This is a genomic window from Arthrobacter sp. (assembly GCF_031179985.1).
GTDB lineage: Bacteria > Actinomycetota > Actinomycetes > Actinomycetales > Micrococcaceae > Arthrobacter.
This window is the reverse complement of record NZ_JAPSHJ010000013.1, coordinates 1-57,671: the sequence shown is the minus strand read 5'-3', so window position 1 is coordinate 57,671 and position 57,671 is coordinate 1. Positions and strand designations below refer to the sequence as shown.

General features: G+C 62.3%; 50 protein-coding genes and 1 tRNA gene (1 of these 51 running past the window's edge). 21 read left to right on the top strand and 30 right to left on the bottom strand.

What is annotated here, in order from left to right:
• The 7 genes from RIN13_RS08605 to RIN13_RS08575 all read right to left on the bottom strand — a co-directional run.
• Positions 1-174 carry the 5' end (the start) of a LuxR C-terminal-related transcriptional regulator gene (locus RIN13_RS08605; RefSeq protein ID WP_309106914.1) on the bottom strand. 2,499 nt of this gene lie to the left of the window's left edge, so only the first 174 of its 2,673 coding nucleotides appear in the window; it begins with the start codon at positions 172-174; its stop codon lies off the left edge, out of view.
• 25 nt (positions 175-199) lie between these two features.
• Complete coding sequence (locus RIN13_RS08600) at positions 200-2,938, bottom strand: helix-turn-helix transcriptional regulator (RefSeq protein WP_309106913.1); 2,739 nt, start codon at positions 2,936-2,938, stop codon at positions 200-202.
• 211 nt (positions 2,939-3,149) lie between these two features.
• The gene (gene pth / locus RIN13_RS08595) at positions 3,150-3,734 is read right to left on the bottom strand and encodes an aminoacyl-tRNA hydrolase (protein WP_309106912.1); all 585 of its coding nucleotides are present in this window, start codon (positions 3,732-3,734) and stop codon (positions 3,150-3,152) included.
• Between the two features lie 146 nt (positions 3,735-3,880).
• On the bottom strand, positions 3,881-4,474 hold the full coding sequence (locus tag RIN13_RS08590; RefSeq protein WP_309106911.1) for a 50S ribosomal protein L25/general stress protein Ctc: 594 nt from the start codon (positions 4,472-4,474) through the stop codon (positions 3,881-3,883).
• A gap of 274 nt (positions 4,475-4,748) precedes the next feature.
• Entirely contained in the window at positions 4,749-5,729 is a 981-nt protein-coding gene (locus RIN13_RS08585; protein WP_247044377.1) for a ribose-phosphate diphosphokinase, read from the bottom strand.
• On the bottom strand, positions 5,726-7,216 hold the full coding sequence (gene glmU / locus RIN13_RS08580; protein WP_309106910.1) for a bifunctional UDP-N-acetylglucosamine diphosphorylase/glucosamine-1-phosphate N-acetyltransferase GlmU: 1,491 nt from the start codon (positions 7,214-7,216) through the stop codon (positions 5,726-5,728). Before glmU ends, RIN13_RS08585 begins: the two co-directional genes overlap by 4 nt.
• Positions 7,217-7,389: 173 nt before the next feature.
• A tRNA-Gln gene (locus RIN13_RS08575) sits at positions 7,390-7,461 on the bottom strand.
• 209 nt (positions 7,462-7,670) lie between these two features.
• Here RIN13_RS08575 and RIN13_RS08570 point away from each other — a divergent pair.
• A complete protein-coding gene (locus RIN13_RS08570) occupies positions 7,671-8,270 on the top strand; it encodes a TetR/AcrR family transcriptional regulator (protein WP_309106946.1) in 600 nt (199 codons plus the stop codon).
• A 24-nt stretch (positions 8,271-8,294) separates the two neighbouring features.
• Here RIN13_RS08570 and RIN13_RS08565 read toward each other — a convergent pair whose 3' ends face one another.
• The 5 genes from RIN13_RS08565 to RIN13_RS08545 all read right to left on the bottom strand — a co-directional run bounded on the left by RIN13_RS08565 (position 8,295) and on the right by RIN13_RS08545 (position 14,564).
• Positions 8,295-10,121, bottom strand: a complete 1,827-nt coding sequence (locus RIN13_RS08565) for an ABC-F family ATP-binding cassette domain-containing protein (RefSeq protein WP_309106909.1) — start codon at positions 10,119-10,121, stop codon at positions 8,295-8,297.
• A gap of 44 nt (positions 10,122-10,165) precedes the next feature.
• Positions 10,166-11,128, bottom strand: a complete 963-nt coding sequence (locus tag RIN13_RS08560) for a 4-(cytidine 5'-diphospho)-2-C-methyl-D-erythritol kinase (protein WP_309106908.1) — start codon at positions 11,126-11,128, stop codon at positions 10,166-10,168.
• Between the two features lie 57 nt (positions 11,129-11,185).
• The gene (gene rsmA / locus RIN13_RS08555) at positions 11,186-12,076 is read right to left on the bottom strand and encodes a 16S rRNA (adenine(1518)-N(6)/adenine(1519)-N(6))-dimethyltransferase RsmA (RefSeq protein ID WP_309106907.1); all 891 of its coding nucleotides are present in this window, start codon (positions 12,074-12,076) and stop codon (positions 11,186-11,188) included.
• A 148-nt stretch (positions 12,077-12,224) separates the two neighbouring features.
• Entirely contained in the window at positions 12,225-13,406 is a 1,182-nt protein-coding gene (locus tag RIN13_RS08550; RefSeq protein ID WP_309106906.1) for a ubiquitin-like domain-containing protein, read from the bottom strand.
• 270 nt (positions 13,407-13,676) lie between these two features.
• Entirely contained in the window at positions 13,677-14,564 is an 888-nt protein-coding gene (locus RIN13_RS08545) for a TatD family hydrolase (RefSeq protein WP_309106905.1), read from the bottom strand.
• Positions 14,565-14,726: 162 nt separating this feature from the next.
• Between RIN13_RS08545 and RIN13_RS08540 the strand changes: the two genes are divergently transcribed.
• From RIN13_RS08540 to RIN13_RS08530, 3 genes are read left to right on the top strand one after another with little or no spacing between them, the layout of a single operon-like run.
• On the top strand, positions 14,727-15,851 hold the full coding sequence (locus tag RIN13_RS08540) for an AAA family ATPase (RefSeq protein ID WP_309106904.1): 1,125 nt from the start codon (positions 14,727-14,729) through the stop codon (positions 15,849-15,851).
• A gap of 12 nt (positions 15,852-15,863) precedes the next feature.
• Positions 15,864-17,360, top strand: a complete 1,497-nt coding sequence (locus RIN13_RS08535; protein WP_309106903.1) for a DUF58 domain-containing protein — start codon at positions 15,864-15,866, stop codon at positions 17,358-17,360.
• A complete protein-coding gene (locus RIN13_RS08530; protein WP_375164751.1) occupies positions 17,357-19,864 on the top strand; it encodes a DUF3488 and DUF4129 domain-containing transglutaminase family protein in 2,508 nt (835 codons plus the stop codon). Before RIN13_RS08535 ends, RIN13_RS08530 begins: the two co-directional genes overlap by 4 nt.
• A 52-nt stretch (positions 19,865-19,916) precedes the next feature.
• On the opposite strand, the gene RIN13_RS08525 is transcribed toward RIN13_RS08530, so the two are convergent.
• The gene (locus RIN13_RS08525; RefSeq protein ID WP_309106902.1) at positions 19,917-21,416 is read right to left on the bottom strand and encodes an NAD-dependent succinate-semialdehyde dehydrogenase; all 1,500 of its coding nucleotides are present in this window, start codon (positions 21,414-21,416) and stop codon (positions 19,917-19,919) included.
• A 139-nt stretch (positions 21,417-21,555) separates the two neighbouring features.
• On the bottom strand, positions 21,556-22,524 hold the full coding sequence (gene rsmI, locus RIN13_RS08520) for a 16S rRNA (cytidine(1402)-2'-O)-methyltransferase (RefSeq protein WP_309106944.1): 969 nt from the start codon (positions 22,522-22,524) through the stop codon (positions 21,556-21,558).
• 6 nt (positions 22,525-22,530) lie between these two features.
• Between rsmI and RIN13_RS08515 the strand changes: the two genes are divergently transcribed.
• A complete protein-coding gene (locus tag RIN13_RS08515) occupies positions 22,531-24,240 on the top strand; it encodes a phospholipid carrier-dependent glycosyltransferase (protein WP_309106901.1) in 1,710 nt (569 codons plus the stop codon).
• Here RIN13_RS08515 and RIN13_RS08510 read toward each other — a convergent pair.
• The gene (locus RIN13_RS08510) at positions 24,237-25,508 is read right to left on the bottom strand and encodes a TIGR01906 family membrane protein (RefSeq protein WP_309106900.1); all 1,272 of its coding nucleotides are present in this window, start codon (positions 25,506-25,508) and stop codon (positions 24,237-24,239) included. The genes RIN13_RS08515 and RIN13_RS08510 overlap by 4 nt on opposite strands.
• Positions 25,509-25,697: 189 nt before the next feature.
• Positions 25,698-26,693, bottom strand: coding sequence for a stage II sporulation protein M (locus RIN13_RS08505; RefSeq protein WP_309106899.1), 996 nt, complete (start codon positions 26,691-26,693; stop codon positions 25,698-25,700).
• A gap of 84 nt (positions 26,694-26,777) precedes the next feature.
• On the opposite strand from RIN13_RS08505, the gene RIN13_RS08500 reads away from it, so the two are divergent.
• Complete coding sequence (locus RIN13_RS08500) at positions 26,778-27,587, top strand: RDD family protein (RefSeq protein ID WP_309106898.1); 810 nt, start codon at positions 26,778-26,780, stop codon at positions 27,585-27,587.
• A gap of 8 nt (positions 27,588-27,595) precedes the next feature.
• Here the strand turns inward: RIN13_RS08500 and RIN13_RS08495 are convergent, their stop codons facing one another.
• The 4 genes from RIN13_RS08495 to RIN13_RS08480 form a co-directional block, all read right to left on the bottom strand.
• Positions 27,596-28,828: an Ig-like domain-containing protein gene (locus RIN13_RS08495; RefSeq protein ID WP_309106897.1), complete on the bottom strand. Its 1,233-nt coding sequence runs from the start codon at positions 28,826-28,828 to the stop codon at positions 27,596-27,598.
• 189 nt (positions 28,829-29,017) lie between these two features.
• A complete protein-coding gene (gene ahcY, locus RIN13_RS08490) occupies positions 29,018-30,505 on the bottom strand; it encodes an adenosylhomocysteinase (protein WP_309106896.1) in 1,488 nt (495 codons plus the stop codon).
• A 77-nt stretch (positions 30,506-30,582) separates the two neighbouring features.
• Positions 30,583-30,831: a hypothetical protein gene (locus RIN13_RS08485; RefSeq protein ID WP_309106895.1), complete on the bottom strand. Its 249-nt coding sequence runs from the start codon at positions 30,829-30,831 to the stop codon at positions 30,583-30,585.
• 80 nt (positions 30,832-30,911) lie between these two features.
• Positions 30,912-31,301: a DUF3499 domain-containing protein gene (locus RIN13_RS08480; protein WP_309106894.1), complete on the bottom strand. Its 390-nt coding sequence runs from the start codon at positions 31,299-31,301 to the stop codon at positions 30,912-30,914.
• Between the two features lie 153 nt (positions 31,302-31,454).
• On the opposite strand from RIN13_RS08480, the gene RIN13_RS08475 reads away from it, so the two are divergent.
• Positions 31,455-32,015 (top strand): metallopeptidase family protein, encoded by a 561-nt coding sequence (locus RIN13_RS08475; protein WP_309106893.1) that lies wholly within the window; start codon positions 31,455-31,457, stop codon positions 32,013-32,015.
• A gap of 74 nt (positions 32,016-32,089) precedes the next feature.
• Here RIN13_RS08475 and RIN13_RS08470 read toward each other — a convergent pair whose 3' ends face one another.
• The 3 genes from RIN13_RS08470 to RIN13_RS08460 are packed head-to-tail and all read right to left on the bottom strand — an operon-like array spanning position 32,090 to position 37,756.
• Complete coding sequence (locus RIN13_RS08470; protein WP_309106892.1) at positions 32,090-33,871, bottom strand: DUF5719 family protein; 1,782 nt, start codon at positions 33,869-33,871, stop codon at positions 32,090-32,092.
• Positions 33,864-37,181, bottom strand: a complete 3,318-nt coding sequence (locus RIN13_RS08465; protein WP_309106891.1) for a glycosyltransferase — start codon at positions 37,179-37,181, stop codon at positions 33,864-33,866. The genes RIN13_RS08470 and RIN13_RS08465 overlap by 8 nt, the downstream gene beginning before the upstream one ends.
• 29 nt (positions 37,182-37,210) lie before the next feature.
• Complete coding sequence (locus tag RIN13_RS08460; protein ID WP_309106890.1) at positions 37,211-37,756, bottom strand: WhiB family transcriptional regulator; 546 nt, start codon at positions 37,754-37,756, stop codon at positions 37,211-37,213.
• 446 nt (positions 37,757-38,202) lie between these two features.
• Between RIN13_RS08460 and RIN13_RS08455 the strand changes: the two genes are divergently transcribed.
• Complete coding sequence (locus RIN13_RS08455; RefSeq protein ID WP_309106889.1) at positions 38,203-38,907, top strand: TIGR03089 family protein; 705 nt, start codon at positions 38,203-38,205, stop codon at positions 38,905-38,907.
• Between the two features lie 58 nt (positions 38,908-38,965).
• Here the strand turns inward: RIN13_RS08455 and RIN13_RS08450 are convergent, their stop codons facing one another.
• Complete coding sequence (locus RIN13_RS08450; RefSeq protein ID WP_309106888.1) at positions 38,966-39,562, bottom strand: GtrA family protein; 597 nt, start codon at positions 39,560-39,562, stop codon at positions 38,966-38,968.
• 230 nt (positions 39,563-39,792) lie between these two features.
• Between RIN13_RS08450 and RIN13_RS08445 the strand changes: the two genes are divergently transcribed.
• The 5 genes from RIN13_RS08445 (at position 39,793) to RIN13_RS08425 (ending at position 45,487) form a co-directional block, all read left to right on the top strand.
• Positions 39,793-40,941 carry a 5-(carboxyamino)imidazole ribonucleotide synthase gene (locus RIN13_RS08445; RefSeq protein ID WP_309106943.1) on the top strand — a complete coding sequence of 383 codons (1,149 nt, stop codon included), beginning with the start codon at positions 39,793-39,795 and terminating at the stop codon, positions 40,939-40,941.
• On the top strand, positions 40,938-41,525 hold the full coding sequence (gene purE / locus RIN13_RS08440; protein ID WP_309106887.1) for a 5-(carboxyamino)imidazole ribonucleotide mutase: 588 nt from the start codon (positions 40,938-40,940) through the stop codon (positions 41,523-41,525). The genes RIN13_RS08445 and purE overlap by 4 nt, the downstream gene beginning before the upstream one ends.
• Positions 41,526-41,535: 10 nt before the next feature.
• A complete protein-coding gene (locus RIN13_RS08435; RefSeq protein ID WP_309106886.1) occupies positions 41,536-43,182 on the top strand; it encodes an LCP family protein in 1,647 nt (548 codons plus the stop codon).
• 80 nt (positions 43,183-43,262) lie between these two features.
• Complete coding sequence (gene manA, locus RIN13_RS08430; protein WP_309106885.1) at positions 43,263-44,513, top strand: mannose-6-phosphate isomerase, class I; 1,251 nt, start codon at positions 43,263-43,265, stop codon at positions 44,511-44,513.
• A gap of 2 nt (positions 44,514-44,515) precedes the next feature.
• The gene (locus RIN13_RS08425; protein WP_309106942.1) at positions 44,516-45,487 is read left to right on the top strand and encodes a peptidoglycan bridge formation glycyltransferase FemA/FemB family protein; all 972 of its coding nucleotides are present in this window, start codon (positions 44,516-44,518) and stop codon (positions 45,485-45,487) included.
• A gap of 102 nt (positions 45,488-45,589) precedes the next feature.
• On the opposite strand, the gene glpX is transcribed toward RIN13_RS08425, so the two are convergent.
• Positions 45,590-46,624, bottom strand: coding sequence for a class II fructose-bisphosphatase (glpX, locus tag RIN13_RS08420; protein ID WP_309106884.1), 1,035 nt, complete (start codon positions 46,622-46,624; stop codon positions 45,590-45,592).
• 200 nt (positions 46,625-46,824) lie between these two features.
• On the opposite strand from glpX, the gene RIN13_RS08415 reads away from it, so the two are divergent.
• From RIN13_RS08415 to RIN13_RS08390, 6 genes are all read left to right on the top strand, one after another.
• A complete protein-coding gene (locus RIN13_RS08415) occupies positions 46,825-47,496 on the top strand; it encodes a DUF4245 domain-containing protein (RefSeq protein ID WP_309106941.1) in 672 nt (223 codons plus the stop codon).
• A 10-nt stretch (positions 47,497-47,506) separates the two neighbouring features.
• A complete protein-coding gene (locus tag RIN13_RS08410; RefSeq protein ID WP_309106883.1) occupies positions 47,507-48,121 on the top strand; it encodes a carbonic anhydrase in 615 nt (204 codons plus the stop codon).
• A 95-nt stretch (positions 48,122-48,216) separates the two neighbouring features.
• Positions 48,217-49,641, top strand: coding sequence for a class II fumarate hydratase (locus tag RIN13_RS08405; RefSeq protein ID WP_309106882.1), 1,425 nt, complete (start codon positions 48,217-48,219; stop codon positions 49,639-49,641).
• 243 nt (positions 49,642-49,884) lie between these two features.
• Complete coding sequence (locus tag RIN13_RS08400) at positions 49,885-50,568, top strand: GntR family transcriptional regulator (RefSeq protein ID WP_375164750.1); 684 nt, start codon at positions 49,885-49,887, stop codon at positions 50,566-50,568.
• Positions 50,569-50,952: 384 nt separating this feature from the next.
• Entirely contained in the window at positions 50,953-51,783 is an 831-nt protein-coding gene (locus tag RIN13_RS08395) for an IclR family transcriptional regulator (RefSeq protein WP_309106940.1), read from the top strand.
• A 337-nt stretch (positions 51,784-52,120) separates the two neighbouring features.
• Positions 52,121-52,339, top strand: coding sequence for a hypothetical protein (locus RIN13_RS08390; RefSeq protein ID WP_309106880.1), 219 nt, complete (start codon positions 52,121-52,123; stop codon positions 52,337-52,339).
• Positions 52,340-52,441: 102 nt separating this feature from the next.
• Here RIN13_RS08390 and RIN13_RS08385 read toward each other — a convergent pair whose 3' ends face one another.
• The 5 genes from RIN13_RS08385 to RIN13_RS08365 form a co-directional block, all read right to left on the bottom strand.
• Positions 52,442-53,062 carry an MBL fold metallo-hydrolase gene (locus RIN13_RS08385; protein WP_309106879.1) on the bottom strand — a complete coding sequence of 207 codons (621 nt, stop codon included), beginning with the start codon at positions 53,060-53,062 and terminating at the stop codon, positions 52,442-52,444.
• Positions 53,062-54,165, bottom strand: coding sequence for an S-(hydroxymethyl)mycothiol dehydrogenase (locus tag RIN13_RS08380; protein WP_309106878.1), 1,104 nt, complete (start codon positions 54,163-54,165; stop codon positions 53,062-53,064). The genes RIN13_RS08385 and RIN13_RS08380 overlap by 1 nt, the downstream gene beginning before the upstream one ends.
• 362 nt (positions 54,166-54,527) lie before the next feature.
• Positions 54,528-54,998: an NUDIX domain-containing protein gene (locus RIN13_RS08375; RefSeq protein WP_309106877.1), complete on the bottom strand. Its 471-nt coding sequence runs from the start codon at positions 54,996-54,998 to the stop codon at positions 54,528-54,530.
• 77 nt (positions 54,999-55,075) lie between these two features.
• The gene (locus RIN13_RS08370) at positions 55,076-55,579 is read right to left on the bottom strand and encodes an META domain-containing protein (protein WP_309106876.1); all 504 of its coding nucleotides are present in this window, start codon (positions 55,577-55,579) and stop codon (positions 55,076-55,078) included.
• Positions 55,580-55,843: 264 nt separating this feature from the next.
• Entirely contained in the window at positions 55,844-56,404 is a 561-nt protein-coding gene (locus tag RIN13_RS08365; protein WP_309106875.1) for an A24 family peptidase, read from the bottom strand.
• 59 nt (positions 56,405-56,463) lie between these two features.
• On the opposite strand from RIN13_RS08365, the gene RIN13_RS08360 reads away from it, so the two are divergent.
• Together RIN13_RS08360 and RIN13_RS08355 are read left to right on the top strand one after the other, a co-directional pair.
• Complete coding sequence (locus tag RIN13_RS08360; RefSeq protein WP_375164749.1) at positions 56,464-57,267, top strand: hypothetical protein; 804 nt, start codon at positions 56,464-56,466, stop codon at positions 57,265-57,267.
• 37 nt (positions 57,268-57,304) lie between these two features.
• A partial coding sequence (locus RIN13_RS08355; protein WP_375164748.1) for a GNAT family N-acetyltransferase occupies positions 57,305-57,671 on the top strand: 367 nt, incomplete at its 3' end.

Sequence of the window (57,671 nt, the reverse complement as noted above, 5' to 3'; positions counted from 1 at the left end):
ATGGATCCGCAGGACATTCATGTCCCGGGTAAGCCGTTCACTGATTGCTTCGACCAAGGCGCTCTTACCGATCCCGGGGCCGGAGATCAGAAAAACTGCCTGGCTGGTTTTGTTGAGGATCGTCTGGCAGACGCGTTCCATCGTCTCCCGGCGTCCGGTCAGCTGCCGGTTCACCGAGCCTGACTTCGGAACGCGGCCGCTAGACGAGTCCAGGCAAATCACCCCGTGAGGTTACGCCAAGCTTAGTGAAAACCTGGTAGAGGTGACCCTCGACAGTGCGGACCGAGACGCCCATCTCCTGGGCGATGTCACGGTTGGAGGTGCCCCGCCCCGCCAGGCGCGCTATCTGCCGTTCCCTTGCGGTAAGGAGTGGACTTCCGCTGCTGGGGACAATGGGCAGGCTGCTGACCGTGGAGGAGAGATGGTCCAGCCGTGCCTGCGCAGTCCGGGCAGAGGTTGAGTCGCCGGCCATCCGGGCAAAATCAACAGCAAGGGCCACACAACGTGCCTCGACGACGTCGAGCTCCATTGATGCGGCGAGCTCACCTCCGGCGAGCAGGACTTTTGCGTTCTTTGTCCGGGTGCCCACTGCTATGAGCCTCGACATTTCGGCCATCGGGCCCTGCCGATGCCCCGCTACGGTTTCGAGAAGGCGCAAGTCGTCCTCTGAACCGTTCACAGTTGCACCGAGGAGACTGATTCCGGCCAGCGTAAACCTGCCCTCGACAATGTCCTCGCGTGCGGAGGCCAGTAGCCTGTTGGTTGCATCGCCGTCCCCCAGCCACCGGCCTGCCATGTCTGCACAGAAGTTGGTGACTGTCCTGATGGCGAAGGTACATTCGCCCCGGGACGTGCGGAGCTTTTCAAGGTACTTGCGCGCCTGGCCGGCGTCGCCAATCTGGGCATAGGCAAAGGCCGTTGCCGCATAGGCAGCCTGGAGCGTGTTCATGACGGGCCGAAGCTCAAGCTGTGCAACGGAGGAAAGAAGGGACTCCAGGGCAATGGCTCCGCGTCCCGAATAGACGTAGGCAAGTCCCGTGGACAACTCTGAAGCGGACGTCCGGAATGCGAGGCCACGGGCGTCCTGGGACCTGGGAGGGTTGACGAGGTCGAGGCACTGCCGCCATCTGCCTGCCTGAAGCAGCACGGTAAATGCCCGGATCGAGAACTTTTCGCGAAGACCCACGATGTGTCCGGCGTCAGAGAGCTGGCCGCCGAGCATCCGCATGAGCTGCAGGGCATCCATCTCACGGCCCATGGTTGAAAGGGCTTCCATGAGGATGATGGCCGACTGCATCCTGAACCAGAGATCATTGTTCAGCTGGGGGTCGGCCGCCTCTTCGAGGTCCTGGACGATATTGGCAAAATTTCCTGTGAAGGCATGGTATTCGAATTCACTCAGGCTGATCCTGTTAGCGGCCGCTGCCAGCGGATCGGGCCAGGACAGCCTGGTGCCGCGCTTCACTCCGAGGCGCTCCCGTGCCTGCCCCAGGAGTTCGGGCACCTTGCTCTTATGTTCGGGCAACCACACCATCACGTCGCATTTGGCAGCAACAACTTCAGCGAAGTCCAGGTCAGCGAGTTCCTGCAGTTGAGCCGGAGTGATGTCGTCGAGGGCCGCCATGGCTTGCAGCGGAAGATCCAGGAGCAGACAGGACGCCGCCTTTTGGCGCTGCCCCGCCACCCATTCGTCGTCCGATTTTTTCAGGCTGCCGGCACAGGTGAGAGCAAACCTCGGATCGAACAGCTGATTGGCCGCCTCAGCTGCCGCCAGCGCGACGGGCGGCCGCAGTTCGGCCTCGCATTCATGGGTCCACGCCGCGAACCCTATGAGCTCTTCGAGTGTCATATGCGAGACGTCCGGCTCACGGTCGCCCAGGAGCTTGGTCCGCAACTCCCTTCGCCGCGCGACGCTCAGCCACGACCGCACCACATCACCGAGGTACTGTTCCCTGAGGGTCACCCAGCGGTTGTCGGAACGGGCCACGCTCAACAACCCTGCGTCTTCCATGTCAGCAATGATGTCCGTGCCGAACACGCCCGTCAGCCTCGCCAGGGAAACAGTCCGCGCGCAGGACAACATTTCAATGACTGCCCGTGTCTCGGGGGTTTCGCGCATCCAGCGGGAGCGGACGATGTCATCGAGCCCGGTGCCGCCGTCGAGAACCACTTTGTCCCGCAGCGTCCATACCGAGTCGGAAAGGATAAGGTTCCCCGCCAGTTGCTGCTCGGCCACAAGTGCCTTCAGGAGCATGGGGTTGCCGCCAACGATGGAGTGGAAGGTACTCACGAGCGAGGAGGAAACACGATGGCCAAGCAAGGAGAGCAGCACCTGCTTGGTCTGCAGTTCGTTGAGGTTCTCGAGGCGGACCTCGGTGAGCCGCCGCTCCGTCAAAAGCCAGTGGAAATCAGCCGGCAGATCGCTGATGTTCGGGGCAATCGCGATGATCCTCGCAGTGCGTGTCAGCAGGATGTTCAGCAGCACCCCGGCACTCATGTCATCCAGGCTGGCTGTACTGTCCAGCGTTATGACGCACTCCCGTCCACCGGCATCGTTCCGGATGAGGGAAGTGATGCCTTGGAGGATAGCGGTGGGCGATCCCATGGCGGCCTGCGGCAGGCGGGCGAGGAGAAATGCAAGGCAGCCATACGGAGTCTTTGAGCCGGCCAAAGTGTTGCGCAGCTGGAGGGTAAAGACTTCGGAGCCCAATTCCATGACAGCGGTTCTGGCCAGTGAAGACTTCCCCACCCCGCGTGCCCCGGTGATGACAACGCCCAGGGAATCGGCGTCTGTCAGGGCGGCGCGGATGTGGCCGAGATCAGCGCTTCGTGCCGGCAGTGACCATTTTTGATGCTCGTCCGGACCGGCAAACGTCACTGGATCAGCAAGCGCGCTACCAGTAGACCCACGTCCCCAGCTGAGTGGCTCGATTGACATGAACTTTTCCTTACGTCCCGCGTGGCGGGTATAAGGCTTTTCTGGCCTTCCCCCGCTTACGAGCAAGACTACCCCGTGGCCCCGACTGTAAAACAGGGCAGCTGGCACCTAGATTTCATCAAGAATTGCGCATTCCGACGCCGTCCCGTCACGCCCCTGAAAGGGACGTACTCCTTGCCCTGACAAAGGCCGCTCCGCGACCTGCCGGACGTCATGCTTTGGCCGGATGAAATTTCTGCTGGGCGACTGTCAGGCCGTCCCTGACGAGGAGTTCGACGGCGTCGGCGGCCTCATCCACGAGGAAGGGGAGATCCTTCTTTTCCGTCGTCGAGAAATCTCTCAGGACGTAGTCTGCCGTGTCCATGCGACCCTGCGGGCGGCCTACGCCTACGCGCACCCGCAGATAATCTTTGGTAGCCAGCGCCTTCGAAATGTCCCGTAGGCCGTTGTGCCCGCCCTCCCCGCCACCGAGCTTCAGCTTGACTGTATTAAAGGGAATATCAATCTCGTCATGGACAACAACAACGTGCGCCGGATCCACTGAGTAGAACGCGGCCAGGCCGGAGACAGGACCGCCGGAGACATTCATGTAGCTCAGGGGCTTGGCCAGCACCACTCGCGGCCCCCCGGGGCCCAGCCGGCCCTCCAAAACCTGGGCTCTCGCCTTATGCGTCTTGAAGGTGCCGCCCAGACGGGCTGCAAGTTCGTCCAGGACCATTTGGCCCACGTTGTGCCTGTTGCGGCTGTACCCGGGTCCCGGGTTTCCAAGGCCTGCTATCAGCCACGTCTCAGTCATGAAATCCATCCTAGGTTGGCGAACGCCCTGTTTTTGCAACGCAAGCCAGAGAGTGCCCGCGAAAGCAATGCAGGGTCAGGACGGCGCCGGGAAACGGCAGTGGCCGGGTCCGCCCGGACCCGGCCACTGTTTTTAACTTGCCTGTGCTACTCGGCGGAAGCGGCGGATGCCTCGCCGGCTTCAGCCTCTTCGCCTTCAGCGGACTCGGTGGCCTCGGAGATGTGGACCACGAGTGCGTCGGCGTCGGCCAGCAGGACGGAGCCCTTCGGCAGAACCAGGTCCGATGCGTGGATGTGCTCGCCGGCCGTGCGGCCTTCGATGTCGACCTCGACGGCGGTGGGCAGGTGGGTTGCCTCGGCCTCAAGGGAGATGACGGTGAGTTCCTGGTTGTAGACGTTGCCCGGAGCCAGCTCGCCGGTCACGTGGACGGGGACGTCGACGGTGACCTTTTCGCCCTTGATGACGGTCAGCAGGTCAATGTGCTCGATGATCTGCTTGATTGGGTCGCGCTGGATGTCCTTGACCAGGGCGAGGTGAACGTCGCCGTTGATGTCCAGGGAAAGCAGGGCGTTGGCCTTGCGGACAGCGAGCGTGGTGGCCTTGCTCGGGAGGGTGATGTGGATCGGCTCTGCACCGTGTCCATAGATGACGGCGGGAATCTGGCCGGCCATGCGTGCGCGGCGGGCGAAGCCCTTGCCGAATTCGGTGCGTACTTCTGCTGCGAGCTTCTGCTCAGACATGTCGATCTCCTTGAAGGCTAAATTGTGTTCAGCAAGGGCGGAGGTCTGTTGCGACCTTCAACGCCGGCCAGCCTTTTGCGGCTACCCTTCACGAAGGAGATTCAGACCCAGTCGATAACGGAGACTGCGGTATTGATCCGTAAGTTACCGGAACTAACGGCCGCTCTCCCTCGCCAAGGTATCGTCAAGAAGTTTACCAGCGTCGGGCCCGATTCCTGAAAACGGGCCCGCCGCCGGCTTGTGCCAATAGCCGGGAAATTGTTGCCGACCGCGCTCAGGCGTTGCCGTCGAACAGGCTTGTCACCGATCCGTCGTCGAACACTTCGCGGATGGCCCGGGCAATCAACGGTGCGATGGAGAGCACTGTGAGTTGCGGGAAACTCTTGTCGGCGGTGATCGGCAGGGTGTTGGTGACCACAACTTCACGCGCCCCCGATTCAGAGAGCCTGCGTGCGGCCGGATCAGAGAATACGGCGTGGGTGGCTGCGATGATGACGTCCTTGGCCCCGGCGTTCTTGAGGACCTGCACTGCACCGGAGATGGTACCACCGGTGTCGATCATGTCATCGATAAGGACGCACGTCCGGCCCTCAATCTGGCCCACGACGGTCTTGGAGACCGCCTGGTTGGGCACAGTCAGGTCGCGGCTCTTGTGGACGAAAGCCAGCGGTGCGCCGCCGAGGCGTTCCGCCCATTGCTCGGCAACGCGCACGCGTCCGGTGTCAGGGGAGACCACCGTAATGTTCTCAGCGTCGACGCGGGTGCGGATGTAGTCGGCCAGGAGCGGGATGGCCATCAAATGGTCCACAGGGCCGTCAAAGAACCCCTGGATCTGGGAAGTGTGCAAATCCACACTCATGATGCGGTCGGCACCGGCCGTTTTGTAGAGATCTGCGATCAGGCGGGCCGAAATGGGCTCGCGGCCGCGGCCCTTTTTGTCCTGCCGTGCATACGGGTAGAACGGGGAAACCACGGTGATGCGTTTGGCGGAAGCCCGCTTCAGCGAATCAATCATGATCAGCTGCTCCATCAGCCAGTTGTTCAGCGGAGCGGGATGCGCCTGGATAACGAACGCATCGGTACCGCGAACGCTTTCGCCGGCGCGGACGTAGATCTCGCCGTTCGCGAAATCATAGGCGTCAACTGGCAGCAGTTCTGTGCCGAGCTCCTTGGCGATCTCGCGGGCAAGGTCGGGATGGGCCCGCCCAGCAGCGAGTACCAGCTTCTTCTCGCCGCGCGCCGTAATTTCGGTCATGGTTGCTTGCCCTCTTCTGTTGATGCCGGAGTGTTTGAGGAATCTTCGCGGTGGGCTGCTTCTTCCGCCAGCTTTGCCGAGACGCTGCCTGGCCTGTTTGCCGCCACCCAGCCTTCGGCGTTGCGCTGCTTGGCCAGCGACAGTGCCAGTGCGCCGGCGGGAACGTTCTGCCGCACGACGGCACCCGCTCCGGTGTAGGCGCCGTTGCCTACCTCGACAGGGGCCACGAAAACTGTATTTGAACCTGTCCGTACACCGGAGCCGATCACCGTGCGGTGCTTTTTCTCGCCGTCGTAATTTGCGGTGATGTTCCCGCAGCCGATGTTGGTGTCTTCACCGATCTCAGCGTCACCGGCATAACCAAGATGGGAAAGTTTAGAGCCGCGTCCGATCGTGACGTTTTTGGTTTCGTAGAACGCGCCGATCTTGCCCGTCTCACCCAGGACGGTACCAGGACGGAGGTAGGTAAACGGCCCGACGTTCGAACCGGCTCCAAGAACCGCCCCGGAGCCGTGGGTACGGACGACGGTGGCGCCCTCCCCCACGGTCACGTCGGTCAACGTGGTATCGGGGCCGACCACGGCGTCCCTCGCCACGTGCGTGGCGCCGTGAAGCTGGGTGTTGGGCAGCAGCCGCACATCTTCCTCAATCATCACGGTCGAGTCGATCCAGGTCGTCGCGGGGTCAACAACGGTGACTCCTGCGCGCATCCACGCCTCGACAATGCGGCGGTTGTGCTCCGCACCCAGCGCGGAGAGCTGGACCCTGTCATTCGCGCCTTCAACCTGCCAGCGGTCAGAGGTGACCACCGCCGCCACGCGTCCGCCTGCAGCCCGGGCCAGACCGAGGACATCGGTGAGGTACTTCTCGCCCTGGGCATTGTCCGTGGTGATGTGGCGCAATGAATCCCGCAGGACCGCAGCGTCGAAGGCGTAGATTCCGGAATTGATCTCTTTTATGCCCAGCTCGACGTCGGAAGCATCTTTGTGTTCGCGGATCCCTGCGACTGTGCCATCGAGGTCCCGGAGAATCCGGCCGTAACCTGTGGCGTCCTCGAGTACAGCCGTCAGCACAGTGACAGCATTTCCCTCCGATTCGTGGACCGAAATCAGGTCGGAGAGCAGTTCCCCGGTCAGGAGCGGGACATCCCCGTAAGTGACTACAACAGTTCCGGTGAGCGGCGCGGTGCTGTCCAGGGCCTCCAAGGCAACTTCGACTGCGCGGCCAGTGCCGGGAAGTTCGTCCTGATCCACGATCAACGCGGAAGGATCCAGCTCATTCAGGTGGGAAGCGACAAGATCACGTTCATGGCGGACCACCAGAGCCAGCTGCTTCGGGTTGACGGAGCGGGCCGTGTGGAGGGCGTGCCCCACAAGCGAACGTCCGCCAATTTCGTGAAGGATTTTTGGTGTGCGCGATTTCATCCGGGTACCGGCACCTGCAGCCAGGACGATCACGGCGGCGGGACCAGTATTTACGGGGCTCACGTACAGAGTCTCCTTGCTAGATTGCTCAGTGGATCGCGCGTTCAGTGTGCTTCGTGCTGGCCTATGATGCGGCATGCGATCCGGAGCTGCAGTCCGGTCGCGGCATCAAGATCATCCTACTGGACACGCTTTCATACCGGCCCGGGTTTCCGGTAACCCGGCTACTGCGGCAGTTCCGCCCATAGGATTCGAACCTATACTCCACGGCTCCAAAGGCCGGGGTGCTGCCATTACACCAGAGCGGACCGCGCCTCGGGGTGAAGCCCCGCGGCACGAGAATCAATTCTGCCATGAACGTCGGCGCACACGCGACTCAGCACCCCAAACCCTCCCCCGGCCACCACGCCTTATAGGGCATGATGGAGCAGTGAGCAAGAGCGCAGGCATGCCCCGCGGGGCGCAGAACCCCACCGGCACGCCGGCCGGGGACCCCCGCCACACCCCGCGCTCCCGAATGACAGGTCTGCAGCGGCGCACCCAGCTGATTGAAGTGGGACGCGGGCTTTTCGCGGTCCGAGGCCTTGATGGAACCACGATTGAGGAAATCGCTGCGGCTGCAGGTGTATCCAAGCCGGTCATCTATGAGCACTTCGGATCCAAGGAGGGCCTCTACACGCAAGTGGTGGAAGGTGAGTTCCGCATCCTCCTGGCGTCCATCAATGAAGCCCTGACCGAGGAAGCCAAGCCCCGGGTTTTGGTGGAACGTGCCGCATTGGCCCTCCTTACCTATATCGAGGACCGGACGGACGGCTTCAGAATCCTGATGCGCGACGCGCCGCCGTCCCAGCCGGAGGGCGCCTTCTCCACCTTGCTTTCCCATGTCACTGCACGCGTGGAGCATATCCTTGCCGACGAATTTGCCCGCCGCGGCTTCAGCTCGGCGGATGGCGCAATGTACGCCCAGATGCTGGTGGGCATGGTGGCAATGACCGGGCAGTGGTGGCAGGACAGCCGGCAGCCGGACAAACGCGAAGTAGCCGCCCACCTCGTGAACCTGGCCTGGAACGGTCTGACAGGCCTGCAAAAGGAACCAGAGCTCCACAGCGAGGACTAGCCCGCCCGGGCCCCCGACGCTTGCTTACTCTCCGAGGACTTCCAGGGCTTCGAGCCATTCGAGCTCGAGGGCTTCCCGGTCGTCGGCCAGTGTCTTCAGCTTCTTGTTGAGCTCAGCCATGGAGTCGAAGTCGTTATCGGACGTGCTCTTAACCATCTGGGCGTGGATCTTTTCCTCTTGCTGGCTGACTTTGCCCAGCTGGCGTTCGATCCTGTTCTTGGCCTTGCGGGCGTCCCGCTTCTCAGCTTCGGACGCACCGGGGGCCGCCGGAGCGGTGCTGCCGCTTGCAGCGATCACGGGATTGCCGCCTCCTGTGATGGTGGAACCTGCAAGCGCCGATTCCCGCAGTTCCAGGTACTGATCCACGCCGCGGGGCAGGGCGCGGATCTTGCCGTCGCCCAGCAGTGCCATCTGGTGATCGGTGGCGCGTTCCAGCAGGTAGCGGTCGTGGCTGACCACAACCAGGGTACCCGGCCAGCCGTCGAGGACATCCTCGACGGCTGCAAGGGTATCGGTATCGAGGTCGTTGGTGGGCTCATCCAGCATGAGCACATTGGGCTCGCCCACCAGCAGCCGCAGGAGCTGCAGACGTCGTCGTTCTCCACCCGAGAGGTCGCGCACTGGTGTCCACTGCTTCTGGTTGGTGAAGCCCAACTGCTCCACGAGCTGGCCGGCTGTGAATTCCTTGCCGCCCACGTTGAAGGAGCGCTTTTCGCGCTCAATCACCTCAATGACGCGAAGGTCGGCGACGTCGTCGAGCTCCTTGACCTCCTGGGTCAAAACAGCCGTGACAACTGTCTTGCCGCGCTTGACCTTTCCGGACGTCGGCTGGATCTCTCCATTGAGCAGTTTCAGGAGCGTCGTTTTTCCGGCGCCGTTCACGCCCACCAGGCCCAGCCGCTCGCCGGGAGCCAGCCGCAGGGTGATGTTGTCGAAGAGTTTCTGGCCGGGTTGCCCGCCCAGGAAGTCCAGGGTGACATTCTCCAGATCCAAAACGTCCTTGCCCAGGCGGGCGGTGGCCATCTTGCTCAGTGCCATCGAATCCCGGGGCTCAGGGACGTCGGCGATCAGCTCATTGGCCGCTTCGATCCTGAACTTGGGTTTGGCGGTCCGGGCCGGTGCACCTCGCCTCAGCCAGGCAAGTTCCTTTTTAACGAGCTGCTGCCGCTTGCTTTCCATCACGGAAGCGGACCGGTCGCGTTCGGCGCGGGCCAATACGTAGGCGGCGTAGCCGCCGTCAAACGGATCCACGATACCGTCGTGGACTTCCCAGGTCTTGGTGCAGACTTCGTCAAGGAACCAACGGTCGTGGGTAACCACCAGGAACGCGCCCTGGTTGACCCGCCACCGGGTCTTGAGGTGTCGCGAGAGCCAGGCGACGCCTTCGACGTCGAGATGGTTGGTTGGCTCATCAAGCATGATGACGTCGTGGTCTTCGATCAGCAGCTTGGCCAGCGCTACCCGTCGCTTTTGGCCGCCGGAAAGAGCGTGGACGTTTGCGTGCCAGTCGACGTCGGAGACGAGTCCTCCCATGACTTCGCGAATCTGGGGGTTGCGGGCCCACTCGTAGTCGGCCTGATCCCCCACTATGGCGGCCCCCACCGTCAGGTCGCCGTCGAGCACATCACTCTGGTCCAGATAGCCCACATTGACGTCGCCCCGCTTGGTCACCCGGCCTGAATCGGGGGTGGAGCGCATCGAAAGAAGCCGCATCAGGGTCGATTTGCCGTCACCGTTGCGCCCCACCATGCCGATCCGGTCGCCCTCCTCGAGGCCGAGGGTAACGCCGTCGAGGACGGTGCGGGTTGCATACGAGACCGAGAGGTTCTCGCCGCCGAGCAGGTGTGCCACTGGGAACTGCTTTCTTAGGAAAAGGTCAAAACTGTCAAAAGCTACTAAAGGAGCGTATCGGAGATGATGCGCGCACCGTGTACAGGGCCATGGACAGCCTGGGCATTGAGGCCATGGTGGCGAAGATCTTCCGCCAGGCCTTCTGCCGCAGCAGGATTATGTGCCAGCAACGCCACCGTTGGACCGGAGCCGGACACGAGGCCGGCGATGGCACCACGGGATTCACCGAGTCCAAGGATATCCCGCAGCCCGGGCGCCAGTTCAAACGAGGCGCGCTGCAGGTCATTGACCATTACGCGGCTAAGGGCGTCGGCGTCTCCGCTCCGCAGTGCCTTGAGGATCTTTGGATCGACGGCGGTGGGCTCCTCAACCGGAAGTCCTTCCGCATCGCGCAACTTATCCAGGGTCCGGAAAACCTCAGGAGTGGGCAGGCCAAAATCCGCTGTTACAAGCACCCAGTCCGTTTGCGCCTTGGCGAGGGCGGGAGAGAGTTCATCGCCCACCCCGAGCCCCACAGCCGTTCCGCCGAGCAGCGAAAACGGTACGTCGGCGCCAAGCTCAGCCGCCAGATGAGCGAGTTCGTCACGGGAAAGTCCGCTGTTCCACAGAGCGTCGCAGGCCACCAGGGTGGCTGCGGCATCGGCAGAACCGCCTCCCATTCCGCCCGCAACAGGTACCCGCTTGGTGATTTCCAGATGCACGCCGGTAGAGTGCTCGGACACATCGGCCATGATCGCCGCAGCCTTGTAGGCAAGGTTCTGCTCGTCGAGGGGAATGTCCACGTCGTCAAGGTCCAAAGTGCTGGCCGGGGCAATACTGACTGTTATCCCAGGGGTTGCCGTACTGGTGGCAGCTACTTCTTCATAGAGGGAAACAGCCAGATAAACGCTTGCGACTGAGTGATAGCCGTCTTCCCGCAGGGGTCCTACACCCAGTGAGACGTTGACCTTGCCCGGAGCCTTGGCCCGAACAGTACGTGCTGCAAAGCGCCCTCTCACTGCGTTCATGAGTCCAAGCTATGGCATTGCAGGGCGGCGCTCCAAGAAAGACCGGGGCACAGGGACTCACACTCCCTGGATCGCATGGGCTTCCGCGATCCTGGCAAAGGCGGTGATATCTATGACCTCGCCGCGCGCTGAAGGGTCGATGCCTGCCGCCCGCAAGCACCGTTCGGCTTCCGCCGCGCTTCCGGCCCATCCGGCGAGGGCAGCTCGCAGGGTTTTGCGGCGCTGCGCGAACGCTGCATCTATGACTGCGAACACCTGTTCCCGGGTGGCCGTTGTCACGGGGGCTTCCCGGCGGGTGAAGGAGACGAGGCCCGAGCTGATCTTCGGAGCAGGCCAGAAAACGTTCATGCCGATCACGCCGGCCTTCCGCATGCTGCTGTACCAGGCAGCCTTCACGGACGGCACGCCGTAGGTCTTCGAGCCAGGGCCGGCAGCCAAACGGTCTGCCACTTCATCCTGGACCATCACCAGACCGTGCCGAAGGCTTGGGAAGTGCTGCAGGAGGTGAAGCACCACGGGTACCGCCACGTTGTATGGCAGGTTGGCCACCAACGCGGTCGGTTCCACCGGCAGGCTTGTCACCTTCATGGCGTCCGCAAGTACCAGGTGGAAGTCATCGGCCGCGTGGGGACGCCACGCATTCACGGTTTCCGGCAGTTTTCCCGCCAACACAGGATCAATTTCGACGGCGACAACGGCTTTGGCTGCGTCCAGCAGGCCCAGGGTCAATGAGCCGAGTCCCGGGCCAACCTCAAGCACTGTTTCATCAGCATGAATACCGGCCACAGAAACGATTCGGCGGATGGTGTTTCCGTCAATGACGAAGTTCTGACCGAGGGTCTTGGTGGGACGGACCCCGATCTCCTCAGCAAGCCTGCGGATGTCGGAGGCGCCCAAAAGGGGTGCGGGCGCCGCGGTGCCGGGCGTAGCGGGAGTCGGTTCAGTCACCTAGGTATCCTATCCCGCCAGGCCAGGCCGGCCGTGGCCGTGGAGACGGGAAAGGCCGGGCCCGGATGGATCCCGGCCCGGCCTTGAGTCCATTACCACTGTGGTCAGCTGCGGTAAGGGACCTGCCTTCTTTACTTGCTTGAGCTCGTCAGCTGGAGGCTGCCCAGCCGCAACCCCAAGGCTGGAGTCCACGCTGCGCATAGACGCGGTTGGCGATGTCGATCTGCTGGGCTTTTGTTGCCAGGCTTGCATTTGACGCGTAGGCCCCGCCGCCTGAACCGATCCAGGTCTGGATATCGAACTGAAGTCCGCCGTAGTAGCCGTTCCCGGTGTTGATGGACCAGTTTCCACCGGACTCGCACTGGGCGATCTTGTCCCACATCGCTTCATTCATCATTGCCGGAGCCGCTGCCCCGGTGCTGGTGCCGGCCGGGGCCGCTACAGGCGCGGCCACTTTGGTGCCTACAGTCACTTTTTCAGTGACGGGCTGGGAAGTGACGTTCTCGGAGACGAGGGTCCGGGAGGCTTCGCGTCCATCAACAAGAACCAGCTTGAAGGTCTTGTCAACCTTGCCGGCGGCGCCGGCCTGGGTGACCTTCCTCTCTCCCTTAGGCAGGTCAGCGCTTTCCGAAGACAGGGTCTCGAAAGGGATCTCTTCGGAGGTGGTGGCGGTCTTGCTGGCGTCAACCCGGGAAACCTTGATGACCATGTCGCTTACAACCGGCGCGTGAGCGGGCTGTGAACTGCGGTCGCTTGCGCCGAGGACGATGCCGGCATCCTCGAGAACGTCAGCGACGGTGGGAGCTGTGGTGGTGGTTTTGCTCGCTTTGCCGTCTGCCACAATGCTCACGTTCTTCGGCGTGGAGATAGTGACAATTGATCCCGACACAGCCAGTTGCGAATCCTTCGGAACAGACACGGAGGATGAGCTGGCAACCCCAAGCTCGGTGACGAGGCCTTCCACGTTTGCAGAAGTGGTGCTGACAGTCTTTTCCGCGCCGTCCAGGTTGATTTTCACTGCCTTGACGCGGTTGATGTTGATGACTGAGCCGTTTTCAACCATGGCATCCGCCGAGGGGGATACACGGTCTGCTGCCTGCAGTTCCACCTTGGCGGCCTTTACCACTTGACCAACGGTGCCTCCGAATGTCTGGACGGAGCTTACCTGGCCGTCAACGTTCAAGGTGATTGTTTTGTTGTTGCCGACAAAGGCCACGAGTCCCAGAACGAGTGCAACAAGCACCACAAGCTGTGTACCGACCTTGACGACGCTTAGCTTGCCGTCGGAAGTGAATAGTTTGACCACGATTGCCCGTAACTTTTGAACCATCCGGGCACGGGGAATAACGCACACGCCTGTTGCAAACTCGATTGCCCTCAGGGCAAAGCCGGACGATGTCCGAAAGCTTGCAGCACGCCTGTGCGCCGCCACACTTGAGCTCCCCGCGCGCGCGAACGGTGCGGCGCGGAGACCAGTGAATTATCCGAAGGCCTTCCCCGACCCCGGCTAATAATTGTCCACTGTAACCGAAGCGTTATAAAGCCACCAAGAATTTTGCATACTCGGTATAGCCAGCGTCCCCTCAGGAAGGGCAGCCGTTCACACCCAGGAGCCGTAAGCCCGTAGGGTATTTGCAGCAATTCCGGAGCACAGTCCGGACAGCTCGGAGCCTGTCAATTCCGCCATCGCGCGGACGGTGTAAGGAATCATGTAGCTCGCATTCGGGCGGCCACGGAACGGGTGCGGGGTCAGGTAAGGGGCATCGGTTTCAACCAACACCCGGTCCGGTTCGGCTATGGCAAGGGCGCTCCTGAGATCGCGGGCGCTCTTGAAGGTCAGCGTCCCGGCGAAGGACATGTACCAGCCCTCGTTGTTGCAGATTCGCGCGAGGTCCTCGCCGCCGGAAAAGCAGTGGAAAACCACCCGGGACGGGGCCCCTTCTTCCTTCAGCACCTGAACGACGTCGTCATGGGCGTCGCGGTCGTGAATCTGCAGCGTGAGGTCCAGCCGCTTGGCGATATCAATGTGGCGCCGGAAGGAGTAGCGCTGATGGGCAAGGCCTTCCCCCTCCGTACGGAAGAAATCAAGCCCCGTCTCGCCGATGGCACGGATTCTGGGGTGCGAAGCAAGCGTTTCTATTTCCGAAAGGGCATCCTCGAGTTCCCCTTTTCGGGCATACTCGGGTGCGTCATTGGGGTGAATCGCCACGGCGCCCAGGAGGCGGGAATCCCGTTCCACTGCCTGAACCGTAAACCGTGAGGACTCAAGGTCGCATCCCACTTGGACAGCCCCTTGGACTCCAACGGCTGCAGCCGCATCCAGGGCGGCAGAGGCGTCCACCGTCAGGGATCCGGAACGGAAATCCAGATGCGTGTGATTGTCCATGACAGGTACGGGGAGCGGTTCGGGCGCGGGCGGATAGCCGTGCCTGCCGGAACCGTCGCTGCCAGGCTCACGGAAGGGCACGGGAGTCAGCGGGTTGAGCATTCCTCTACCTTAACCGGGCGATGTCCCCAGATTTACCCGGAACTCTCTGTTAGGCCCGGCAGTTGTGTTAGTAGTCTGGTACCAAGACAGGCACACACCCGTTGGCGGGCGCCGGCTGTCCCAGCCGTCCCGTCGAGTTCCCCCAGGGCTGAAAGGTTGCCGATGGACCCCCAGCGACACATCACCGTAGATGAAGCGCTTGCCGAAAGGCAGGGCCTGGCTGTTGCTGCGGCAACTGCCGGGCACGTGAACGGACACCGGCCCGCAGCGATGCGGGCCGAGGCCTTCCACGCTGCCAGCGAGCGAATCCTGACGGCGATCAACACTGTGATCGACGGGAAGGCAGACGCCGCCAAGCTCGCCCTGACCGTTTTGTTGGCCCAAGGCCACCTGCTGCTGGAAGATGTGCCGGGGGTTGGCAAGACGCTCCTGGCCAAGACGCTGGCGCGCACCATTGACTGTTCCGTCAGCCGCATTCAGTTCACCCCGGACCTACTGCCCTCGGACGTCACGGGCGTATCCATCTACAACCAGGCCTCACGGCTTTTCGAGTTCCGGCCGGGAGCGGTGTTCGCAAACATCGTGATCGGCGATGAGATCAACCGGGCATCAGCCAAAACCCAGTCGGCACTTCTGGAGTGCATGGAAGAGCACCAGGTCACGGTGGACGGGGATTCCTACCATCTGGATGAGCCGTTCATGGTGGTAGCCACTCAAAATCCAATCGAGATGGAGGGAACTTACCCCCTTCCCGAAGCGCAGCGGGACAGGTTCATGGCACGGATTTCCATGGGATACCCGGATAAAGACTCCGAAATAGAGATGCTGGAGACGCATCAGGCGACCTCTCCCCTGGCCAACGTCTCAGCTGTGGTTACGGCGGCTGACGTCGCTGCAATGATCACCACCGTGCAGCAGGTTTACGTTTCCCAGGCGGTGAAGGAATATACAGTTGCCATCGGGCGGGCCACCCGGGAAAGCGCCCTTCTGCGCCTCGGCGCGAGCCCACGCTCCCTGCTTCAGTTGCTGCGGGCCGCCAAGGCCACAGCCGCGCTGGAAGGCAGGGACTTTGTTCTTCCGGATGATGTGATGGGCATTGCCGAATCGGTTCTCGCGCACAGGATCATCCTGGACCGGAAAGCTGCCAGCACGGGCGAAAGCCCGCAAAGTGTGATCCGGGGAATCCTCGCCAGAATTCCGGTCGAACAGAATGTTGCCCTCTCCGCGCCGAGGCTGGCTGGCCAACGCGGACTGGATCCGGGGCAAACCCTGCGGAACCGCAGTTAGCAGGTACGCACGTTGGCTGTCCTTGATCACCTTCCCAAACACATTTTCAGTACCCGCGGCTGGGGCCTCCTGACCGCCGGCGTTCTGGCGCTCCTGCTCGCGCAAGTGATGGGGCGGCGCGATCTCCTCACCTTGGCGCTGCTGCTCATCCTGTTGCCGCTGATGGCGCTGCTCGGAATCAGGATCCTGAAGCCGAGGTTCCAGGTCTACCGGGAGTTCAATCCCTCCACGGTTGAAACTTCCGCCACCTCAACCGTCAGGCTTGCCGTGGCGCGGACCGGGGCAGGCGCGGGTGTTGTGATGATGGAGGAGAAACTTCCGCCGCGGTTCGGGGAGTCCCCGGCGTTCCGGTTCCCTGCCCGCTCCGCAGTCGGCGGAACCAGCCGCTACGAGTACCATCTGCGGTCCGGGAAGCGCGGCCAATTCACCATCGGCCCGGTCACAGCGGAATTCAGTGATCCCTTTGGACTCTCCCTCCATCGCCATTCCATAGACGACGGCGACACGCTCACTGTGACGCCCGCCGCCGTCGAACTTCCCATTACCGGACTCGCGGGTGCGCGCGGCAGCGACGGAGTGACTGCCACGCGGATCCGGGCCAATCCGAGTGACGACGACGTCATGACACGGGAGTACCGCCACGGTGACCCCATGCGGAGGGTGCACTGGGCAGCGACAGCGCGCCATGGCGAGCTGATGGTGCGGCAGGAGGAATCAGTCACGACGCCGGAAGCCACCATCATTCTCGATCAGAGGTACACCGCTTTCCACAACGCTCTTAGTTCGGTCTTCAGTGGAGCACACGGAGACTCCGGCCAGGAACTCGTCACCAGCGACAGCTTTGAATGGGCCGTTACTGCGGCAATGTCCATCAGCACGCACCTCGCTGAGCGTAACTATGTGCTTCGGTTCCTTGATGCGCACGGGGATCCTGCCTTCCTTCACTCCCCTTCGGCACCTGAACCGGAGTCTGAGGACTTCAACGGAGCCGCCGGACTGCAATCCGTGGCGGAAAGCCTCGCAGCAATCCAGCTTTCAGGTTCCCACCACATCCGCCGAAACTCCGGTCGAGGGGACACCGAGAGAAGAAATGGTGACCGCAGGGAGAGTGACACGGATGGCGAGAAGCGGGAAAACCGGGACGCCCGGGAAAACTCTCTCCTGGCCGAGTCCGGTCCCCGCGCATTTGACACCAGGCTGATCGACAAACTTTCCGCCCACCGCCTCCGGGGACCCCTCCTGGCTATCCTGGGAAAGGTTACCCTGCAGGAAGCCCGATCGCTGTCGCAGGCAGCGGCCTTCGGCGCCAACGCCTTCGCCATCGTCATCACCGATCATCCCGAGGCGTCCCATGATGCACTGGAAGCCCTGCGGCTTGGCGGCTGGCGGGCCATCGCGGTCAAGGCAACTACGTCCCTGCCCGCAGCCTGGGTCTCATTCGATGAGGGCGATGCCGCAGGCTCCACCGCGGCCGCTGATGTACGGCGTGGAGCAGGAGTAGACCGATGACCATGACGCCCCAGCGGACAGACACCTCAGCACCTGCACTTGTCCTGGCTCCAACCGACCCCCGACAAGGTGCCCCCCGCCGTGTAGGCCCTTACCCGTGGGCGATGGCGGCAGCCGTGGCGCTGGCCGTGAGTGGCGCCGCGTTATCACTTAATGGGGTGTTGCGTGGCTGGGCCTGGTACATTCCCGTCGTGACCACCGTGGTTGTTGTGGTGGCTGCCATGGCGTTGCTGCGCGCGGCCCGGGCCCAACCGCTGCTGGTTGCCGCAGGCGGCTTCGTCTCCCTGGTCCTTATTCTGACCTTCACCTTTTTCCGCAGGAACAGCATCGCAGGATTCATTCCATCCGGCGAAACGATGGATATGCTGGGCCTGTACGTGCGCAGGGCCACGGAAACAGTCCTCGCCGAAAGTGCCCCCGTCGCCCCCAACGTTGGCATCGTACTGGTGACCTGCGCTGTTCTGGGGCTGGTGGTAATTCTGGTCGATGCGCTTGCCGTCCCCCTCGGAATGCCCGCCACGAGCGGTCTCGGATTGCTTGCGGTCCTGGTGGTTCCGGCAATGATCAAGCCCCAGAGCGTCGGGCTTCCGGCATTCATCGTCACCGCCGTTGGCTACCTGATGATCGTGGGCTGCAGCCAGTGGTTCTCAGCCAACCGGCTGCAGGCGGGAGCGGGCAGGAATCCGGGGCAGTTCAAACGGGCGGCCATGACAGGCGGTGTGGCGCTCCTTGCCACACTCCTGCTTCAACCACTGATTCCAGGGTTTGAGAGGGGCACATTCCCCCAAGGCTCGCGCCTGAACCCATGGGGTTCATCAAGCGGCCTCAACCCCATGATCAGCCTGGGCAACAGCCTTCGAAGCCCGACCGGGGAGGGACGGATTACGTATGCCTCCACGGCCACCTCGCCGCTGTACCTCAGATCAGTAACGGTGGATCGGTTTGACGGAGAGTCGTGGGCGCCTGATGACCGGGATGACACGCGCCGGGGAGGCGTAGCAAGGCTGGATCCGGGCTACGAGATCAGCGCCACCGAGATGGCCCGCAGCATTACGGTCATCAATGCAGGGCAATTCACCAGCCCGTATCTTCCTGTGCCGTATGCACCTGCCGGTGTGAACGGCCTGGATGGCAGGTGGAGCTGGGATCCTTCCACACTGAGCATCAAGGGCGTTGACACCAATTCCCGGGGCCAGCAGTACGTGGTGGTCTCCAGCATGCCCACCTTGACAGTAGACCTGCTGGCCAGGTCGTCCGCTCCTGTACGGGGGATTTCAGATGATTTCATCCGCCCGCCGGCAGGGGTTCCGGACATCGTCCGGACCACGGCCGACACAATTACCAGGGAAAGCAACACATCGTATTCCAAGGCCCTGGCAATCCAGAGATACCTTCGTTCATCAGAGTTCACCTATTCCCTGGAATCTCCCGTCCAGGGTGGCTATGACGGCAACGGGCTGTCCGTCCTGGCCGATTTCCTCGCCCAAAAGAGCGGCTACTGCATCCACTATGCGTCCGCGATGGCTGTCATGGCCCGGCTTGAGGGTATCCCCAGCCGTATCGCCGTGGGTTATGCCCCCGGCAGGCCAACCGGACAGACAGTTTCGCTGGCAGGGCAGGGTGCCGTGCCTGAGTATGAGGTGGACGCCCGGGATGCGCATGCGTGGCCAGAGCTGTACTTCGAAGGCCTGGGCTGGGTTCCCTTCGAACCGACTCCCTCACGCGGAGTGGTTCCCGCTTACGCCTCGGAGACAAGCATCTCCGGCGGTGCCAGTACGAACCAGAACAATGACGACCTGATTCCGTCAGGCGCTGCCAGCGCCGCACCGCTTCCCAGCACCGCACCCGTGCCTCTTCCCGGCGGCGGGGCCGCTGGGGCTGCCGGCTTCCAGCTGCTGCCGGTTCTCTATGGTGGCTTGGGCGTACTTCTGCTCGGCTTGCTTCTGGCTTCGCCGCGGCTGATTCGCACGGGGCTGCGGTCCCGCCGGCTGAGGCCGGGACCTGCGGCCAGCGACGACGCTGCACTGCAGTCCTGGGCCGAGCTCCGCGATTTGGCAATTGATTACGGTGTACCGCCACGGCCCAGTGAGACTCCCCGGCATTTCTCCGCCCGCCTGCGCCGGTCAGGAGCGCTGGGCGAGGAAGACGGCAGGGACGGTGCAGCCCATCGGGCAGTTGATTCCCTGGTGCAGGATTTCGAGCGCCGGGAGTATGGGCGGCCCCTGCGGTCACAAGCTGCACCCGGCGAGTCCCGGCCCGGCGGAACTCCTGCGGCAATAGCCGCCGCGCGGATAGACCTGATCATCGCTGCCCTGCGGGCTAATGCACGGCGGTTGGTGAGGTTCCGGGCATCGTGGCTCCCGCCTGCCGTGATGGATCGCTGGCTGTCCACCCTCGGCACGCCGTTCCGTGCAGTCTCCCGGAACGTTGGCGTCTGGCGGCGGGCCGCCGCACGAACATTGGTAAGGACGCGCGACGGCCTGCGCCGTGTCAGGGAAGGCTAGCAAAGGAAGGCTGGCTGGAACGCCAGGCACGTGAAGCCGGCGCGGAAAGGGGCTATCCGGCGTAGGGATCGGCAATGCCGATGTACTGGGTGTAGAGGTACTCCTCGATGCCTTCGAGGCCGCCTTCCCGCCCGAGGCCGGACTGCTTCACACCGCCAAAGGGAGCTGCGGCATTGGAGACGACGCCGGCATTCAGGCCCAGCATTCCCGTCTCGAGGCGTTCTCCCATCCGAATACCGCGGTTGAGGTCCCTCGTGTATACGTAGGCCACGAGTCCGTATTCGGTGTTGTTGGCCAGACGGACGGCTTCGTCTTCGGTATCGAACGTGATGATCGGGGCCACCGGTCCGAAGATTTCCTCGGACAGGATGCGGGTGCCCTCCGTGACGCCCTTGAGGATGGTGGGCTGGTAGAAGTAGCCGGGTCCATCTACCGGTGCGCCGCCCGTTACCGTGACTGCTCCGGCAGCAACAGCGTCGGACACAAGTTCGTGCACCTTGTCCCTGCTCTTGGCGTCGATGAGCGGGCCGACCTTCGAGTTTTCTTCGGTTCCACGCGCTGTGGTCATGTCGGCCATTTTTGCCGCGAACTTTTCCGCGAACTCATCAGCCACTGACTCGTGCACGATGAAACGGTTGGCTGCAGTGCAAGCCTCACCCATGTTCCGCAGCTTGGCGAGCATTGCGCCAGCGACTGCTGCGTCGACGTCGGCATCCCCGAACACCACAAAGGGTGCGTTCCCGCCGAGCTCCATGGACGTCCTGAGGACGTTCTCCGATGCGTCCGAGAGCAGACGGCGGCCAACCTCAGTGGAGCCGGTGAAGGAGAGCTTCCTGAGCCGGGAGTCCTTGATCAGGGGACCTGTGGTCGCGCCTGCCGTCGAGGTGGGGATGACGTTCAGGACGCCTGCCGGGAGCCCTGCCTCCATCATGACTGCTGCAAAGAGCTGGGAGGTCAGCGGGGTAAGGTTTGCAGATTTGAGCACCATGGTGCAGCCGGCAGCGACCGCCGGGGCGATCTTTCGGGTAGCCATGGCCAGCGGAAAGTTCCACGGCGTGATCAGCAGGCAAGGCCCTACCGGCTTCTTCTGGACCAGGAGCCGGGACTTTCCGTCAGGGGAGACTGAATAGCGTCCAAAAGCCCGGACTGCTTCCTCAGAGAACCAGCGCAGGAATTCTGCACCGTAGGTGACCTCGCCGCGCGCTTCGGCCAGTGGCTTGCCCATCTCGAGGGTCATCAGCAGTGCAAAGTCATCGGCGCGTTCCGTCACAAGCTCGAACGCGCGGCGCAGAATTTCGCCGCGCTCACGGGCAGGAACCTTAACCCAGGATTCTTGGGCAGCGGCGGCGGCATCAAGTGCTGCCGCGCCATCCTCGGGACCGGCGTCAGCGATGCTGACGAGGGTATTCCCGGTGGAGGGATCCTCGACGTCGAACGTCTTCCCGGAAGCAGCCGGACGCCACTCGCCATTGATCAGAAGACCAGTAGGAACAGAGGACAGCAACTCGCGCTCACGCTCCGCGGTTACAGTGTGGTGTGCAGTGACAGTCACGATGACTCCCTCGTCAGCAGTTGGGTTTGGGTGGTTCAGCCAGAAGCTGGATTACTGCCACCGTACTGCCCGGTTCTCAGGGGTGTCTACGAAATTGCGCACTGTGCGAAGCGGCTACTGCTGTGCATCTGCACAGCAGTCAGCGCGCAGCCAACACCGCCGAATACAGCTCACGTTTACTGACCCTGGCGTCCTCAGCAACAGCTGCCACTGCTTCCTTGAGACGGATACCTTGGGAAATCAATTCGTTTACTGCGGCAACATGGTCTTCGGGCTGTCCGGGCGTTTTTTCCGGTGCCCCGCCCACCACCACAGCTATTTCCCCCCGGACGTCCTGGGTCTCGGCCCACTCCAACAACTCGCGCAGGGTCCCGCGAATCACTTCCTCATACGTCTTGGTGAGTTCACGGCAGACGGCCGCCTGCCGTTCAGCGCCAAACCGCTCGTGCAGGGCACGGAGCATTGGCTCAAGCCGGTGCGGCGCCTCGAAGAACACCATGGTCCGGCGCTCCTGATCGAGCTCAGCGAGCCGGGACGCACGCTCCCCCGATTTGCGGGGCAGAAAGCCTTCAAAGCAGAACCTGTCCGTAGGCAACCCGGACAGGGCCAGCGCAGTCAACACTGCGGACGGGCCTGGAACAGCCGTCACGGTGAGCCCTGCGGCAACCGCTCCCTCCACCAGCCGGAAGCCAGGATCTGAGACGGACGGCATGCCGGCATCCGTAACCATCACCAGGGTTTTACCCGTTTTCACATGGTCAAGAAGCTCTGCTGTCTTTGTGGCTTCGTTGTGCTCGTGGTAGCTGATGATCCGGCCGGCGACGGTAATGTTCAGACTCTGGACGAGACGGTGCAGGCGCCTGGTGTCCTCAGCAGCGACGATGTCCGCGGTACTCAGCAGCTCTATCAGCCTTGAGGATGCGTCCCCCACGTTTCCGATGGGCGTGGCCGCCAGTACGACACGGCCTGCGCCGCCGGCTCCGCCCCCTGGTTCGTGGGCTGCGTCAGGTGCGTCCGTTGGCGCAGGGCTGAGGGGAGAAGTGCTGAGTTGAGGATCCACATCAACCAGCGTACTGCCGCCAAGGAGTACAGCCGTAAAAGGTAGCATGGGCACGTGACTCAGACCTCCCTGCAGCAGCCCGTCGAGGCCGAACCGGCGGCTCCACCAGCCGCAACACCCCTTGGCAGCGGCCGCAACCTGGAAGGTCACCGTTGGATCGCCCGCCCCTCGGAAGCCTTTACTCCTGATTCCTTGAGGCAACGGCTGATCGGGGAGATCCAGAGCTGGCGGGACTACCCGCCGTCGCTCCGCCTCTGGTACTGGCTGATTCCCGCCCTGACAGCAGCCATTGCCGGGGTCCTGAGGTTCGTCCGCCTGGACTCACCCCGGAGCCTGGTCTTCGATGAGACCTACTATGTGAAAGACGGTTATTCATACCTGATCAGTGGCTATGAACGGAGCTGGCCGGACAAAGCCAACGATTCCTTCAACGCCGGGAACCCGGGAGTGCTGCTGGACACCCCCGAATATGTGGTCCATCCGCCGGTCGGCAAATGGATGATTGCTGCAGGAATGTGGCTTTTCGGCCCGGATAACCCCTTCGGCTGGCGGTTCGGTGCCGCCCTCACGGGAACCCTCTCAGTGTTCCTGATCGCCCTTATTGCACAGAAGCTGTTTCGTTCCCTGGCCTTGGGAGCTGTGGCGGGAATCCTGATCGCGGTCGACGGACACCACCTCGTCATGTCCAGGACCTCACTGCTGGATATTTTCCTGATGTTCTGGATCCTTGCCGCTTTCGGCGCCCTGCTGATGGACCGCGACGACGGCCGACGACGGCTGGCGGTGCGGCTGGGAAGGCAGGCGGCAGCCACCAAAGACGGCAGGCCAACCACCATCGATCTCTTGTCCGGTCCCTGGCTGGGTGTCCGCTGGTGGCGCGTCGCTGCCGGCGTATGCCTTGGGCTGGCCGTGGGCACCAAATGGTCGGGCCTCTTCTTCGTTGCAGCCTTCGGCTTGCTGACGGTCTTCTGGGACCTCAATGCCAGGCGCGTCGCGGGAATCCGCGGCTGGATCAGCGGCGGGATCATCAAGGATGGCATCCCTGCCTTCCTTGGCACCGTCCCCGTAGCGGCAGTGGTGTATCTGGGAACGTGGGCGGGCTGGCTGCTCTCCAAAGACGCCTACTACCGCCGGTGGGCGGACACCCATCCTTCCAGCGAGTGGGGCTGGCTGCCGGGATGGGCCCGGTCACTGGCCCACTACCACCTTGAAGCCTACAAATTCCATCAGGGACTGAGCTCGGATCATCCGTACGAGGCCAGTCCCTGGACATGGCTGGTCATGGGACGGCCCACTTCGTTCTTTTACGAGTCGCCCAAAGCCGGAACGCCCGGCTGTGATGGGCCGAATTGCACCTCAGCCATACTCTCCGTGGGCAACCCGCTGATCTGGTGGGGTGCCGCAATCGCCGTCGTGATTCTGCTGTCCTGGTGGGCGGGCAGACGGGACTGGAGGGCAGGAGGCATCCTTGCCGGCATTACTGCCGGTTATCTTCCCTGGTTCCTCTACCCGGAGCGCACCACGTTCTTTTTCTATGCGGTGTCCTTCGAGCCGTTCCTGGTTCTGGCCCTGGTCTATTGCCTGGGCCTGATGCTCGGCAAGCGCACTGACAGCCTGCTCAGGCGGAGGTCGGGTCTTTACTTCGTGGCGCTGTTCCTCGTCTGCGCCGTGCTTTTGTCCGCCTTTTTCTATCCGGTGTGGACCGCCGAGGTCATTTCCTACCAGCAATGGCGGTTCCGGATGTGGATGCCGTCCTGGATCTAGGAGACCACCGAGGCGCCTTTTCCTGACGCTTTGGGATCCGCCGCCCCCGCCGTGTCATCCACTTCGCTTGCAGCGGGCTTATCTTCCGAAACCAGTCCGCGGCGTTTGCGGGTCGGCCACGTCAGGATCAAGGTGATGATAGCTGTCAGCAGGACCAGGGCCGCGATGACGATCCCTGCATCTATCCAGAACTGGCCGGGGAACAACCGGATGAGTGTGTCTTCCAGCGCGAACGTCCAGGATCCGCTGGCGAAGAATATCCGGTGGAACTCGGTGAAGAACTGTTCCCAGCCCAGAAACGCCAACACGCCGAGACCGATGATGATCACCAGGGTGACGATGGCCCCTGCAAACAATCCGCGGCGTACTCCCCCGGTGCTGCGGCGGCGAAGGTAGATGATGGCGATGATGCTCAGCAGCGTCAGCAGAATCCCGGCACCGAAAGCTGACAGGATCACGAGTTTGACGTCGGCCATGTGGCTGACCTCGCCATCTTTGAACAGCTGGTCCCCGCTGCGGTTTACCAGTTCGCCGAGATACCTCGGGCCGGCCCAGTTCCCCAGGTAGTCCACAGTGTAGGAACCGTACGTCATCCGGTCATCAGTGCTGAAGCCATATCCGTCGCCCGGGAACCCGGGCCTGTTGTACTCCACCCACAGGAACAATGGGCTAGTGACAGCACGGACAGCGAGGACCAGGAGAATGACGGGGTAGAAAACTGCCAGTGCCACCTGCATAACGCGGGGCAACACGGGCTTGGACTTCGCCGCCTGTTCCCGCTCCGCATTCCTGCGCTGTACTTCTTCCTCAGGAGGACGGACGTGCAGTGCGGAGGTGGGCAGGGGCTCCCGGAAATGTGACCCGGCCTTGCTTGGCGCGCCGCCCTTGCCTGATGCCGCGCCGTTGGCAGTGGCCGCGCCGTTGGCAGTGGCGGCACCGTTGGCAGGCGCGCTGCCCTTACCTGGCGTGGCAGGCTCGGCAGCAGACTCGGCTGCCTTACGATCGGCCCTGCTTCCCGCTTGAGGCAATCCGCCCGTTACGGGGTCGCCGGTCTTTGGTGTGCCACTGGCTCCACTACCGCCAGGAGCCTTTGCCGGATCTGCGCTTGCCGGCGTTGTCCGGGCTGGAGATGCCTGGGCCGGAGTTGCCTGCACTGGAGATGCCTGAGCGGCCGGCTTCATCCAGTCGAACGCGGGCTCGTCGGAATCCGCTGAGGGATCAAGATGGTGATCCTGGCGGTTAGGAGGGGTGGGTGTCTTTTCAGTCACTGCTGCATCGCTTCCGTAGGGCTCCGCGTTACCTGTCGGGGGAATGGGCAACGCTACTTATCTCCTGACGAGCCTACCGTTAGGGGCTTCCGCCCGGCGAGATGCCACCCCTTCCGAGACCATTACGCTCCGGCAACGATTACGCCCCGGTGGCGGTCGCGCCCTGCTGCAGGCCACACGCCAAAAGGATCAAGCGGTAATTTCGGAGTACCCGGCATCCTGATCATTCAGATCCCCGCGTGCGCCCGACTGGTAAGCCTTCTTCCCAAGCAGAAGGGCGTAGAGCCAGTAGCCGGCCAGTACTGCAGCACCGATTCCCAGTTTTGCCCACACAGGCAAGAAACTCGGCGTCACAAAACCCTCCACTATTCCGGAAACAAACAGGACCAGGACAAGCCCGAGTGCCACCGTAATCAGCGAGCGGCCTTCCCTGGCTACCGCCTGGCTCCGCGTGCGGGGACCGGGGACGATCCAGGCCCAGAAGATTTTGAGACCGGCCGCTGCAGCTATGAAGACCGCCGTCAGTTCCATCATCCCGTGCGGAAGAATGTAGCTGAAAAACACGTCCGATTTTCCTACCGAGGCAAAAACGCCGGCAGCGACTCCGACGCCCTGGGCATTTGCGAAGAGAATCATCGGCACCCAGAAGCCCGTAATACCAAGTGCCACCGCCTGGGCACAGATCCAGGCATTGTTGGTCCATACGGCACCGGCAAAGGAGGCTGCCGGGTTCTCGGAGTAGTAGTTGATGAAGTCCTCCTCCACGTACTGCCTCACCCTCTCGTCGTTGCCAAAAGCAGCCCGGAGGGCTTCGGGCGAGGAGCCGATCCACCAGGCGTAGGCCGCGGCCACCAGACAAAAGGCGATTCCGCACCAGAGAGTCAACCAGCGGAGACGGTAGAAAGCTGCTGGAAGGGCAATCACAAAGAAGTTCGCGACGTCGTCCATAAAGTTCGAACGTGCACCGGTAAATCTGGTGCGTGCCTGGGCGAGAGTCGCGGAGAGAGTGGCGGACAGCCCGCTTTCCGGGGCTACCGAGCGGAGCAGGGAAAGATGCGACGAAGTCACCTGATAGAGGCGAAGAAGTTCGTCCGCCTCCTGGCCGGTCAAACTGCGTTTATACGCCAGATCATAAAGTCTTGACCATTTGTCACTGTTGACCGCAGAAAACGCATCAATGTCCACGGGACCACCCTAGCGTGCGCAATAGACTGTCAAGATCAGGATCTTTGCTGAGTCAGGATTTGCTAATAGGGATGGGGCCCGGCTTTGAGTTCAATCATCACGGGCGAGGCAGTCGTCCTGGAGTTGCGTCCGGCGTCCTTCGCAGCCCGCTCCCTGGGCTTGCTGCTCGACGTTCTGGTCAACGTGGTGCTGTTCATTCTGATCCTCATCCTGATGTCCTCCCTCTGGAGCGAAATCGACGAAGCTGCCATGCGGACCATCGTTCTGGTCAGCGTTGTGTTTTGCTTCGTGATGGTCCCGGTGGCCATTGAGACGGTGACGCGCGGTCTGTCGCTGGGTAAGTTGGCGACTGGACTACGGATAGTGCGCGACGACGGCGGAGCCATCCGCTTCCGGCACGCCGTCATCCGTGGATTGACCGGATTCATCGAGATCTATTTGACGTTTGGCGGCCTGGCAATCGCCGTCGCTCTGTTCAACGAGAAATCCAAACGCCTCGGTGACATTCTTGCCGGTACCTATTCTTTGCGTCGGAGAGTACCTGCCGAGCCGGCTCTGCCCTTGTTTATTCCACCTCATCTGCGGTCCTGGGTGGCTCTGGCTGATATTGGCCGGATTCCCGATGGCTCAGCTCGTCGGGCTGTCCAGTTCATGCGGCAGGCCGGAAGAATGGCGCCGGCCTCGCGTATTGGCATGGCTGCCTCCCTCGCAACGGAAATTGCAGAGCATGTGGCGCCGGCCCCTCCCCCCGGAACATACCCGGAGGACTACCTCGCGGCAGTCCTTGCCGAGCGCCGGGAGCGGGAGATGAACCGCCTGGTCAAGGCCCGGGAACGCAGTAACAGGATCGGAGAACGGCTTCACCGCTTGCCGTACGGACGGGACAGCAGCTAGGAGCGCGGTCAGCGCTGGGCGTACTGAGCCCAGGGGATGTTCCAGTCGCCGTAGCCCTCAAGCGGTTCCACTGCCGGTGCCCCGGTGTTGAGCGTCTGGACAACATCGCCGGTCTTCATGTTGTTGAAGAACCAGGCAGCGTCATCCGGAAGGAGACCCACGCAGCCGTGGGACACGTTGGATCGCCCGACAGCTCCCCAGGCAGACTCAAGTGCCTGATGGACATAGACGCCGGAGGACGTCAGCCGGTTGGCGTACTCCACCGTGAGCGGCGGGTAGTAGCCCTTGTCGCCCGGCTTCAGCCCGATGCTTCCCGCGTTGAACTTTGAATGGCGCTCCTGCTCCATGATGACGGCAAATCCGGTGGGTGAAAGCCACTCGGGGTCGCCCAGGGTCACGGGAGCCGTTTTGACCAGCTGCCCGTCAAAGTAGACCTTCATGGTTTTGGTGATGTCATCGACGACGGCGAGACGCTGCGGCCCTGTAGTGAAGGAAACCGTGGAGTTAAAGTTGCCGATCATTCCGTTCCCGAAATCCACGCCGAACAGCTTCATGTCCACAGAGACCTTGCTGTTCGAGGCCCAGAAGGTTTCCGGCCGGATCCGGACGCGCTGGTCCGAGTACCAGCGCCAGGCAACTGCCTGCCCGGAAGAGGCCGTCACGGTGACTGCCTTTTCCATGGCTTCTTTGTTGATCACAGGTTCGCTGAACACGATTTCAATGGGCTGGCCCGAACCCACGGTGGCGCCGTTCTCCGGGTACACCGCTGCGTCGGCTTCATTCGCCTTCGCTACCGTGGTGAACGTCTGGGTTTTTTTGGTCTCGCGGCCGGCTTCATCAACAATCGTGAAACTGTAGTTGTAGGCAGTATTGAAGGTAAGGGGGTCAACGGCCGTCCACGTGGTGCCGTCCGCGCTCAGGGTACCTTCAAGAGGCGTCCCGCCGTCGGCGGGGACCAGGACCACGTCCTTTACCTGCCCGTTGATGGCCTTCACGGACGGGGCCGCAGCAGGATTGACGCTTTGCGCGCCGTCGGTGGGAGTGACGCCAAGCTCAACGGCCTTCACCACAGGTGCGGCAAGGCCTGGGGTGTTGCGGACGGGGCTGGCGGATTCGGAGGCTATAGCCTGGCCGGCCCAGCTGGGAGCGGTTGCGACTCCTATGCCTCCAGCGGCAACAGCCGCGCACATCGCCACAACGGCAATGATTTTCCCGGTCTTCCGGTTCCTGGTCTCAGTCATGCCAAATTCTCCGTGTCCCCCGACAGGCCGATGGTCAGCCCCCGTTTAATCTGTCCAGCGTGCATTGCCGACAAACCAATTTTATCCCACGTCCAAACAGCCCAAGACCACGGCGTTGATCCGGCACCCGGCGTGGCGCCGTTCCAGCAATGGCCCCGGATCGGTCCGGGGCCATTGCTGGAACTGGCATCAGTAGCGGTAGTGCTCAGGCTTATACGGACCGGCAGCGTCGATGTCCAGGTACTCAGCCTGGTCCTTCGAGAGCTCGGTCAGTTCAACTCCCAAGGCATCAAGGTGGAGCCTGGCCACCTTTTCGTCAAGGATCTTGGGGAGGACGTACACCAGGTTCTCGTATTCCCGCTGCCCGTCGGGCTGATCCTTCTTCGTGAAGAGCTCGATCTGCGCGATGGTCTGGTTCGCAAACGAGTTGCTCATGACGAAGGACGGGTGGCCGGTTGCGTTGCCCAGATTCAGGAGCCTGCCCTCGGACAAGACAATGATCGACCGGCCCTTCTCTTCCCCTGAGGAGTCATCAGCGAAAACCCACTCGTGGACCTGGGGCTTGATTTCCACTTTACGGATGCCTGGTATCCGGGCCAGTCCGGCCATATCGATTTCGTTGTCGAAATGGCCGATGTTTCCCACGATGGCCTTGTTCTTCATGCCCGCCATGTGCTCGGCCATGATGACGTCCTTGTTGCCCGTGGTGGTAATGAAGATGTCACCCTGTGCCAACACGGATTCAAGCCTGGCCACCTGGTAGCCGTCCATCGCAGCCTGGAGGGCGCAGATGGGATCAATCTCGGTGACAATGACACGGGCACCCTGGCCGCGCAGGGCTTCCGCGGCACCCTTGCCGACGTCGCCATAACCGCAGACGACGGCGACCTTGCCGCCTATGAGGACATCGGTGGCCCGGTTGAGTCCGTCCGGCAGGGAGTGGCGGATTCCGTACTTGTTGTCGAACTTGCTCTTGGTAACCGAATCATTAACGTTAATGGCCGGGAACAGGAGCTTTCCCTGCTCCGCCAACTGGTACAGCCGGTGGACCCCGGTGGTGGTCTCTTCGCTGACGCCATGGATCCGGGCAGCCATCCTGGTCCACTTCTGCGGATCCTCGGTGAGGGTCCTCTTGAGCAGGTCCAGGACAATCGCGTATTCCTCAGGATCGTCCGCGCCAGCCGACGGGACGGCTCCGGCAGCCTCAAACTCCACACCCCGGTGAACCAGCAGCGTGGCGTCACCGCCGTCGTCGAGAATCATGTTCGGTCCCAGTTCCGGATCAGTGTCCGCGCCAGGCCAGGTGAGGATCTGCTCGGCGGTCCACCAGTACTCCTCGAGGGTTTCACCTTTCCAGGCGAAAACCGGGACGCCCTGGGGATCATCTTCGGTCCCCTTGCCTACGACAACAGCGGCGGCGGCTTCATCCTGGGTGGAGAAGATGTTGCAGGAGGCCCAGCGGACCTCGGCACCCAGCGCCGTCAGTGTTTCGATCAGAACGGCGGTCTGGACCGTCATGTGCAGAGAACCGGCGATCCTGGCGCCCTTGAGGGGCTGAGTGGGACCGAATTCTGCGCGCAGGGACATGAGCCCGGGCATTTCATGCTCCGCCAGGCGTATTTGGTGCCGCCCGGCCTCAGCGAGGGAAATATCAGCAACCTTGTAGTCGAGAGTCATGTGGATCCTTTGGTAAAGCCGGAAAGATGTACTGGAAAAGTTGGTGGCCGGGCGGGGCCAGGACGCGCGGCGTTCTGTTAGTGGTCGTCCAGGCGCCCAGTCGCAGTGTGAAGGACTGCGTCATGCTGGTCCGACGATGCCGCAGTCGCGGCTGGCAGAAGTTCGGGCGGCAAGAGCAGCGGGATGCCATCCTCGATGGGATAGTGGAGCATTTCGCCGGTTTCCCCTGGCATCGTCGACACGAGTTCGTCGCCTTCTTGTACGAGCGAAGATCCCGTTACGGGGCAACGCAGGACAGACAGCAGTTCAGCACTGATCTTTGGCATGGTGGATGCTCCTGGCGGGCGCCGCAGCGGGGCGCCGTTAGCTGACGGATTTGCAGCTTCAAGCGTACCGCCAGTTGCCCTCAGGACGGTTCGCGGAGGATTCGCAAATGTCCCCGGCGGGTGCCCTCGGTGGGAGCGGGAGCTTCAAGGACGCCCGGGGATGAACGGTGGCCGGGCGACGGCTCCTTTTCTGAAGGGCGGGAAGCCGCCTCCCGAACAGCGTGTGCCAGCGCCAAGAGGTCATCCGGACCCGGCTGGGGTGGATGGGTGGGCATTGCCAGTCTCAGTACCTCCCAGCCGCGCGGAACGGTCAAAGATCCGGCGTGCTGCTCGCAAAGGTCGTAACAATGCGGCTCAGCGTAAGTGGCTAAAGGACCCAGGACGGCCGTTGAGTCTGCATAGACGTACGTCAAAGTGGCCACCGCGGATTGGCGGCAGGCTGATCTTGAACATTGACGAATTGCACCCACGACATCACAGACTACTCCCCCTTCAGCCCGGCTCCTTGCATTGCGGCGCCGTGCCTGCCGCGTGCCTTGCCAGCCGTTCCGCCTGATAAATCCAGTGGCCGTGGCTGCGACGTTTTTGTCGCGAATTTCATTCCGCGGGTTTACAGTCAGTGTATGCAGTCATCGAACCACGATCCGGCTTTTACGGTCCGGTTGGCTGACCAGGCCGCCAGCCCGCAGGACGCCAGCCTTCAGGATTCCAGCGCCACCAGCGCAAGGGGCAAAACCAAGGGCAAAACCGTCGTGAGCAAGGGCTTCAGGCAGCGGCGCAGGAACCGGCACGGGCGCGGCCTCCGAGGGGAACTGATGCTTCCAACCCTGCCCGGTTACCGCACCCGCTCCGAACGCTTTGATGAGCTGGTCCTCGATTCCGCCCAGCGTCTGCATGATATCTGGGGAAAGCCGCTCGACGGCGTCCGCTTTGCCGTGGATGAAATCCCGCCAGGGCTCGAACAGCTTGTAGCCGATTCTGCTCCCGCGCCCATGGGCTCCTACGAACCCGCCGCAGAGGACGAAGGTCCCGTTATTACTGTTTACCGTCGGGTTGTGGAGCAGGCCTGCACCAGCAGGGAAGAGCTGCAGGATCTTGTTCACGACGTGGTGGTGGAGCATACGGCAGAAATGCTTGGCGTGGCGCCCGAGACACTGGACCCCGTTTACCGGCGGCGGTACTGAGCCGCCAGGTCTAAAAGCTCGCAGCTGATGGCGAACGCCGGCAGCAATAATTCGGTGTTCGTGCCAATGAAGCACTAGTAACCCAGGGTTACCGGAACCTCTTCCTGGCCGGCAGCACCCGGGGCAAAAGCCACCACGGAGACGTCAGTACCTTCATCCTGTCCCAGCAGGACGGCGCCGTAAGCAGGGTCACCGGAAGCGGAGATGACGTAACCCAGCACCGCGGCCCCGTCCACTTTGTCGGGAACCTTGATACTCGCCGTCGTGCCCCCTGCAATGTCCGCGGTGCCGGCTTTACGGATTTTTCCGTCCTCGGTGATGGGCGTGTAGGTGATCTTTGCCCGGTCCTCTGGTGCCCCGAACACGAGAATCCGCTCCCCTGTACGAGGGACGGGTACCACATGCTCGCTCCCAAGCCTTGCTGAAGAGGGTGACCATGCGACGTCGGACGCTCCACCCGATGCTGTTCCCCGGGTTACCCGTGCCGCGGCGGCAAACGTGACATCAGAGCTGGCTGACACCGTGTACTGGCCCGCCGGAACCCCGGCGAGGGAAACTTCCGTTACTGAGCCGGCCTTCGCGGTGACCACACCTCCGTTGGGAAGGGCTTTTTGGCCGTCACGTCCAAAGAGCTTGACCTCCACCACGGCGTCCACCGGTCCGGGAACGGCCAACTGAAGCGCAGGTCCGGCATCCGCATAGCCGCTCTTTGACGTCTGGGATTTGATGTCGGCGGGGTCCTGAATGGACAATCCGGACACCACCTGCCGCGCTGACGGCGGCGCCCCTGGCGCTATGAAGTCCACACCACCCGGGGTCAGTCCACGGAGGACGCTTTGTTGGATGACTGCAGTGACGGGACCGCCCACGCTTCGGACATGGACGCCAAGCCTGTCCTGTTCAGCGGCAAGTCCTGCAAGGACGATGGCACGGGTGCTACCCGGGGGAACCAGCAGACCCCGGCTTCCAGGAGCCTGGATTTGCCCTGCCTTGCCGTACAGATCCAGGCTGACGGTTGCCGGAGTGCTGGAAGCATTGCTCAGGTTCAGGACCGCTGTCCTGCCCACCGACGTATTTGCCCCCACCAGCCACAAATCATTGGCCGGCTCCTGGCAGGCTGCAGCGGCGGACCCTCGGAGGTCTCCGTCCGTAGCTGTGTAGCTCATGACTGCGCTGGCGGTCGCCTGCTGGTTGTTGAGTGCATCGGCGCTCAGAACGCTGACCGCATCGACGTCGCGCTGGGAAACAACACCGGCCGCGAGAGCGGCAGCACCCGTTTGCGCCAGAGCGCCCTCCGCATCTTTCGAGACCTCTGTCAGAGTTTTTCCGTCGAGGGCTGCCAACCGGCTTTCCGGAACTTTCCCTGCGCTGGTGCTCAAAACGGCAGCGTCAACCTGGCTGTTTGCAGTACCGGATTCAGGGCTGAACTGAGGATCGGTTCCAACAGGTGTCCCCTCAAGGAGCCGGGCGGGTCCCGGGCAGATTTCCACCTTACTTCCTGCCGGGACCGCCGTGAGCGGCGCGTCAATGTGCCTGCCGCCTGAGGCGGAAGGAACGAAGGACGCGGCAGTCACCATGCCGGCAGCACAGGCCAGAACGCCCACAGCCGACAGGACACGTTTCACAGTACTGGCGGAGCCCTTCAACCGTGACCCTTTGCCGCCCCTGACCGCTTTAGCCGGCTTCTTCGTGGGCCTGCCGGGCTTGCGGGGCGGTTTTCCAGGTGCGTTCCCGGACGGCGCAGCCCTGCTGTGCAGCGCAGGTTTGACGCGTGGTGCAGCGTCCCGCTTGGGCAGCAGGGGCGGAAGTTCCGGGGCTTCCGGGGGCGGCACCACGTCGTCGTCATCCTTATGCATTCTGGTGTTCCTTACGCAGCGAGCCTTCGTCCCGTGAAAGGCCGGAGTTCAGCCTTCGGGCAGGTACGGGAATGGCAAGAATGATGGTCAGTCCGATGACAATCGCCTGGATCAGGCCTGAAGGGAATGCCCACGGATTCTCGTAGCGGATGGTCAATTGCCCCCCTTGCGCCGGCAGCGTAAAGGCCTGCGCCCAACCGGAGGTAGTTGACGTGAGGCGTCGTCCATCCAGCCACGCAGTCCAACCGGCATCCGCTCGTTCCGCCAGGACAACCAATCGTCCTTCCTCGCCCGCAGATACCGGAACGTCGACGGACTCGAGTCCGGAGGGAACCATCCCGACGGTTGCGCCTTTTCCGTCAACGATGCGGACCCGGTGGGCGATGTCGGCGGCATCGATGACTGGCTGGTTCAGCGGACTGATCCGCCACAGCCAGCCGACGTCCGTTTGGCCTACAGTGACAAGCCCAGGAACGGCATCCATTCTGCTGGCCGTGAGCTGCGCGGCAGTGTCGGCCGCACGGAGAACTACAAAACCGACGCCCAACTGCTCCAGCTCAGGACGGGGGTCCACGCCCTGGGCAGCAACTATGGTGGCTACAGCTGTACGGAGGGAGGCTGTGGCGGCGTCGTCGTCCCTGACTGTTTCCTCCCCCGGCTCCCCCATGATGTTGCGGGCGGCCGCGATGGTGGACAGGTCATCAAGGGTGGTCCCCGCGCCGCGCATCAGGGTGGCATCGAAGGACCCGTCCTGCTGCGTACTGATCAGGAGAGTCCGGGTCTGTTCCGGTCCCACACCGCGGTCGATGGCAGTCGCAGGCAGTATCCGTGGTTGGGTTGCCGCTATCAGCATTGGCGTGCCCAGCGGCTGGCCCTGCTCAGGATCGTCTTCACCGGCGGCCTGGGGGATGACGTTTTGAGCCGTCCATGCAGTGAGACCGGCAAGCGGACCGGCGAGAAGCATAGTAGCTGTCAAAATGGCCAGCGAACGGGTGGCGACACGCCTCCCCTGCGAATCTGTGACCCGTTCCGAGACGGCCAACAGCCTCTCCGCTCCAATAACCGCTGCCCCCAGAAACGCAATGGAAGCGGCAGAAACAAACGGGCCGGTGAAGGGTGTCACCAGAGTGCCGGTGGACTCTCCGGTGGCAACCTTGCCAGCCAGCCAGCCTCCCGCGAGAATTATCAGCGCAGCCACCCACAGGGTTCGGGCTGTGGCAGCGCCGCGACCGCGCACAAAGAGGGCCGCCACGGCCAGCAACAAACTGGGCAGGCCAACAAGGATGGCCAGGAGCAGAGCCCAGGGAACGCCGTAGCCGGAAAAAACGGGAAGGCCTGACAGTCCGCCAAAGACGTCAAACGCCAGGGGCTGTCCCAGAACTTGCTGCCACAAAGGGGCAGCATCAAATGCCAGGGGCAGTCCCGGGTCAGCCAACAGGGCACGCGGACGGTCCAGCAAAGAAAGTCCGAAAGGAACGAAGAGGACAGCACTCGGCAGCAGAGTCCACCAAAGGGTTCTCCCACGGCCGCGCAACATGATGCCCAGCAGGACTATCACGGCGCACGAAGGCAACAACAGGGATGGCGCAGCGGCAGTTACAACTGCCAAAACAAGGCCCGCTGCAGCAGCCGCGGTCCAGGAGGGAGTTCCGTTGATTCCTGGCTTGCTGGGCGGATTTTCGCGGAACCGCGACTCCCCCTCTGCGGGAAGACTGAACCGGCCATGACCGATTGCCGTGCCTGTGGCACGCAACAGCGCAAGGACCAGCAAAGGCAGCATGACGTGTGCCAGAAGAGCGCCCAGACGGCCTTGGTTCAGCGCAACCTGCACGGCCGGAGCTCCGGCCCAGAGCAGCGCCGCGACGAATCGAATCCTTCGGCGTGCTGTAAATCCCCCGGACGCAAACCAGGCCGCCAGGCCAGAAAGCGGCATCGCGAGGAAAACGAGCCAGGTAATAACCACATTGCCGTTGCCACCGCCGAGGACGCTGAGCACCCACAGGAGGAAAGCGAACGGGTCACCGTGGCCGGGCATACCGGCTCCCAGTCCTATCCACCAGCTCGAGGCGTGGTGCCAGACCTCGGAAAGACCTGACGAAACGGGCAGGAGGGCTCCACCGGAAACGGCTTCGGCCTGGAACAGGGTCAACAGCCCCGTCACTGAAGCGACGGCGGCCAGGATGACCGCAGCCAGGGCGCCGGCTCCCACCCACCCTCGTTTTGTTGTGGTCAGAGCGGCAAAGTCATCACTGGAGTCTCCACTTGGCTGCTCGTCCAAAGGATCATTGGAGAGGGAGTCATCGGAATCGTGGGAGCCAATCGCTTCCATGAGAGAACGCCGGTGGGACCATACCTCGCGGCGGGGCGTCTGGAGTCCCTTGATGACGGAGCGACGGATACGCCTGGTACGTGCAGCTTCGCGCCGGCCCCGGAGTACAGCAGCCGGTCGACTCAACGAAACCAGGGTGGCGAGCAGTTGGGAGAATCCGTGACCGGGGTCCTTCACTGCAAGGCTTAACACCACCTTGAACAGGCTGCCCAGCAATGCACCGATGGCGTGCCCCGGGACCTTCCACAGTTGTGAATGCTTGAGCCGCAGGTAGACCTGTGCCTTTCTCGCCGCCGCGGCATTACCCAAGGCATGCGGGCGGTGGGACACATGAAAGACCTTCGCTGAAGGCACAACCACCACCCGGTGACCTGCCAGCCTGTTACGCCAACAGAAGTCGACGTCGTCGCCTGTTCCCGGAAGTGCCGGGTCGAAGCCCTTGAGGTCCTCCCAGACATCGCGGCGCACCAGCATGCCGGCCGAATTGACCGCGAAAGTATCGGTCCTGCCGTCGTACTGGCCCTGATCGAGCTCGTCAACCTCAATGAGCGTCAGCCGCTCACCCCAACGGCTCGTAGAAAGCCCGACGTCGATGAGGCGGCGCCCGGCGTCCCAGTCCAATTGCTTGCACCCCGCTACCGTCACCGAGGGCGCACGTTCGACGGCGTACAACAGCTCGGCAAGGGCGCCAGGATGGGGTGCGGCGTCGTCGTGAAGCAGCCAGATCCATTCGTTGACCGTTTGGCTCTCCGGATTCCACGGCGCCTTAGCAGCCAGGCCGGCCCTGATAGCTCCTCCCATACCGGTTTTTGTACCGTTGAAGGAGACAACATTCGCCTGCCCGAAAGCTTCTTCCAGAAGCGCTGCCGAATCGTCACGGGAACCGGTGTCCACGCCAATAAAGGCATCAACAGGCCGGGTTTGCTGCGTCAACGCAGCCAAGGTCCGAGGGAGATAGCCACCGCCGTTGTGGGAAACCACAACGGCCGTGACCAGTACGTCCTGATGAATCAGACCGCTCGCTTTCTCAGCCGGCGACGCTCACGCTCGGAGAGGCCTCCCCAGATGCCAAACCTTTCATCGTTCGCCAACGCGTATTCCAGGCATTGAGAGCGAACATTGCATGCTCCGCAAACCTTTTTGGCATCACGGGTTGATCCGCCCTTTTCAGGAAAGAACGCTTCCGGATCGGTTTGGGCGCACAACGCATCGGTCTGCCATCCGAGTTCGCCTTCGTCGTCGAAGCCTTGCTCTAAGGGGAGGCCGATCCAGACAGGCTGGGCGGTGGTTCCCGAATGGAGCGTCTGCAGCTCCATAGGCGGGTCAAGAGGATCATCGTCCTGCTCCTGGGTCCCCTCCAGAAGTGCCTCGTGTGCGGCCAGAAATGCTGTGGCCTGGTCCTGCAGTGAATCCTTAGTGCTCTGGTCGTACCGTTCCGCGGCATCCGGATCAGCCGGATCCACGTACCAGTCGCTTGGTACCCCCCTTGAACGGTATTTTGCCGTTGCCTGACCGGCTACGACGGCATCTTCCTGGATACGCTCAGCTTGCCCCATGGCGTCCCTTCCTGATGTTTCCGCCCTTGCCTGCATCCTGAGACACTCGGTTGTGTGCCACGTAGTCGCGCAAGGGCTTTCGATAACTAATTACACGTGTGTAAGTAGCAGTGCGTCAAGCGGTGTCCGGGATAATAATCAACACAAGGCGCGATTCGGTGCCGCGCCACGCCCGGGAATTTTCCGTTAAGGCCGCGTAGCAGCAACGATTTTGACAGCATGCTGACTTTTTTTCTTGGCATTTACCCAAATCCCGGGGAAAGTTGCGGTCTGGGTCAAGTAACACCACCAACGTTAGTAACGTTGAACGTGTCGGAGATCACACAGCAGGTTCCCAGCAGTTCGGGCAGGCCCGGAAAGCCTTCCGATCAAACCCACAGCAGGTCTCGATTCAACGCCCGAGGTCCCGGTTCTGCGCCGTGAGGGCTCGTGGCAAGATGGGAACCATGAGCATCCCGGCGACTGAACTGATGACAGCCCTGCGTTCCGGACATTCCACCTCACCGCGGCTTACCTGGTACGGACCCGACTCAGAACGTGTGGAGCTCTCGGGCCGGGTACTGGACAATTGGGTCGCCAAAACCAGCAATCTGCTCCAGGACGAGCTCGACGCCGGCCCCGGCTCCCGTCTCAGGCTTGACCTGCCCCCGCACTGGAAATCGATCATTCTGGCCTTGGCTGCCTGGCAGCTCGGGATGACCACAGTATTGGACGACGGCGAAGCGGACCTTCTTGTCACCGGCGAGCCCGGAGCGCCACGAGGTTCAGCCACCTACGACGCGGTCATTGCGGTTCCGCTGCCGGCATTGGCCATGCGCTGGCCCGGTGAACTGCCACCCGGCGTCGTTGACTACGCTGCCGAGGTCCGCTCCCATGGTGACGTTTTTATGTCGCACACCGACCCGGATCCGACGGACCCGGCCGTCACATCCGCTGATGGAACCACGTACCGTCACTCTGATCTGCTTGACGGCTTCGCCGTAAGTCATCAAGACGGGGCCCGGCTCCTGGTGAAGGCCGGCGAGGGGCTGGAGCAGGTCCTGATGCAGTCCCTGGGAGCCTGGCGGCAGGATGGGTCAGTCGTTCTGGTGCACTCCGATGTGGAGATTACGGACAAGCTCCTCGCCAACGAGCGCGTGCAAGGCAGCTGACACTGCAGCTCAACTCACAGACGCTCAACTCTCAGAGCAGGTCAGTGGACGGACGTACTCAGAGAGCTTTTCCTGGTCCGTCCGAATCCTTGACAGCGTTTTGGATCCCCGCTTCCGAGGCATCGTGCCCGGGCACAGTGACTGCTTCCTTCTCGTGGGCGTGCGGGTGGAGTTCAATGAGCTCGTGGTCGTGGGAGAACTCCGGCTCTTCATCGAGTTCCTTGTTGAAAACGAGGAACCGGTAAGCGAAGAATCTCACTACCGTTGCCACCAGAATGCCAAAGACTCCTGCCAGGAAGAGGAGGTTCTTATCGGTGATGTTGAGGCCGTACTGTGCCGCAGCCGTCAAGCCGGTGGAGATCCCGATGCCGATGCCGTTGATAAGCGCGAACATGATGAACTCGCGTGTCACGTTGTCCTGCCGGCGGTGGCGGAATGTCCAGAGTCGGTTCGCGATCCACGAGAAGATGGTTGCGACAGTGGCTCCAACCAGCCGTGCCTTTGCATTGCTGTCGATCATTGGACCGTGCATGAGGTAATAGGTCAGCCCGTTGTCGATGACAAACGCCACACCGCCCACAGCACCGAACTTGGCTACCTCGCGCCAGAAGAGCGAGGCAAGCCCCCGGATACGCTCTGCAACTGAGTAAAACATGACCCTCCATGGCTAAATGAACATTAGGCCACTGGGCCGAGAGTCCATTTTAGCCCGGCAGGCTGGGAGACTACTCCGAATATCCTCCATTTACGCGCAGGGAGCGGACGAATGAGGCGTAAAACACGTTCCTGGCGGGGTGGAAGTCCGCAACCGGCCCCCCATTCTGTAGGCTGGCACATGTGACTTTTCCTGTAATCGGCGTAGTTGGCGGCGGCCAATTAGCGCGCATGATGGCCCCTGCAGCTACCGCCCTCGGCTTCGAACTCCGCGTTCTTGCCGAAGGAGAGGACGTTTCGGCAGTGTCAGCGGTACCCACCGCTCCCGTCGGCGACTACAAGGACCTGGACGCCCTCTTGGAGTTCTCCCGCGGCCTTGACGTTATGACTTTCGATCACGAGCACGTCCCCACTGCGCATCTCCGCGCCCTCCTGGAGGCAGGAGTCAACGTTCAACCCGGACCGGACGCCTTGGTTAACGCCCAGGACAAGCTGGTCATGCGTGCCGCCATCGACCGTTTAGAGCTCCCGAATCCGGCGTGGGCGGCTGTGCACGATGTTGCGGAACTTACTGAGTTCGGCGACAAAACCGGCTGGCCAGTGGTGCTGAAAATGCCTCGCGGCGGATACGACGGCAAGGGGGTGCGGATTGTCGCAACACCGGAGGAAGCTGCTGCCACCAGCGATTGGTTCGACGCCATGAACCCCCTCCTGGCTGAAGCCAAGGTCGATTTCAGCAGAGAACTCTCAGCTCTCGTAGCCCGGACGCCGGATGGTGAATCCCGGGCCTGGCCTGTAGTGCATACGGTGCAGGTGGACGGAGTGTGTGACGAGGTTATCGCTCCAGCCCAGGGCATGTCCCTCGATGTGGCGGCGGCCGCCGAAGAGGCGGCGGTTCGCATCGCCAATGAGCTCGGAGTGACCGGCGTTATGGCTGTAGAAATGTTTGAGACGCCAGGGGTAGGCGCAGGTTTCCTGATCAACGAATTGGCCATGCGCCCGCATAACACCGGCCACTGGACCCAGGACGGTTCGGTGACCAGCCAGTTCGAACAGCACCTGCGTGCGGTCCTCAACCTTCCCCTCGGGGCCACCGACGTCCTTGGCGCCGTGGCGGTCATGAAAAACTTCCTGGGCGGAGAGAACCAGGACCTTTATTCGGCCTATCACCTCGCCCTCGCCGTCGAGCCGGCCGCGAAGGTGCACTGCTACGCCAAAGCGGTGCGTCCGGGCAGGAAGATAGGCCATGTCAACCTGGTGGGCGCCTCGGCGGCGGATGTTGAGTCCCTCAGGGAACGCGCGACGACGGTCGCCGCCACCATCCGCGACGGCCGGCGTCCTGCCCAGACGGCAACTGCAACTTCCGAGGAGAACTCATGACCAGCGAAGCTGCGGCTCCTTCCGGCACCGCACAGCCCGTTCCCATTGTTGGCCTGGTCATGGGCTCCGATTCCGACTGGCCGGTCATGGAAGCTGCCGCCGATGCCTTGGCCGAGTTTGGCATCCCCTTTGAAGCGGACGTTGTGTCGGCACACCGGATGCCTCTCGAAATGATCCGTTACGGCCAAACCGCCCATGAGCGCGGCTTGCGCGTCATCATCGCAGGTGCAGGCGGTGCCGCCCACCTGCCCGGGATGCTGGCGTCGGTGACGCCCTTGCCGGTCATCGGCGTTCCTGTTCCCCTGAAGACCCTTGACGGCATGGATTCCCTGCTTTCCATCGTGCAGATGCCGGCGGGAGTGCCGGTCGCGACAGTCTCCATCGGTGGGGCCCGCAACGCGGGGCTGCTCGCGGTTCGGACGCTCGCCTCCGGGACCGATGAACTGGCGCTCCGTCTCCGGAGTGAGCTGCTGGAATTCGCGCAGGAACTCAATAACGTCGCCACCCGCAAGGGCGAGGCCCTCCGCCAGAAAGCCGGCGAAGTGTTCTCCGACGAAAACGTCATCCGCCGGGGCAGCCGTTAGGGAGCACAAAATGTCCAACACCCAACTACACAGGGATGAGCAGCAAGGCGGTGTCCTGACGGACCCGGTACGTCATCCCGCCAGTGCGGCCGCCCCCGTCAGGACGAAGCGTGCCTTCGTCCTGATCCTGCTCACATTGTTCGCACCGGGCAGCGCGCAGATTGTTGCCGGTGACCGCAGACTTGGCCGGCGTGCCTTGCGTGTGACCTTGGCGGCCTGGGTGCTTATTGTGCTCATGCTGGTCCTGGTAGCCACGAACCGGACGCTGTTGATTGGAATTGTCACAAACCCGGTCTCTTCCCTGATTCTCATCCTGCTCCTGGTTGCCCTGGCTGTGGGATGGGCCATTTTGTTCGTCAATACCCTCAGGCTGATCCGTCCGGTCCTTCTTGAGCCCCGCGTCCGGCCCGCTGTCGGCGTTGCGTTGGTACTTGCCATGGTCCTGAGCAGCGGTTCCCTGGGCTATGCTGCCTACCTGCTGAACATCGGCCGAAACGCCATCGGCAGTATTTTCAACGCAACAGGGCCCGCCATCGAACCCTCCGAGGGCAGGTACAACTTTTTGATGATGGGCGGTGACGCCGGTGCCGACCGCACGGGACGGCGTCCTGACAGCCTGTCGGTGATCAGCGTCGACGCCGAAACCGGCAAGACAGCCATTATCTCCATCCCTCGAAACCTGCAGAATGCACAGTTCAGCGAAGACTCACCGATGCGCCAGATTTACCCTGACGGCTATGACTGCGGCAATGAATGCCTCATCAACGCCATCAACACCGAGGTCACCAATGAACACCAGGATCTGTATCCCGGTGTCGCCGACCCAGGTGCACAGGCAACTCTCGAAGCCGTCTCGGGCTCCCTCGGCATCAAGGTTCAGGCATACGTCCTCGTGGACATGGAGGGCTTCTCCAAGCTCATCGATGCCATGGGCGGCATCAGGATCAAGGCCGGAGGGTGGGTTCCCATGAGCGGTCTGATGGTGGACGAGGCGAACGGGATCCATGGCATGCCTGAGGGATGGATTCCTGCAGGTGAACAGCATCTGGATGGTCACCACGCGCTCTGGTATGGCCGGTCGCGGGAATTTGTGGACGACTATTCACGCATCCAGCGGCAACAATGCGTCCAGCAGGCCATGCTGAAGCAATTGGACCCGGCTACTCTCTTGTCCAAATTCCAGGACATCGCTGAGGCCGGAACCAAGGTGGTGGACTCCAACATCTCGGCTTCCCAACTGGGGAGCTTTGTGGATCTTGCAGTGAAGGCCAAGGGGCAGGACGTCGCCCGCCTGACCATCGGCCCGCCCGACTTTAATGCCTCCTTCTCCACCGTCCCGGACTTTGGCATCATCCACGACAAAGTCCGCCAACTGCTCGGCAGCCAGGCGTCCCCGACGGCTGGTGCCCTGGACGACACCATGGTCGAACCTCTCGCCCGGCAGGCAGCCTCGGGCGGTCAGCCCATGGCGGCGGGACCGCTGACCGGGGTGCCCCTGACGCAGCCCGCGCCGGCGCCGTCGGACTTCACACCGGTGACCACGACGCCCGATGGGCAACCGATCACAGCGGAACTGCTGAATGAGTTCAAACGCAACGGCGACGAACAGTCGATCCGCGAGCTCGTAGCCACTAACGGCCAGTGCGCACCGTTGTAGACCCTTCCGGCCGCCGACGTCAGTGAGCCGGCCACACGATGCAGCCATCACGAAGCAGCAACAGATAGGGATTTCTGGTTTTGTACGAAATTGAGAATGTCCTCCGCCCTTACGCTTGGGGTTCGAAGACGGCAATAGCAGGTTTTCTGGGACGGCCGGCGTCCGGCGGACCTGAAGCCGAACTATGGCTCGGCGCCCACCCCGGCGCCCCTTCCGTCGCGAAGACGTCCGACGGCGGTATGCAAAGGCTGGACTCCCTCATCGCGGACGACCCCGTGCACCACCTCGGCGCTGCCAGCACTTCTGAGTTTGGACCCCGGCTGCCGTTCCTCCTGAAGGTGCTGGCGGCCGACAGCCCGTTGTCCCTGCAGGTCCATCCCACGCTTAGGCAGGCCAGGGAAGGTTTTGCCCGGGAGGAAGCTGCCGGCGTGGACCGCAATGCCGTGGAACGCAACTATAAAGACGACAACCACAAACCCGAAATGATCTTCGCGCTGACGCCGTTCGAGGCACTTTGCGGATTCCGTCCGATTCCCTCCACCCTCGCTTTGCTGGAGCATGTTGCGCGTTCCATGGATCAACTGTCGTTGGACGTTCCGGCTGTTCTGGGCCTCGTGATGGAGGACTTGAAGGGGAACCCGGAACCTGAAGGGCTCAGGGCAGCATTTACGCGCCTGATCAGCGGAGGCCAGGACGTTTCCGACGCCGTCGGGGATCTTGTCGGCGCCGTAAAAGCCGGCTTGATCCAGAAGCCCTACGAGAAGGAACTCACCACGGCCCTTGAGCTGAACGATCATTACCCGGGCGATCCTGGTGTGCTGATTTCTTTGTTGCTGAACCGCATTTCGCTCAGCCCTGGCGAGGCGATGTATCTTCCTGCCGGAAACATCCACGCCTACCTGCACGGGTTGGGAATCGAAGTCATGGCGTCGTCAGACAACGTCCTCCGCGGTGGCCTGACGCCGAAATTCATTGACGTCCCGGAACTGCTCAATACCATTGACTTCTCGGCTGTTGCGGTCCCCATGCTCGCGCCCGAGGTGTCGGGTTTGGGGCAGGAGCTGTACTGCCCGCCGTTCAAGGAGTTCCAGTTGCAGCATGTCGTGCTTGCTCCAGGGGCCGAGCCGGTGCCGGTGGCGCAGTCCGGGGCGGCCCTGATCATCGTAGTTTCCGGCTCTGTATTGCTCGACTCCCCCAAGGGAGATCTTCACCTCGGCCGAGGCGGGAGTGCATATGTGCCCGCAGCGGAGGCGCCTGTGAACATCCATCCAGTGTCCGGTGCGACGGAAACTGCCCGTGCTTTTGCCGTGACCACAGCATTGAGGGCGTGATCGTGAAGTCGTTCCTGCAATCCGCTGCGTGGGCCGGGTTCCAGCGCGCCCTCGGCAGGGCAGTGCATGAGGAGTCCGGCCCGGGCTGGAGCTTCCTGGCCATCGAAGAGAAGAATCCCGCCGGGGCGGTGCTGTACACGCCGTACGGTCCGGTGGCTGATTCTCTGGAGTCGTTCGACAAGGCCTTGGCCTCGCTGGTGGCGCTGGCCAAGCGCTGCGGTGCCGTCTGTGTCCGGATCGAGCCCGTCAACGCGGGGCTTCCGTCCGATGAAGCGGACGCCCTCCTGCGGCGTCGTGGACTCGAGCCGGCGCCGTCGAACCAGCAGCCTGAACTGAGTTGGATTATTGACTTGGAGCCGGATTTCAAGGACATCCTTGCTGCCATGAAACCGGTTAACCGCAATCTCTACCGGAACATCCACAAAAAGGGTGTGACCTTCCGCAGCTCGCAGGATCCGGAGGACATCGGAGTGCTTCTGAACTTCCTCCACATGACGGCCAGGCGGAACGGCTTCAAGCCTCAAAGCGATGAATACCTGCGGCAGGTGGCGGCTTCCCTCATGCCGGCGGGCGCCGCCACGCTGTACATTGCCGAACTCCATGGCGGGCCCATCGCAGCTGCCTTGGCCTATGATTCCGCAGACACGCGGACGTACGCCCATGCCTCCCTGGACGACACTCATCGGAAGCTCAGCGCCGGGATCCCCTTGCTGGTGACCCTTATTGCCGAGGCCAAGGAAAAAGGGCTCAAGTACGTGGATCTCTGGGGTGTGGCCCCCTCGGACGAACCTGACCATAAGTGGGCGGGCTTTACCGCCTTCAAGAAGTCCTTCGGCGGCTACGAAGTTGCCTACGCCGGCACGTGGGACCTTCCGGTCAGGAAAATCCGCTACTCCGCCTACCAGCTCGCGCGCAAAGCCCGGGACAAGGCGAAAGCAATCCGAAGCAAAGTTCCGGCGCGAACCGGGAGCTGATCCCCCCTCTCAACGCCCTTAACGCGAACTGGCAGCCAATGACCGCAACCGGTGGGTCGGAGGTCGTTAGCTGCCTGTTCGCGGAGGGACGGAGCGTGGCGCCTAGCGGCGGGCGTAACCTTCCCACTTGCTCGCCTGGTGCTCGCCGTCTACGAAACGGATGGTGCCGGATTTGGAGCGCATCACGATGGACTGGGTGAGGACCTTGTCCTTGGCGTAGCGCACGCCCTTGAGAAGGTCACCGTCCGTGATGCCCGTCGCGGCAAAGTAGCAGTTGTCGCTGGTGACGAGATCGTTCGTTGAAAGCACGCGGTCAAGATCGTGGCCGGCGTCGATGGCCTTCTGCTTCTCATCGTCGCTGGTGGGCCACAGCCGGCCCTGGATGACGCCGCCGAGTGACTTGATGGCGCAGGCAGCAACGATTCCTTCAGGGGTTCCGCCAATACCCATCAGGGCGTCGACACCGGTGCCGGTGCGGACAGCGGCAATCGCCCCTGCAACGTCACCGTCCATGATGAACTTGGTGCGGGCTCCTGCTTCGCGGATTTCCTCCACGAGCGGGCGGTGCCGGTCGCGGTCCAGGATCATGACGTTAAGCTGGTTGACCTTGACACCCTTGGCCTTGGCGATCAGGTGCAGGTTCTGCTTCACCGGTAAACGCAGGTCAACCATATCGGCGGCTTCCGGGCCGGTGACCAGCTTCTCCATGTAGAACACGGCAGAGGGGTCGAACATGGAACCGCGCTCAGCAACGGCCAGAACGGCGAGGGCGTTGTTGATGCCCAGGGCGGTCAGTCGCGTTCCATCGATGGGGTCGACGGCGACGTCACATTCGGGGCCCGTGCCGTCACCGACCTGCTCGCCGTTGAAGAGCATGGGGGCTTCATCTTTTTCGCCTTCACCGATAACCACAACACCATTGAAGTGGACGGTCTGAAGGAAGGAACGCATGGCGTCGACGGCGGCGCCGTCCGCTTTGTTCTTGTCGCCGAAGCCAACCCAGTGGCCGCCGGCAATTGCTGCAGCCTCGGTGACGCGGACAAGTTCAAGGGCGAGGTTGCGGTCAGGCTCGTCCAGCCCGACAGCGAGCGACGGAGAAAGTGTGGAGTACTTCTGGGTAATAGACGCAGGTGACACGTGGACCTCTTCTTCGAGTGGCGATCATTGAACCCGTCCGGCCGGAAGTCCGTACGGTGATTCCTCTGCTTCGATCATAGTCGCGGCCGCAAGCGAAGGTCGCGAAATGACTCGGCCCGGAAATACGGCGGCATCTCACCGCTAAAGGCACCGAGTGTGAGAACGTCCTGCGAATAAGCGACTATAGAGGGGTGAGTGATATGCAGGACAAGCCCGTCAGCAATGCCCCGGCACCAGCCGCCGGCACGGCTCCCGGCACCCCCGTCCAAACCCAGGTCAAGCCCGTAATCCCCGCTGCAGCAGCGAAACGGGCCAATGCATCGGTTATCGGAATGATCATCGCGCTGGCCGTGAGCATTGCCGCGTTCCTTCCCATAGTCCTGATGAACCCTGCTCCGAAGAGTGACGGTTTCCGGCCCGACATCAACGTCAGTGCAGTGGCACAGAATGCTGCGGATGTGGCTGGATTCACACCAGTGGCTCCCAATCCCGGCGACACATACAGCCCCAATTACGCGCGGTGGGAATCCGGAGCGGAAAGCGGAGTGCCCACCTGGGAAGTCGGCTACCTCACCCCAAAAGAATCGTTTATCGGCCTGGCCCAGACGGCACGAGCCAATCCGACCTGGTTGGTGCAGCAGGTTGAGAACGCCCCGGTAACAGGAAAACGGAACGCCGGAGGCCTGGACTGGGAGTTACGGGATTCCGGAAAAGGAAAGAAAAGCATGGTCCTGGTCCACCGTGGAACCACAGTGGTGCTGACCGGGGCTGCGCAGCTGGACGAGTTTTCGGTGCTGGCGGCCGCCGTCGTCGAGTCCCTGAACAGTAATCCTCCCGCAACGGTTTCACCTTCGGCCGTACCTTCGTCGTAAGGTAATGGCCGTGGCTACTTATCTGACTCCCGCGCTGGCATGGCGCCGCCTGCGCGAAGGCAACGAGCGCTTTGTTACCGGTCAATCCTCCCACCCCAACCAGGATGCGTCCCGGCGTTCCTCGTTGGTGGAGAACCAACACCCTTTCGCAGTCATCTTCGGCTGTTCCGATTCCCGCCTTGCCGCTGAAATCATCTTCGACCTTGGCCTCGGCGACGCCTTTGTGGTGCGCACCGCCGGTCAGGTCATCGACGACGCCGTCCTCGGCTCGCTGGAGTACAGCGTCAGCGAACTGGCCGTGCCGCTGATCGTGGTCCTGGGCCATGACAGCTGCGGCGCCGTCAGCGCAACCAAGGCGGCCGTGGAAACCGGAAAAATGCCGATTGGCTTCATCCGCGACCTCGTGGAGCGGATCACACCTTCAGTGTTGACATCACTCCGGAACGACCAGCATGAAGTCAACGACATGGTGGTTGAGCACGTCAAGCAGACGTCCCAACGGCTCGTGGACAGTTCACGTGTGATTTCCACCGCAATTGAGACCGGTCGGGTGGCGGTCATTGGACTCTCTTACAGTCTTGCAGAGGGCCGCGCTCAGTTTATTTCCGGAGTGGGAGACCTCTAGGCGGGTTCCGGCGGGTCCAGCGCGACTCTTGGGAGCAGCGGAGGGGGGCCCTTCATGGTTTTCAGTGCAGGGCCCTATCGACCTAAGCTAGCCCCATGACTTCCACTACTGAAGAGTTCCGCATTGAACATGACACGATGGGCGAAGTCCGCGTCCCCGTGAACGCCCTGTACCGCGCGCAGACGCAACGTGCAGTGGAGAACTTCCCCATCTCCGGCAAAACCCTGGAACGGGCGCACATTGAGGCGCTTGCCCGGGTCAAGAAAGCTGCAGCCCTGGCGAACGCAGAACTGGGAGTGCTCGACGGCGAGCTTGCCCAGGCGATTGCCGACGCTGCCGATGAGGTCGCTTCGGGAAAGTACGACGGCGATTTTCCCATCGACGTCTTCCAGACCGGTTCGGGTACGTCATCGAACATGAACACCAATGAGGTCATCGCCGAGCTCGCCTCTCGTGCCCTCACCTCCGCCGGAAGCGACAAGGTTGTCCACCCGAACGACCACGTCAACGCCTCGCAGTCGTCCAATGACGTTTTCCCGACGTCCGTCCACGTCGCCGCAACTTCGGCGCTCATCAACGACCTCATCCCTGCCCTCGGCTACCTGGCCGATTCGTTGGACCGAAAGGCCGTCGAGTTCAAGGACGTCGTCAAGTCCGGCCGCACCCACCTCATGGATGCCACGCCTGTCACCCTGGGCCAGGAATTCGGAGGCTACGCGGCGCAGGTCCGTTACGGCATCGAGCGGATCAACGCTTCACTCCCCCGCGTTGCCGAGGTTCCCCTCGGTGGCACCGCTGTTGGCACGGGAATCAACACCCCGGCAGGTTTCCCGGAGCGCGTCATTGAATTGCTTGCCGCAGACACCGGGTTGCCCCTGACAGAGGCCCGCAACCACTTCGAGGCACAGGCCAACCGTGACGGACTCATCGAGGCTTCCAGCCAGCTGCGCAACATCGCGATCTCGTTCATGAAGATCAACAATGACCTCCGCTGGATGGGTTCGGGTCCCAACACGGGCCTGGGCGAAATCGCCATCCCTGACCTGCAGCCCGGCTCCTCGATCATGCCCGGCAAGGTCAACCCGGTCATCTGCGAAGCGTCCATCATGGTGTGCGCCCAGGTCATCGGCAACGACACCGCCATCGCATGGTCCGGCACTAACGGCGCTTTTGAGCTGAACGTCGGCATCCCGGTTATGGCTGCCAACCTCCTGGAATCCGTGCGCTTGCTGGCCAACACCAGCCGCGTGATGGCCGACAAGATGATCGACGGCATTACAGCCAACGTTGAGCGTGCCCGCTTCCTCGCGGAAGCTTCCCCGTCCATCGTGACCCCGCTCAACAAGTTCATCGGCTATGAGAACGCCGCCAAGATCGCCAAGAAAGCAGTCGCTGAGGGCCTGACCATCCGCGAAACAGTAGTGGCCATGGGCTTCCTCGAGCGCGGCGAACTGACCGAGGAGCAGCTGGACACAGCCCTCGACGTGATGTCCATGACGAGGCCTCCGCACAAGGCATAGCCTTCCCTGCCAGTTCGACTGCTTTAACCAGTTCGACGGCGGCCCGGCACCTTTCACACGAAAGGTACCGGGCCACCGCCGTTATGGTCAGGGACGGGGACTGTTTCCTGACTTGGGTCAGAATCTGGGGACTACTGTCGGGTCAAGTGACTGATATATCAATCGTCGGCGCAATGTTAGGATTGGAATCAGAGCAGAGTCAGCAGGCTTCACCAAGATTCCGCTTCGGCCAGATACCGAGGAATGGAGAGTCCCTTGAACGCACTTCCCGTCCTGCCTCCGGCAGAGGAGGCCGTCCTGTCCCAGGCAGAGGCAGCCTACCGGCAGTTGCGCGACAAGCTGATCATGCTCGAAATCCGTCCCGGCGAGCCCATCAACGACGGGCAGTTGGCGGCTGAGCTTGGCTATGGTCGCACACCTGTAAGGGAGGCCATCAAACGTCTTGAGATCGACCATCTGGTGGTCTCCTACCCTCGCCGAGGTACGTTCGCCACCAGCGTGGACTTTACTGAACTTGCCGACGTCTCCGAGATCCGCGAACTCCTGGAGCCGCTCGCAGCACGTCGCGCGGCAAAGAGGGCAAGTGCCCAAATGCGTCAGGAACTCCTGGCCACCGCCACAACCATTGCCACTATGGACCCCAGCCCCGCGGAGTCCCGGGACCTCATGCGGTATGACCTGACAGTCCATCGGCTGATCTACAAGGCGGCTGCAAATCCCCACCTCGAAGACACCCTGATCCGCTACGACAATCTCGCGACGCGTATTTGGTGCCTGGTGTTGGACAAGGTCCCGTCGGTCAGCGGCCACATCACTGAGCATGTGGACTTACTCAAGGCGGTGGCTGAGGGTGACGCCGACAAAGCAGGCGAGCTGGCCCTTCACCATGTTACGAGCTTTGAGCAGACCATCCGCAAAGTTCTATAGGGAGTCCCTGCCTGCAGGGAGTCCTACCTGCGTTTCCAGAGTTTTGGCCATTTCACGTTGAGCAGCACCAGTGCAAGCAAGAGTGCGTCCACGGTCATGATTCCGGCTATGAGGTACGCCCATCCAGCCACAATAATCTCCTGACTTGGTCCCCCAGGCCGATCGATTTCTCAAGTCTCGCACGGCCGGGGCCGGGACGGAATGGCTGGTCGGCGACGCGAAGAAACCCCCGATCTGACCTCGCCGTCCAACCGCGTAATCTGGAATGTCAGCTTCGTCACACTTCCCGGTCTAGGATCGTCACTGTGGAACTAATCGAGAGAACCCTACCGGCGGTTATCTGGCAGGTATGCGGGCCGCAGAAACTACTCGAGAGCGTGGATGATGGCTTCGAACATTGACCCTGAATCTGGCATTGAAGCTGAGGGAGCTGACATTGAGGCTGAGGGCGGGCAGCAAGGTGGCGTGCAGTCCGTAGACCGGGCACTTGCTGTCTTGGAGATCCTGGCCCGGGACGGCCATGCCGGCGTAAGCGAAATCGCTGAAGAGATGCACATTCACAAATCCACTGCTTCACGGCTGCTCGGCTCTCTGGTCAGCAGGGAGATGGTCCACCAGAACAGCGAGCGCGGAAAGTACCAGCTGGGCTTTGGCATCCTGAGGCTGGCCAGCTCCATTCCGGGCAGGCTGAGCCTCGTGCGGGAGGCCCGCCCGGTGCTGGAGAGCCTGGCCGAGCAATACAAGGAAACAGTAAACCTCGCCGTTCTGCGATCCAACTACGCCGTGAATGTGGATCAGGCAATGGGTCCCTCAACATTGGCTACCTACGACTGGGTGGGCAGTCTCACGCCGCTTCACGCTACGTCCAGCGGAAAAGTCCTGCTGGCGGCGCTTACGGCCGAAGAGAGGGACCGGATCCTGAAGGAGACCGGAACGCCAGCCAGGACTCCCCGGACCATCACCAACAGGGGAAAGCTGGAAAGCCAGCTGCTGGACGTTTCGCGGGATGGCTACGCGGTTGCCCGGGAGGAGTTCGAGATCGGGCTCAACTCCATGGCTGTTCCGGTCTACAACCACGTCGGAACGGTAATCGGGGCCGTCAGTATTTCCGGGCCGGCTTTCCGTTTCGATCCGGAGCAGACGCCTGGACTCGCTGAGGCGCTGAAGCAGGCAGGGATGCAGGTCAGCGCGAACATGGGCTTCACGCGACGGTAAAGAGCCGGCGGCATTTACACAGAAGTAGCTGAACTACGCCCCGGGTCGTCATCTGACCCGAAGCACATTTTCCGGATCCCGAGGCGCCCAATCCGGCCCGGGGCTGCCCTGCCGGGGAGCTGCCGGCGTCGCGGTTCCGTATCAAGGCCCGCACTTGGCGCGAACGCCATCACGCTGACGCGTCCTGATCGACCCCTGCGACGGTGCGCCGCTGGAGGCCGGCAGCACAAGCTATCGGCTCACCAAAGCCATTCGCACTGGCTCCGGCTGCGCGTAATGTCGCCCCCTCGGAGAGCGGCCCCTTGCCCCTATCTGTCACTGGTGATTCCCTATGAGGATGGCGAACAAAGAATCTCCAGAGAGCCTGCCTTCGGACGAACACCTGCGGAAGGACGTGGCCCCCGACGCCGCGGGCGACACCCAAGACGGCGCCCGGAACGGTTTTACGCCGGGACAAACAAATGCAGGTCAGCAGGTGGCGGGTCTCGCTTCAGCCAGTGGCTATGGCAGTGACCTGGATCCGGATAAGCAGCCCGAAGGAAACAATCCCGTGTAGGAAAGGCCGCTCAGCCGGCTCACTCTCCTTTGTTACGGGCGTGACTAAGGCGCGCCAGGTATTCCCGGCGCGCCTTAGGGCAGACTCTGTTGGGTTCGCTGGCTACTGTGAAACCTTCGCCAGCGTCTCCTGCTCCGCTCGGATCGTGGTGTTGTCGCCATGTCCGGTGCGCACCACGGTCCCGGGAGGGAGTGTCAGTAGCCGCTCCCGGATGGACGTGAGGATAGTCGGGTAGTCGCTGTAGGACCTCCCGGTCGCACCAGGTCCGCCGTTGAAGAGGGTGTCTCCGGTGAAGACCGTGCCTTCACCTTCCAGGTAAAAGCAGGTGGAGCCGGGGGAATGACCGGGGGTGTGGATAGCCCGCAGAGTAGCACCCGCCACCTCTACGACATCGCCGTCGGCAAGTTCCCGCTCCGGCCTGTCGCCGGGATAGACCTGCTCCCACAGCATCAGGTCGTCAGGATGCAGGTGGATGGGCGCGTCCACTGCCTCAGCTACTTCCCTGGCCGCTCCGATGTGGTCGTTGTGCGCGTGGGTCAGGAGGATGGCCAGGACCTTCCGGCCGCGGACCTGGCTGATGATCGCGGCAGCGTCATGCGGGGAGTCGATGACTACGCATTCGTCGTCATTCCCCACGATCCAGACGTTGTTGTCCACGTCCCAGGTGCCGCCGTCGAGCGAAAAAGTTCCCGAGGTGACCAGGTTCTCAATGGTCACGCCCATCAGAGCTTCACCACCGAAGGGAGCTCAACAACAGACCGGAGGACCTTGCCCTCATGCATCTTTTCGAAGGCCTCCTCCACCTGGTCAATGGTGATCCGCTCCGTGACGAACGCGTCCAGGTCCAGATTGCCCTGCTTGTAGTGCTGGACCAGCATCGGGAAGTCGCGTGACGGCAGGCAGTCCCCGTACCAGGAGGACTTCAGGGAGCCACCCCGGCCAAAGACATCCAGCAGAGGCAGTTCGAGCTTCATGTCCGGCGTCGGGACGCCTACCAGCACCACGCGGCCGGCAAGGTCGCGGGCATAGAACGCCTGCTTATACGTCTCAGGACGGCCGACGGCGTCAATCACCACATCGGCACCGTTGCCACCGGTCAGGGACCGAATAGCTTCGACCGGGTCCTCCTTCGAGGAATCAATCCCGTGGGTGGCACCCAGGGACCTGGCCAGCTCCACCTTGTTGACGTCGATGTCGACGGCGATGATCGTGGTGGCACCTGCCAGCTTCGCGCCGGCGATCGCAGCGATACCCACGCCGCCACAGCCGATCACGGCGACAGACTCGCCGCGTTTGACCTCGCCCGTGTTGATTGCGGCCCCAATTCCGGCCATCACACCGCAGCCAAGGAGCCCAACGGCGGCGGGATCGACGTCCTCATCCACCTTCGTGCACTGTCCGGCAGCCACAAGGGTCTTCTCTGCGAAGGCGCCGATGCCGAGGGCGGGAGAAAGTGCAGTACCGTCCTCCAAGGTCATCTTCTGTGTGGCGTTGAAGGTGTTGAAGCAATACTGGGGCTGTCCCTTCGCACAGGCCCGGCAGTTGCCGCAGACAGCACGCCAGTTGAGGATGACACGGTCTCCTGCCGCCACTTCCGTCACGCCGGGACCAACGGCGCTGACGACCCCCGTGGCTTCATGGCCCAGCAGGATGGGAAAATCATCCGTGATCCCGCCCTGCTTGTAGTGCAGATCGGTGTGGCAGACTCCGCAGGTGAGGATATCCACCAGGGCCTCACCTGGACCCGGATCCGGCACCAGGATGGTTTCCACCGTAACCGGAGCGTTCTTTTCCTTGACGATGACTGCCTTGACTTTGTGAAACATAATTCCTGTGTTCCTTTCGGTGGTCGGACGAATAACGCGACCGACTTACAAATACTAGAAGCTGGGGCGCCTGCAGGCCGCTACCCAAAGGGATGGCCTGCGACGTCCAAACGAATGGCTACCGGGCTGGTCGAGGTCATCATTCCGGTGTCACGGGAAGCCCAAATGGCTCACGATGGGTTTCGGGAAGCCCTTCCGAAGAAGACTATGACCAGTGCCATGATCGGCAGCTGAAAGGTCATGGGCAGTCCTCATCCCCGCGCCCCGGTTCCGCGTCTCTCAAGACAGGCTCCAAGGCCTGGGCGAAACGTGTGCAACCGCTCGAAGGTTACTCCGCCGCCGGCCTGCCTGACTGCGCGGCCTTAGGGTTCGAAGTGAACGGCCTCTGCAGGGTCCAGTGCGAGATGGATACTCGCCAGGTGGCCTGGCATAAGCTCCGGCAGCCCGTCCAGATTGAACCAGCCCACGGCAAGGGACTCGTCGTCATTAACTCGAGGCTCTCCGGAGACATGGCGGCAGCGGAAGGCTACATCGAGGAACTCGCAAACGTCGCCATTGGGGAAGGTCACCGGTCCCACGGTGCCTACGGAGACCACGCGCTCGGGTTCCGCGATGATCGCCGTCTCTTCGAAGATCTCGCGAACGATACCTGGCGCGGGGTGCTCGCCCGGTTCGAGCATTCCCGTAATCAGCGCCCACTGCCTGTTGTCTGCCCGCTGACCCAGCAGCACCCGGCCTTCATCATCGAAGACGATGCCCCGGACGGCCGGCAGCCATAGGGGGTCGTTGCCAATCTTTTGACGGATCTTGAGAATGTAGTCCGGAGTCGCCATCAAGCCAGCCTAGCTGAGGATCCACAACAGAAAGGGATAAGAAAGGTAAACGGCAGGGACAGATTCAACGCACTGGCCTAACCGTAGGGATTGGGCCCGGAATCCTTCAGCTCCACGGTGGCGTGGCTGTTCCGCAGCACCAGGGACTCCCCCGCCAGCTCCCAGGTCACCGCTTGTTTGAAGAGCTCCTGGGTCCAGTTTTCATAGCTGCCTTCGGGGCCCTGGCAGGCCATCGCTGTGGCGATGATGGTTCCGGGAATCAGTTGGTTTCCCTCAACCGTCACGTCCACACCCAACGAATTACAGGGTGTTCCCACTCCAATCGTCCAGCTGCCATTCACGAAGATGGACGAAACCACAAGGGGCTGGGCCTTCAGCCACTCAAGCTCGCCGGAGCCATCCCTTCCGCCAACAGAGGTGAACGTACGGCACCCGAACGGTCCCCCCTGACAGCTGGGTTGCGGATGCAGCGTATTCGTACCGGCGGGCATTGTCTCCTGGGGCCCGCCGGGTTCCGACGGCGAATCAGGAGGCACCGGGGGTTCGGAGAGTGTGCTGGTTACCGGCGCTGTGGGCTTCACAGCAGGTGCCCCTGGCAGATCACCGCATCCTCCCAGGGCAACAGCCAACGCCACCGCAAGAGGGAGTACCCGCGCCGTCCTGCTCAAAGGCTGCCCGCCACTTTCACAGCCTCCCCCATTTCACCCTTAGGACCTTGTGTACCGGTTCCCAGTGTCCGCCCAAAGAGGTGTGGAGGAAAGGCGCGCCGGTTACGGAATGGCGGCAATTTCAGCAGCGATAGTTTCCTGCAAGACCCACGATTCAAACGCGCCACGCCTGGCAGATCAGGCCGGAAGAAACACCATTGCCATCGCAGTCCCGGCCAGCATAAACGGGCCAAAAGGGATGTCTGATTTGAGGGTTCCGCGCCGGGCTGCCAGCAGTCCGAGACTCCACAACCCACCAAAGAGGAAGGCGGCAAAGGTACCGGCAAAAACATGCGCCCAGCCAAGATATCCGAGGTAGATTCCCAGCACCCCTGCCAGCTTGACATCACCAAACCCCATGCCCGGCGGGTACACCAGCCGGAGAATGAAATAGAAGAGCCACATGACTCCGGCACCTGCCAGAATGCGCAGTCCTGGTATCCCCCAAAGGGAAGCTCCGCCGTCGGGCGCTTCCGAAGTCGCAAGCGCCCCCGACACCGCATACACGGTCGTGGCTCCCAGCAGGAGTGCGCCGGCCACACCATAGGAGGGAAAAACGATCCTGTTCGGCAGCAGGTGGTGTTTCACGTCGATGACAGTGAGCCACGCCGCCATGACCAGAAAGTAAGCGCATGCCGCCAGCACCAGCCAGAAGGCCAACGGTGTGACTTCCCACAGTTCGTCCAGTCTTCGGATCACTCTCCGGATGCTACCGGCTTTCCCGGCCCGCGGCGGACACCCACGCGTAAACTGTGGATATGTGGTCGTGGGACACCCAGCACCAGGCGGAATCCGCCCAGCAGAATGTCAGCATGGACGCGCCTACACGGTTCCGGAACCTGTGCCGGTCCTCGCCATGGAAGTGGCAGACCCTCCGCTTTGAGTACCGGGAACAGCCCCTTGGTTCCCCGGCAGGGGACGAAGCCCCTGAGGCGGTTATGGTCCGCGCCTGGCTTCGGCGACCGGGCGCGTTGCGCCTCGAAGCAGCAGACGGCACGGTCCTGCACAGCACCACCGGCATCAACGACTCCCGGGACGGCCTTTATGTCAGTTCCACCAGGAAGTCCTGGTTGCTGCCGCCACAGCTTGTCACACCCGTTTACGACGACGGCGGGCTGGTCCGGCGCCGTCCCGAGGCCGCCTACGGTGAACCCTGTTTTGGCAACGGCCGCTTCGCAGCCGCCTTGGACCCCGTCGAGCTGGCCGGAAATTCCCCGGTTCCCGCGGAATTTCCGAACCTGAATGCGGTGGAGCTGCATTCCATCACTGAAGTTGATCATGAGGGACGGCCGGCAATGCAAGCCATAGTTGTCCCTAATGCTGCTTATCGGCCAACTGATCCGTCGGCGCCGCTCTGCCATGAAGGCCGCAACCTGGTGAGGGTCGACGTCGGCACGGGAGTGTGCGTCGCCGCCAGCTGGCTGGATGGCCCTGCTGAAGGTCATTTACTGAAGATCCTGGCAGCGGACGAGTACATGCTTGATGATCTGTTCCTGGCCGAGTCCATGAACCTGACGGACGTCCGCCGGCACATCAGCTGGGATATCCCCGACGGCGGGTGACTCCCCGGCACACTGGCATTGGAACTAGGCTTCGTGAATGACTGCTCTCAGCACCGTCTGGCCCGCGTTCGGGCTCACCCTTACCACTCCACGGCTTGAACTGAGGCCGATCAGCGACGAGGACATCCCCCACGCAGTGGAAGCGGCCGCCAGCGGCATCCACGATCCGGGCCGCAGCCCGTTCAGCAATCCCTGGACGGAAGCTCCGGCTGATGAACTGGGTGCAAACATGGCCCGATGGTATTGGCAGTGCCGGGCCGGAACCTCTCCGGAGTCATGGACGTTGCTCTTCGGCATCTGGCATGAGGGTCAATTTCTTGGATGCCAGGATGTTGAGGCAAAGGACTTCGCAACGCTGAAGTCCGTCTCTACCGGGTCCTGGCTCAGACGCAGCGCGCAGGGCC

Coding starts and splice junctions, on each gene's coding strand:
- RIN13_RS08590 (WP_309106911.1), bottom strand. CDS start 4,474: ATGTCTGAGCAGAAGCTCGCAGCAGAAGTACGCACCGAATTCGGCAAG.
- RIN13_RS08570 (WP_309106946.1), top strand. CDS start 7,671: ATGACAGGTCTGCAGCGGCGCACCCAGCTGATTGAAGTGGGACGCGGG.
- ahcY (WP_309106896.1), bottom strand. CDS start 30,505: ATGACTCTCGACTACAAGGTTGCTGATATTTCCCTCGCTGAGGCCGGG.
- RIN13_RS08470 (WP_309106892.1), bottom strand. CDS start 33,871: ATGCATAAGGATGACGACGACGTGGTGCCGCCCCCGGAAGCCCCGGAA.
- RIN13_RS08540 (WP_309106904.1), top strand. CDS start 14,727: ATGGACCCCCAGCGACACATCACCGTAGATGAAGCGCTTGCCGAAAGG.
- RIN13_RS08600 (WP_309106913.1), bottom strand. CDS start 2,938: ATGTCAATCGAGCCACTCAGCTGGGGACGTGGGTCTACTGGTAGCGCG.
- RIN13_RS08585 (WP_247044377.1), bottom strand. CDS start 5,729: ATGACCGAAATTACGGCGCGCGGCGAGAAGAAGCTGGTACTCGCTGCT.
- RIN13_RS08415 (WP_309106941.1), top strand. CDS start 46,825: ATGCAGGACAAGCCCGTCAGCAATGCCCCGGCACCAGCCGCCGGCACG.
- rsmI (WP_309106944.1), bottom strand. CDS start 22,524: ATGCTACCTTTTACGGCTGTACTCCTTGGCGGCAGTACGCTGGTTGAT.
- RIN13_RS08550 (WP_309106906.1), bottom strand. CDS start 13,406: ATGGTTCAAAAGTTACGGGCAATCGTGGTCAAACTATTCACTTCCGAC.
- RIN13_RS08405 (WP_309106882.1), top strand. CDS start 48,217: ATGACTTCCACTACTGAAGAGTTCCGCATTGAACATGACACGATGGGC.
- RIN13_RS08560 (WP_309106908.1), bottom strand. CDS start 11,128: ATGAACGCAGTGAGAGGGCGCTTTGCAGCACGTACTGTTCGGGCCAAG.
- RIN13_RS08395 (WP_309106940.1), top strand. CDS start 50,953: ATGGCTTCGAACATTGACCCTGAATCTGGCATTGAAGCTGAGGGAGCT.
- pth (WP_309106912.1), bottom strand. CDS start 3,734: ATGACTGAGACGTGGCTGATAGCAGGCCTTGGAAACCCGGGACCCGGG.
- RIN13_RS08475 (WP_309106893.1), top strand. CDS start 31,455: ATGCAGTCATCGAACCACGATCCGGCTTTTACGGTCCGGTTGGCTGAC.
- RIN13_RS08375 (WP_309106877.1), bottom strand. CDS start 54,998: ATGGCGACTCCGGACTACATTCTCAAGATCCGTCAAAAGATTGGCAAC.
- RIN13_RS08400 (WP_375164750.1), top strand. CDS start 49,885: ATGGAGAGTCCCTTGAACGCACTTCCCGTCCTGCCTCCGGCAGAGGAG.
- RIN13_RS08450 (WP_309106888.1), bottom strand. CDS start 39,562: ATGTTTTACTCAGTTGCAGAGCGTATCCGGGGGCTTGCCTCGCTCTTC.
- RIN13_RS08435 (WP_309106886.1), top strand. CDS start 41,536: ATGTCCAACACCCAACTACACAGGGATGAGCAGCAAGGCGGTGTCCTG.
- RIN13_RS08390 (WP_309106880.1), top strand. CDS start 52,121: ATGGCGAACAAAGAATCTCCAGAGAGCCTGCCTTCGGACGAACACCTG.
- RIN13_RS08460 (WP_309106890.1), bottom strand. CDS start 37,756: ATGGGGCAAGCTGAGCGTATCCAGGAAGATGCCGTCGTAGCCGGTCAG.
- RIN13_RS08380 (WP_309106878.1), bottom strand. CDS start 54,165: ATGTTTCACAAAGTCAAGGCAGTCATCGTCAAGGAAAAGAACGCTCCG.
- RIN13_RS08385 (WP_309106879.1), bottom strand. CDS start 53,062: ATGGGCGTGACCATTGAGAACCTGGTCACCTCGGGAACTTTTTCGCTC.
- RIN13_RS08360 (WP_375164749.1), top strand. CDS start 56,464: ATGTGGTCGTGGGACACCCAGCACCAGGCGGAATCCGCCCAGCAGAAT.
- RIN13_RS08445 (WP_309106943.1), top strand. CDS start 39,793: ATGATGGCCCCTGCAGCTACCGCCCTCGGCTTCGAACTCCGCGTTCTT.
- RIN13_RS08530 (WP_375164751.1), top strand. CDS start 17,357: ATGACCATGACGCCCCAGCGGACAGACACCTCAGCACCTGCACTTGTC.
- RIN13_RS08495 (WP_309106897.1), bottom strand. CDS start 28,828: ATGACTGAGACCAGGAACCGGAAGACCGGGAAAATCATTGCCGTTGTG.
- purE (WP_309106887.1), top strand. CDS start 40,938: ATGACCAGCGAAGCTGCGGCTCCTTCCGGCACCGCACAGCCCGTTCCC.
- RIN13_RS08485 (WP_309106895.1), bottom strand. CDS start 30,831: ATGCCAAAGATCAGTGCTGAACTGCTGTCTGTCCTGCGTTGCCCCGTA.
- RIN13_RS08545 (WP_309106905.1), bottom strand. CDS start 14,564: ATGCTCAACCCGCTGACTCCCGTGCCCTTCCGTGAGCCTGGCAGCGAC.
- RIN13_RS08455 (WP_309106889.1), top strand. CDS start 38,203: ATGAGCATCCCGGCGACTGAACTGATGACAGCCCTGCGTTCCGGACAT.